This is a genomic window from Advenella kashmirensis W13003, assembly GCF_000506985.1.
Classification (GTDB): domain Bacteria; phylum Pseudomonadota; class Gammaproteobacteria; order Burkholderiales; family Burkholderiaceae_B; genus Advenella; species Advenella kashmirensis_A.
In genome coordinates this window covers 1-57,671 of record NZ_KI650980.1, presented here as the reverse complement: position 1 = coordinate 57,671, position 57,671 = coordinate 1, and the positions used below count along the sequence as shown (strand labels likewise).

Annotated in this window: 50 protein-coding genes and 2 pseudogenes; 11 read left to right on the top strand and 41 right to left on the bottom strand. The window is 55.1% G+C overall.

The window, feature by feature from the left end; all coding sequences use genetic code 11:
- Window positions 1–131: 131 nt before the first annotated feature.
- Window positions 132–350 (bottom strand): annotated as a pseudogene (locus tag W822_RS35185) (carboxymuconolactone decarboxylase family protein); the annotation flags it as partial.
- Window positions 351–484: 134 nt separating this feature from the next.
- On the opposite strand from W822_RS35185, the gene W822_RS35180 reads away from it, so the two are divergent.
- Window positions 485–1,483, top strand: a complete 999-nt coding sequence (locus W822_RS35180; RefSeq protein ID WP_031242802.1) for a Bug family tripartite tricarboxylate transporter substrate binding protein — start codon at window positions 485–487, stop codon at window positions 1,481–1,483.
- Window positions 1,484–1,508: 25 nt separating this feature from the next.
- On the opposite strand, the gene W822_RS35175 is transcribed toward W822_RS35180, so the two are convergent.
- The 3 genes from W822_RS35175 to W822_RS35165 are packed head-to-tail and all read right to left on the bottom strand — an operon-like array spanning window position 1,509 to window position 4,079.
- Window positions 1,509–2,426 carry an SMP-30/gluconolactonase/LRE family protein gene (locus W822_RS35175; RefSeq protein ID WP_024005347.1) on the bottom strand — a complete coding sequence of 306 codons (918 nt, stop codon included), beginning with the start codon at window positions 2,424–2,426 and terminating at the stop codon, window positions 1,509–1,511.
- Window positions 2,427–2,475: 49 nt separating this feature from the next.
- Window positions 2,476–3,399 (bottom strand): NAD(P)-dependent oxidoreductase, encoded by a 924-nt coding sequence (locus W822_RS35170; RefSeq protein ID WP_024005346.1) that lies wholly within the window; start codon window positions 3,397–3,399, stop codon window positions 2,476–2,478.
- The gene (locus W822_RS35165) at window positions 3,396–4,079 is read right to left on the bottom strand and encodes an RraA family protein (protein WP_024005345.1); all 684 of its coding nucleotides are present in this window, start codon (window positions 4,077–4,079) and stop codon (window positions 3,396–3,398) included. The genes W822_RS35170 and W822_RS35165 overlap by 4 nt, the downstream gene beginning before the upstream one ends.
- Window positions 4,080–4,282: 203 nt before the next feature.
- Between W822_RS35165 and W822_RS35160 the strand changes: the two genes are divergently transcribed.
- Window positions 4,283–5,059 (top strand): IclR family transcriptional regulator, encoded by a 777-nt coding sequence (locus W822_RS35160; protein WP_024005344.1) that lies wholly within the window; start codon window positions 4,283–4,285, stop codon window positions 5,057–5,059.
- Between the two features lie 28 nt (window positions 5,060–5,087).
- Here the strand turns inward: W822_RS35160 and W822_RS35155 are convergent, their stop codons facing one another.
- Both W822_RS35155 and W822_RS35150 read right to left on the bottom strand, forming a co-directional pair.
- Window positions 5,088–6,128 carry an amidohydrolase family protein gene (locus W822_RS35155; protein ID WP_024005343.1) on the bottom strand — a complete coding sequence of 347 codons (1,041 nt, stop codon included), beginning with the start codon at window positions 6,126–6,128 and terminating at the stop codon, window positions 5,088–5,090.
- 47 nt (window positions 6,129–6,175) lie between these two features.
- Window positions 6,176–7,135, bottom strand: a complete 960-nt coding sequence (locus W822_RS35150) for a Bug family tripartite tricarboxylate transporter substrate binding protein (protein ID WP_024005342.1) — start codon at window positions 7,133–7,135, stop codon at window positions 6,176–6,178.
- 348 nt (window positions 7,136–7,483) lie between these two features.
- Between W822_RS35150 and W822_RS35145 the strand changes: the two genes are divergently transcribed.
- A complete protein-coding gene (locus W822_RS35145; RefSeq protein ID WP_024005341.1) occupies window positions 7,484–8,143 on the top strand; it encodes a dienelactone hydrolase family protein in 660 nt (219 codons plus the stop codon).
- A 162-nt stretch (window positions 8,144–8,305) separates the two neighbouring features.
- On the opposite strand, the gene W822_RS46790 is transcribed toward W822_RS35145, so the two are convergent.
- Window positions 8,306–8,860 carry a cupin domain-containing protein gene (locus W822_RS46790; RefSeq protein ID WP_172642792.1) on the bottom strand — a complete coding sequence of 185 codons (555 nt, stop codon included), beginning with the start codon at window positions 8,858–8,860 and terminating at the stop codon, window positions 8,306–8,308.
- 393 nt (window positions 8,861–9,253) lie between these two features.
- Between W822_RS46790 and W822_RS35135 the strand changes: the two genes are divergently transcribed.
- Together W822_RS35135 and W822_RS35130 are read left to right on the top strand one after the other, a co-directional pair.
- Window positions 9,254–9,550, top strand: a complete 297-nt coding sequence (locus W822_RS35135) for a type II toxin-antitoxin system MqsR family toxin (RefSeq protein ID WP_024005339.1) — start codon at window positions 9,254–9,256, stop codon at window positions 9,548–9,550.
- Window position 9,551: 1 nt separating this feature from the next.
- Window positions 9,552–9,953 carry a type II TA system antitoxin MqsA family protein gene (locus tag W822_RS35130; protein ID WP_024005338.1) on the top strand — a complete coding sequence of 134 codons (402 nt, stop codon included), beginning with the start codon at window positions 9,552–9,554 and terminating at the stop codon, window positions 9,951–9,953.
- Window positions 9,954–10,065: 112 nt separating this feature from the next.
- Here W822_RS35130 and W822_RS35125 read toward each other — a convergent pair whose 3' ends face one another.
- The 5 genes from W822_RS35125 to prpC form a co-directional block, all read right to left on the bottom strand.
- On the bottom strand, window positions 10,066–10,587 hold the full coding sequence (locus W822_RS35125) for a cytochrome b (protein WP_024005337.1): 522 nt from the start codon (window positions 10,585–10,587) through the stop codon (window positions 10,066–10,068).
- Window positions 10,588–10,926: 339 nt separating this feature from the next.
- Window positions 10,927–11,787 carry an isocitrate lyase/PEP mutase family protein gene (locus W822_RS35120; RefSeq protein WP_024005336.1) on the bottom strand — a complete coding sequence of 287 codons (861 nt, stop codon included), beginning with the start codon at window positions 11,785–11,787 and terminating at the stop codon, window positions 10,927–10,929.
- 54 nt (window positions 11,788–11,841) lie between these two features.
- Entirely contained in the window at window positions 11,842–13,032 is a 1,191-nt protein-coding gene (prpF, locus tag W822_RS35115; RefSeq protein WP_024005335.1) for a 2-methylaconitate cis-trans isomerase PrpF, read from the bottom strand.
- 21 nt (window positions 13,033–13,053) lie between these two features.
- Window positions 13,054–15,648 carry a Fe/S-dependent 2-methylisocitrate dehydratase AcnD gene (acnD, locus tag W822_RS35110; protein ID WP_024005334.1) on the bottom strand — a complete coding sequence of 865 codons (2,595 nt, stop codon included), beginning with the start codon at window positions 15,646–15,648 and terminating at the stop codon, window positions 13,054–13,056.
- A gap of 6 nt (window positions 15,649–15,654) precedes the next feature.
- Window positions 15,655–16,809, bottom strand: coding sequence for a bifunctional 2-methylcitrate synthase/citrate synthase (gene prpC / locus W822_RS35105; RefSeq protein ID WP_024005333.1), 1,155 nt, complete (start codon window positions 16,807–16,809; stop codon window positions 15,655–15,657).
- Between the two features lie 184 nt (window positions 16,810–16,993).
- Here prpC and W822_RS35100 point away from each other — a divergent pair, with 184 nt between their 5' ends.
- Both W822_RS35100 and ampC read left to right on the top strand, forming a co-directional pair.
- On the top strand, window positions 16,994–18,460 hold the full coding sequence (locus tag W822_RS35100) for a short-chain fatty acyl-CoA regulator family protein (protein ID WP_024005332.1): 1,467 nt from the start codon (window positions 16,994–16,996) through the stop codon (window positions 18,458–18,460).
- A 164-nt stretch (window positions 18,461–18,624) separates the two neighbouring features.
- A complete protein-coding gene (ampC, locus tag W822_RS35095) occupies window positions 18,625–19,815 on the top strand; it encodes a class C beta-lactamase (protein WP_031242799.1) in 1,191 nt (396 codons plus the stop codon).
- Window positions 19,816–19,895: 80 nt separating this feature from the next.
- Here the strand turns inward: ampC and W822_RS35090 are convergent, their stop codons facing one another.
- Window positions 19,896–20,330 (bottom strand): Ivy family c-type lysozyme inhibitor, encoded by a 435-nt coding sequence (locus tag W822_RS35090; protein WP_081724387.1) that lies wholly within the window; start codon window positions 20,328–20,330, stop codon window positions 19,896–19,898.
- Window positions 20,331–20,442: 112 nt separating this feature from the next.
- Between W822_RS35090 and W822_RS0123590 the strand changes: the two genes are divergently transcribed.
- The 3 genes from W822_RS0123590 (at window position 20,443) to W822_RS35080 (ending at window position 22,885) form a co-directional block, all read left to right on the top strand.
- Window positions 20,443–21,243 carry a phosphatase PAP2 family protein gene (locus W822_RS0123590; protein ID WP_024005329.1) on the top strand — a complete coding sequence of 267 codons (801 nt, stop codon included), beginning with the start codon at window positions 20,443–20,445 and terminating at the stop codon, window positions 21,241–21,243.
- Window positions 21,244–21,347: 104 nt separating this feature from the next.
- A complete protein-coding gene (locus W822_RS35085) occupies window positions 21,348–22,286 on the top strand; it encodes an MBL fold metallo-hydrolase (RefSeq protein WP_024005328.1) in 939 nt (312 codons plus the stop codon).
- 77 nt (window positions 22,287–22,363) lie between these two features.
- Window positions 22,364–22,885: a GNAT family N-acetyltransferase gene (locus W822_RS35080; protein ID WP_024005327.1), complete on the top strand. Its 522-nt coding sequence runs from the start codon at window positions 22,364–22,366 to the stop codon at window positions 22,883–22,885.
- A 51-nt stretch (window positions 22,886–22,936) separates the two neighbouring features.
- On the opposite strand, the gene W822_RS35075 is transcribed toward W822_RS35080, so the two are convergent.
- The 19 genes from W822_RS35075 to W822_RS34985 form a co-directional block, all read right to left on the bottom strand.
- Window positions 22,937–25,117 (bottom strand): TonB-dependent receptor, encoded by a 2,181-nt coding sequence (locus tag W822_RS35075; protein ID WP_024005326.1) that lies wholly within the window; start codon window positions 25,115–25,117, stop codon window positions 22,937–22,939.
- Window positions 25,118–25,179: 62 nt separating this feature from the next.
- Entirely contained in the window at window positions 25,180–27,459 is a 2,280-nt protein-coding gene (fhuE, locus tag W822_RS35070) for a ferric-rhodotorulic acid/ferric-coprogen receptor FhuE (RefSeq protein WP_024005325.1), read from the bottom strand.
- 204 nt (window positions 27,460–27,663) lie between these two features.
- The gene (locus W822_RS35065) at window positions 27,664–29,739 is read right to left on the bottom strand and encodes a MacB family efflux pump subunit (protein WP_024005324.1); all 2,076 of its coding nucleotides are present in this window, start codon (window positions 29,737–29,739) and stop codon (window positions 27,664–27,666) included.
- A gap of 20 nt (window positions 29,740–29,759) precedes the next feature.
- Entirely contained in the window at window positions 29,760–30,959 is a 1,200-nt protein-coding gene (locus tag W822_RS35060) for an efflux RND transporter periplasmic adaptor subunit (RefSeq protein ID WP_024005323.1), read from the bottom strand.
- Window positions 30,960–31,020: 61 nt separating this feature from the next.
- Entirely contained in the window at window positions 31,021–33,504 is a 2,484-nt protein-coding gene (locus W822_RS35055) for a TonB-dependent siderophore receptor (RefSeq protein ID WP_253272292.1), read from the bottom strand.
- Between the two features lie 198 nt (window positions 33,505–33,702).
- A complete protein-coding gene (locus tag W822_RS35050) occupies window positions 33,703–34,707 on the bottom strand; it encodes a FecR family protein (RefSeq protein WP_024005321.1) in 1,005 nt (334 codons plus the stop codon).
- 79 nt (window positions 34,708–34,786) lie between these two features.
- Complete coding sequence (locus W822_RS35045; RefSeq protein WP_024005320.1) at window positions 34,787–35,296, bottom strand: sigma-70 family RNA polymerase sigma factor; 510 nt, start codon at window positions 35,294–35,296, stop codon at window positions 34,787–34,789.
- Window positions 35,297–35,309: 13 nt separating this feature from the next.
- Window positions 35,310–35,849: a hypothetical protein gene (locus W822_RS35040; protein WP_024005319.1), complete on the bottom strand. Its 540-nt coding sequence runs from the start codon at window positions 35,847–35,849 to the stop codon at window positions 35,310–35,312.
- Window positions 35,846–37,090, bottom strand: a complete 1,245-nt coding sequence (locus W822_RS35035; RefSeq protein ID WP_024005318.1) for a PepSY-associated TM helix domain-containing protein — start codon at window positions 37,088–37,090, stop codon at window positions 35,846–35,848. The genes W822_RS35040 and W822_RS35035 overlap by 4 nt, the downstream gene beginning before the upstream one ends.
- Before the next feature lie 62 nt (window positions 37,091–37,152).
- On the bottom strand, window positions 37,153–38,199 hold the full coding sequence (locus tag W822_RS35030; protein ID WP_051401734.1) for a metal ABC transporter solute-binding protein, Zn/Mn family: 1,047 nt from the start codon (window positions 38,197–38,199) through the stop codon (window positions 37,153–37,155).
- Window positions 38,196–39,095 carry a metal ABC transporter permease gene (locus tag W822_RS35025; protein ID WP_024005316.1) on the bottom strand — a complete coding sequence of 300 codons (900 nt, stop codon included), beginning with the start codon at window positions 39,093–39,095 and terminating at the stop codon, window positions 38,196–38,198. The genes W822_RS35030 and W822_RS35025 overlap by 4 nt, the downstream gene beginning before the upstream one ends.
- Window positions 39,092–39,853 (bottom strand): metal ABC transporter ATP-binding protein, encoded by a 762-nt coding sequence (locus tag W822_RS35020; protein ID WP_024005315.1) that lies wholly within the window; start codon window positions 39,851–39,853, stop codon window positions 39,092–39,094. Before W822_RS35020 ends, W822_RS35025 begins: the two co-directional genes overlap by 4 nt.
- The gene (locus W822_RS35015) at window positions 39,850–40,794 is read right to left on the bottom strand and encodes a metal ABC transporter solute-binding protein, Zn/Mn family (RefSeq protein WP_216593306.1); all 945 of its coding nucleotides are present in this window, start codon (window positions 40,792–40,794) and stop codon (window positions 39,850–39,852) included. Before W822_RS35015 ends, W822_RS35020 begins: the two co-directional genes overlap by 4 nt.
- 40 nt (window positions 40,795–40,834) lie before the next feature.
- The gene (locus tag W822_RS35010) at window positions 40,835–41,431 is read right to left on the bottom strand and encodes a DUF6162 family protein (protein ID WP_024005313.1); all 597 of its coding nucleotides are present in this window, start codon (window positions 41,429–41,431) and stop codon (window positions 40,835–40,837) included.
- On the bottom strand, window positions 41,428–41,763 hold the full coding sequence (locus tag W822_RS35005; RefSeq protein WP_024005312.1) for a hypothetical protein: 336 nt from the start codon (window positions 41,761–41,763) through the stop codon (window positions 41,428–41,430). Before W822_RS35005 ends, W822_RS35010 begins: the two co-directional genes overlap by 4 nt.
- Window positions 41,764–42,025: 262 nt before the next feature.
- Window positions 42,026–42,436 carry a low affinity iron permease family protein gene (locus W822_RS35000; RefSeq protein WP_024005311.1) on the bottom strand — a complete coding sequence of 137 codons (411 nt, stop codon included), beginning with the start codon at window positions 42,434–42,436 and terminating at the stop codon, window positions 42,026–42,028.
- Between the two features lie 113 nt (window positions 42,437–42,549).
- On the bottom strand, window positions 42,550–42,768 hold the full coding sequence (locus tag W822_RS34995) for a hypothetical protein (protein ID WP_024005310.1): 219 nt from the start codon (window positions 42,766–42,768) through the stop codon (window positions 42,550–42,552).
- A 54-nt stretch (window positions 42,769–42,822) separates the two neighbouring features.
- On the bottom strand, window positions 42,823–44,061 hold the full coding sequence (locus W822_RS34990) for a S8 family serine peptidase (RefSeq protein ID WP_024005309.1): 1,239 nt from the start codon (window positions 44,059–44,061) through the stop codon (window positions 42,823–42,825).
- A 143-nt stretch (window positions 44,062–44,204) separates the two neighbouring features.
- On the bottom strand, window positions 44,205–45,173 hold the full coding sequence (locus W822_RS34985; protein ID WP_024005308.1) for a LysR substrate-binding domain-containing protein: 969 nt from the start codon (window positions 45,171–45,173) through the stop codon (window positions 44,205–44,207).
- 188 nt (window positions 45,174–45,361) lie between these two features.
- Here W822_RS34985 and W822_RS34980 point away from each other — a divergent pair, with 188 nt between their 5' ends.
- A complete protein-coding gene (locus W822_RS34980; protein ID WP_024005307.1) occupies window positions 45,362–45,649 on the top strand; it encodes a hypothetical protein in 288 nt (95 codons plus the stop codon).
- A 9-nt stretch (window positions 45,650–45,658) separates the two neighbouring features.
- Here W822_RS34980 and W822_RS34975 read toward each other — a convergent pair whose 3' ends face one another.
- The 9 genes and pseudogenes from W822_RS34975 to W822_RS34940 all read right to left on the bottom strand — a co-directional run.
- Complete coding sequence (locus W822_RS34975) at window positions 45,659–46,786, bottom strand: aromatic ring-hydroxylating oxygenase subunit alpha (RefSeq protein WP_024005306.1); 1,128 nt, start codon at window positions 46,784–46,786, stop codon at window positions 45,659–45,661.
- A 21-nt stretch (window positions 46,787–46,807) separates the two neighbouring features.
- A complete protein-coding gene (locus W822_RS34970; protein WP_253272312.1) occupies window positions 46,808–48,700 on the bottom strand; it encodes an IucA/IucC family protein in 1,893 nt (630 codons plus the stop codon).
- Window positions 48,701–48,793: 93 nt separating this feature from the next.
- Window positions 48,794–49,198 (bottom strand): annotated as a pseudogene (locus W822_RS46690) (GNAT family N-acetyltransferase); the annotation flags it as partial.
- Window positions 49,199–49,226: 28 nt separating this feature from the next.
- Complete coding sequence (locus W822_RS34965; RefSeq protein WP_024005304.1) at window positions 49,227–50,522, bottom strand: MFS transporter; 1,296 nt, start codon at window positions 50,520–50,522, stop codon at window positions 49,227–49,229.
- The gene (locus tag W822_RS34960; protein WP_081724385.1) at window positions 50,519–51,844 is read right to left on the bottom strand and encodes a lysine N(6)-hydroxylase/L-ornithine N(5)-oxygenase family protein; all 1,326 of its coding nucleotides are present in this window, start codon (window positions 51,842–51,844) and stop codon (window positions 50,519–50,521) included. The genes W822_RS34965 and W822_RS34960 overlap by 4 nt, the downstream gene beginning before the upstream one ends.
- 19 nt (window positions 51,845–51,863) lie before the next feature.
- On the bottom strand, window positions 51,864–54,050 hold the full coding sequence (locus W822_RS34955) for a TonB-dependent siderophore receptor (protein ID WP_024005302.1): 2,187 nt from the start codon (window positions 54,048–54,050) through the stop codon (window positions 51,864–51,866).
- A 337-nt stretch (window positions 54,051–54,387) separates the two neighbouring features.
- Window positions 54,388–56,259: an IucA/IucC family protein gene (locus tag W822_RS34950; RefSeq protein ID WP_024005301.1), complete on the bottom strand. Its 1,872-nt coding sequence runs from the start codon at window positions 56,257–56,259 to the stop codon at window positions 54,388–54,390.
- Window positions 56,259–56,810, bottom strand: a complete 552-nt coding sequence (locus W822_RS34945; protein WP_024005300.1) for a GNAT family N-acetyltransferase — start codon at window positions 56,808–56,810, stop codon at window positions 56,259–56,261. The genes W822_RS34950 and W822_RS34945 overlap by 1 nt, the downstream gene beginning before the upstream one ends.
- Window positions 56,785–57,671, bottom strand: an 887-nt coding sequence (locus W822_RS34940; protein WP_155848143.1) for an MFS transporter, incomplete at its 5' end; no start/stop codon positions are given. The genes W822_RS34945 and W822_RS34940, both read right to left, overlap by 26 nt.

Here is a 57,671-nt window from a genome sequence, read left to right as displayed (position 1 = left end):
TGCCGACGCATATAGTAAACAGTAGGTCGACAGTACAAGCGCCAAGGTCATTTCATTCCATTCTAGTCTGGCTGGCCGGTCACGTTCGAACTTAAAAAATCGAGCGTGATACAAAACATATAGCCCAGCGATTATTTCTCCATCTCGGCAAACACTTCATTTGCAATACGAAATGAATCCACTGCAGCAGGCGCGCCACAATATACCGCCGCCTGCAGAAAGACTTCCTTGATCTCGTCCTTCGTCAAACCGTTGTTAATCGCGCCACGAATATGCAGCTTGAGTTCATGTGGTCGATTCAGGGCGCAAATCATTGCCAGATTAAGAAACGAACGCGTTTTACGGTCCAGATAAGAGGATCATTGCTTTTGTAACGCGTACCAAACTCCGATACACGCTTCACACTGCGCAACACTATTGTATTGTATGAAATAGCTCTTTAGACTCTCTCTGAATTAAAAACATTTTTATTCGGAGACAAATCATGTTTCAACAATCAAAAACAGGCAAATTGATCAAGCTGTGTGTCCTGTCCTCACTCGCCCTGGGTCCGCTTTTTGCTTCGGCACATGCCGAGGACGCCTTCCCCAATCGTCCAATCAAGATCATCGTGCCCTTCCCTCCCGGCGGCGGCACCGACATGTTCGGGCGCGTGGTCGCACAAGAACTGTCCGAACAAATCGGCTGGAATGTAGTGATCGAAAATCGGCCTGGCGCAGGCGGAAACATCGGCGTACAGGCAGCGGTACATGCCAAGCCCGATGGGTATACGCTCGTTTTGGGACAGACCAGCAATCTGGCTGTGAACCCCACCCTTTACGGAAATCTGCCGTACGCACCGGAGAAGGATCTCGACCCCATTGTTCTGGTTGCCGATTCACCGGTTCTTTTTGCCGTGGGCGCAACATCCAAATATCAATCACTGGCTGACATTATCTCCACCGCGCACAAGAAGCCGGGAGAAATTTCCATGGCGTATTCAGGCAACGGTACTGTCTCCCACCTGACTGCCGCATATCTGGCCAATAAAGCCGGTGTGAAGTTCATGCAGGTCCCGTACAAGGGTGCTGCAAACGCGATGACAGACCTCATGGCCAATCGTATCGATGTGTATGCATCTTCGGTGCCAACACTGCTGGGCTATATCCGCGATAAAAAATTGCGTCCGGTCGGTGTCACATCTGAAGAGCGGATCAAAGTTCTGCCGGACACAACAACACTGGGAGAGACACCTGAACTGAAAGACTTTGTAGCCATCACCTGGTTTGGTTTGCTCGCCCCCGCAGGCACACCGGCTGCAGTCGTTCAGAAGATAAACGAGAGCGTCAACACCGTCCTCAGGAGCAAAACACTGACAGAAAAATTCGAATCAGAAGGCAGCCGGGTATTGGGTGGCACGCCTGCACAGTTCAAAGAAAAGCTCAGCAAGGATACGGCACTGTGGGCCGACGTGATCAATAAAGCAAATATCAAAATCAATTGATCAAGGGCGACGCCCGTGCTGAATGCTAATCCAGTTGATGAAGTCGCAGCCCCGGCGCGTCCATTTGAACAGTGAGAATGTCGCCGGCGGTCGAGTCGGTGACATAAAGTGTTTTTCCATCACTTCCACCAAATGCAAGATTGGTCAGCGAATGCCCGGGCGGACCGCGCAGCACCTGAACGGGTTCGGCGCGCGGGTTCAGCACCCATACATATGCCAGGCCGGGATTCGCGACCAGCAAGCGGCCTTGCTTATCCAGCGCCAGTCCGTCCGGCCCGCTCGGGCCATAGGAAGTAAAAAACTGTCCGGCTTTTGAGACGCTGCCGTCCTCTTGAATCGGCATACGCCAAACGCAATTTCCACGCGTCACCGCGACATACAGCACTTTCCCGTCTTCACTCAACACAATCCCGTTTGGACTGGGAACGTTGGATAAAAGAAGATCCAGCCGCCCTGTTTTGCTGAGGCGATAGACACGACCGGTGGGATCATGCAGCCCTGTCTGTCCCTGGTCTGTAAAATAAATATCGCCCTGTGAACTGATCGTCAGATCATTGACACCTTTAAAGCGCTCCGAATGCCTGCGGGAAAAGAAGGGTTTGACCACGCCGCTATGGACGTCAACCTGCATGAGACCATTCTTGTAATCAGTCACAAGCAGATTATTTGCGGCGGCGAACTTCATGCCATTCGGTTCGCCATCCCATTGAACGACCAGGTCCCAGTTGCCTTTCGGATCAATACGGAAAATCCGGCCATATGGAATGTCTGCAACATACAAATTTCCTTTGTCATCAAAGACCGGCCCTTCCAGGAAGCTGTCAATTTTCCGGCCTCCTTGGTTCGCGTCGGCCCAGGCCGTTTGATGCTGTTCACGATATTGTTCAGGTAAGATCGAGAAATGTTCCAGGCTGCGTACTTCGGGTTGATTGGTATAAAACATACTTGAACTGTGTCCGGGTTATTGTGTTGAGCATCAAACAAGAGAGCGTTTATGCGGCCACGGCTGCAATCACATTCCTGGCCGCTGCCACGCCCATATTGATATAGGCGTCACTCGTGACCCCGCCAATATGAGGACTTAAAAGCAGCCTTTCATGCCCCTGGAAAATATGCGGTGCTGCAAAGGGTTCTACGGCAAAGCTGTCCAGGCCCGCCATGAATACGTGACCGGAATTGAGTGCCTTAAGCAATGCATCTTCGTCTACCAGCCCACCACGCGCCGTATTGATGAGAATCAGGCCTTTTTTACACTGGGCCAGTGAGGCGGCATTGATCAGCTCCCGGTTCTCCGGCGTGAGCGGACAATGCAATGAGATCACATCGCTCTCTTGCCATATTGTCTGGATATCCACCGTCCGAATGTATGAGGGCACATTCTTCGCATAGGGATCAAAACCCAGGACGCGCATTTCTATTGCATCTGCCATTTTGGCAAACCGCTGTCCGATCGCCCCCAGTCCGATAATGCCAATTGTGCGGCCACGCAATTCCAGGGTCTTGTGCGTAGACTTGTCCCAATACCCGGCATGCATTCGCCCGTTAAGCCGGACCAGTGACTTGGCACACCCCAATAACAGGGCAAGCGCCTGTTCGGCCACTGCAGCGGCGTTGACGCCAAGCGCTGCCACGACCGTAATTGAACGGCTCTGCGCCGCGGCCTGATCAATCGTATCAATGCCGCTGCCATGCTTTGAGATCACCTTGAGGTTCGGCGCGGCATCCATGGTCTCAGCAGTAACCCGACCATAGCGAACGATAATGCCAACCGGATTGTGTTTTTTTGCCAGCGCCACAATCTCGTCATCCTGTGGCGCCCTGCCCGCGAAAACCAGCTCATATGCATTGAGCAGCTCAACCGCTTGCGGCGCAAGGTCAGCTGCAGTCACCAAAATAACGGGGGGATTGTTGCTCACAGCTCTTCACCTTCCTTCAGCACCCCGGCTGTAATCAGGGATGGCAACAGCCACGGCGTACCTAGCTTTCCTTCTTTGATGCCTGCGATGCGACGCGACTCAGCCGTTTCTTTTTCCTGGGCCTTTTCAAGCAGTGTGCCGATCTTTTCGCGTTCGATGCACATCACGCCGTCGGCATCCGCAGTAATAAAATCACCGGGATGAACCGTAACGCCCCCGCAGGAGATCGGGTATCCGATTCTGCCGCCGACTTCTTTGGTCGGGCCGTTGGGATTGGTGCCAACGGAAAACACCGGAAAATTCATTTCTTCAATTTCCAGCGAATCGCGAACGGCGGCATCAACGATCACGCCCGCCAGCCCGCGTTTGCGCGCGGCCTGCATCATGATGGTCCCCATTAATGCGCAGGTCTGGTCTCCTTTTCCGTCAATGACCAGTACATCTCCCGGTTTTGCCAATGCCAGAGCAGCGTGAATCATCAGATTATCACCGGGTCGGACCTCGACAGTGAATGCCGGCCCTGCCAGCTTCATATTTGGCCGCAATGCACGGATACGCCCGTGAAAGGCGCCACGGCGCCCGTTTACATCAGACAAGATCGCCGGCTGAAATACCGCTGCTTTTGCAACAACATCGGCAGGGACGCGATCGAATTCTTTATTGATATTGGGCGAGCTCATACAATTACCTTCTAAAAATTAGTCATATAAATGAAAGACATGGCAGTTCTATCGCGTCGTCGCAGGATCAACCACAGACGCCGGAAACAGCGGGAAATTGATCGCCTTGCATTCAATTTCGTTTGTTATTTCTGCCCGGCAATTGTCTCTTAATGTTCCGGTTGGTACAATAGCGTTTCATTACACGAACCATAGGCTGACTAATGAAACATACCACCGAAAAAACCATTGCCTCTGAAGGCGGTTCCGAAGATACTTCTGATGGTGGCGTTATCGCAGTCAGAAGAGCCATGGCTGTGCTTGCCGCGTTTGGCACGGACGACGAAAGTCTGTCACTGGCAGAGCTCAGCCGCAGGACGGCATTGCACCGCTCCACTGTTCTACGATTGGCCAGGACATTGGCTCTGGACAATTATCTGGTTCAGAAAGATGGCGGAGACTGGCGACTTGGACGAGCCGCAGGATGGCTGGGCGCATGTTATCAGGCCACTTTCAATGCGCACGATATTATTGAGCCGGTGTTGCGGGAACTATCGTTAAAAACCAAAGAAAGCGCCACCTTTTACATCCGGGAAGGTAACCAGCGTACGTGCGTCGTGCGTGTGGAGGGACCCCAGGCGGTGCGCCATCATGTAAGAATGGGAACCACCCTGCCCCTTGACGTAGGCGGCCCCGGACTTGTGATTCTGGCATTCTCGGGTGAACCAGGAGAACCCTACGAATCAATAAGAAGGCAGGGTTACGCCATTTCACTGGGCGCGCGCGATCCGCAAGTATCCAGCATATCTGTGCCGGTTTTTGGATTACAGTGGAAACTGCTGGGTGCAATCTGCATTTCAGGCCCGCTCTCCCGGCTGACTGAACCCGTTCTGGAACAATATGTCGAAGAAATTCTCGCGGCAGCCCAGCAATTGTCATACGCAACAGCGGGCAGACGACCTGCCTCCAATCCCGCCATTGCTTCCTCATGGCATCCATGATGCAGGCAGCACTGCAGCGGTGTATCGTTCAAGGTGATCCAAGGTGGTAGATACGATTGGCGGTGCCATAAAACAAATCGGCAATTTCGTCAGATGAACAGGATTGACTGATCCGTTTAAATGCATTCCACATGGCATGGTAAGAATACATGCCTTTATCTACCGGAAAATTTCCTTCGAACATACAACGTGCCGCACCAAATAATTCGATCAGTGTTTCGACATAAGGGCGCCAATCGGCCGCCAGTTGCGCGGATGAAGGAGGCAACTCCAATTCGAAATATTGATAACCCAGCACTTTCAATCCGAATCCGCCGATCTTGACCGTTATATTTGGAAGTCCGGCCAGTTTGTGCATCCCCTTTTTCCATTCCCGGAACACATCATCACGCGCGCCGGCATATGGCCCCACACCTAAGGGCCCGCCCAAATGATCAATTATTATGGATACCTGCGGACAGGTCGCTGCCAGATCGAATACCTCGGGCAACTGGGTATGATATGCCCAGACATCCAGGCTCAGTCCGTATTCCTGCAAGCTGCGCACACCCGTGATAAAGCGCGGGTCAGTCAGCAAATCTGCAGGAGGAAGAATCGGATTGCTTCTCACTTCAGGACTCTGATGCCATGCAGTCGAGTTTCTGATCCCCTTCAAGCGCTCCCCTGCAACTTGCCGCATTTTGCCGATGACATCATGAAGCTGAGAACCCAGCGTGAGATCAGCACCAGCAACAATACCGGCGCACCCTCTTGCCTTGCCATACAGACCGCTGGCAAAACATGCCGCCACACCGTTTGCAAATTCGACCTCCCCCACCGGCCTGAAAGATTCTTCGCTATCCTGACTGTACATGCTGCGGGACTGAACAAATACCGTAGCCACGACATTGTGACCACAATTCATGTCGGCATTCAACTCGTCCAGCAAATACCGCGACCCGGGGCGGTCCCATAAATGATGATGTGGATCGATAATGCGAAGTTCAGGCCACAGGGTTTCTTCCTGCCGCAACGCAAGCCACTCGGGACGAATAGCAAGATGCGGGGATTCAGAGGATGTGCTTATCATAATGTTGCGAGCGGGAAAATGAACAGTGACATTGATTCAATCGGCGCTCACTTATTCTTTTTGATGTTGCTTTTGCCGACGACGTCGGACCATTTGGCAAACTCTTTATCGAGGAAAGTCTTAAATTCCGCTTGACTGGATGCGACCACATCGGCCCCCAAAGAACTGAATTTTTCCTTGATTTTCGGCTCCGCCATGACTTCCCGAATGGACGCTTCGAGTTTATCTGATATTTCTTCAGGTGTATCTTTCGGCACAAAAATGCCATTCCATTCATATGCCTCGTAGCCCGACAGGCCGGATTCTGCGACGGTGGGCACATCAGGCAACAAATCACTGCGTTTTTTGGATGTAATGGTCAATACCTTCAATTGATCGTTTTTGACCATGGGAAGGGTTGAGGATATATTGGTAAACATCATATTCACCTGCCCGCCGACCGTTGCCATAATTGCCGGCCCCCCGCTTTTGAATGGAACATGCAGCATGTCAATTTTCCAGCCCTGTCTGAAAAGCTCTCCCGCCATAAACTGAACGGTACCAGTTCCGCCCGAAGCAAAAGTCAAACTTCCCGGATCTGCTTTGGCCTGCCTGACAACATCTTCTACACTGTTCAGCGTTGAGTTTTTGGGAACAACCAGTATATTCGGCGTGACTGAAACCATGGTTAATGGATGCAAATCGGCAGCAGGATCAAAATTGAGCGTATTGACTGCCGGGTTGATCGCCAATGGCGTCGCATCATACAGCAAGGTATAACCATCCGCCTTGGCGCGAGCGACATACGATTCACCGATAATGCCGCTTGCTCCGGACTTGTTCTCCACCACAACGCTCTGGTTCAGTTTTTTACCCAATTCCTGGGCAACGACACGCGCCAGCGCGTCCGCAGTCCCGCCCGGTGCATATGGGACAACGAGACTGATGGGACGATCAGGATATTGCGCCGCTGCGATAGCCGGAACAAGGGAGGCGGCCAGGACCGCGCCTAAAACTGTCGTTTTCATAATTTATGGTCTCCAAAGGACAATGCTGTTAATTTTGTATATTGGCCGATCCCATGACTGTACCGTCATGCGAATTCTGATTTGCAAGCCGGCTGGAACAGTCGTTCGGCAAGAATCCGTGACTCAATGTTGAGGAGATTCTATATAGGCATGCCACTTGATACAACTGCGTTCTGTATGATGAGACACGTTCTACCTGACAGCTGCCATGAGTTCGACAAAATCAGAGTGCAGCCTACTGGTAATATAATTGCTTATTGGCTGCGCAGCGCCCGTTAGATTGAACCATCCGGCGTGACAAGCAACAGGTACGATAACCCCGCCTATTCACTTTTCAAGGAGGCTATTTTGGATATCAAGCTCGACACAACAGATAAAAAAACGATTTCAGCTTATCGCACAGGTGCCGGCGACGCACCACGCGCCCTGGTTGTTCTGCAGGAAATTTTTGGCATCAACTCGCACATCCGCAACGTTTGCGAACGGTTCGCCGCGCAAGGATATGAGGTCATTGCCCCTGCCCTGTTTGACCGGGTCGAACCCAATGTACAACTGGGTTATACACAGGAAAACGTTCAGCAGGGATTGGCACTGCGCAGCCGGGTGACGCTTGAAGAATCGCTCCTTGACATCGAATCTGCCATCAAGGCGCTGGGTAATAAACCTGTCGGCATCATCGGCTATTGCTGGGGTGGCGCGCTTGCCTGGCAAGCTGCCTGCAAGCTCGACGGACTCAAAGCTGCTGTTTGCTGGTATGGCGGCGGTATCGCCGACGCCCGATCTCTGACATCCCGGGTCCCTGTCCAGATGCACTTTGGGGATAAGGACGGCTCCATTCCCGTTGCCGATGTCGACGCAATCAAAGCGGCTCAGCCGGATGTTGAGGTTCATGTCTATGAAGGTGCCGGCCATGGATTCGGCTGCGATCAGCGTGGCTCCTATAACGAATCGGCCTACCAGCTTGCCCAGCAACGCTCGCTTGATTTCCTGGCAAAGCATTTGACTTGACCAGCCCGGATGACGATTGAAAAACCGGCAGTCAAAATTTACTGAATGATATTTTCGGATTGACGACCACGTCGGGCAAGTGGCCGTCGATTCGCAGGAATGCCCTTAAGCTTCTCGACACGTACGAGAACTGATCATAGCCATTCTTCTCTTCCCTAGAACTTATGCTGCAGCCCGATCGAATACTCCTGAGCACTTGAATTGCTGATGTAAGCCACATTTTTCATATACGTCCCCACAGCATAGAGACTGGTCCGTTTTGACAGGCCATAGGTATACCCGATGCTGAAAGCATTTTGCGTGCCTATGGCGTTGTTCCCTGCAGTCTTGACATCCTCCAGATTGGAGTCCGACATCTGTCCTGACCGAATGCCGCGATGATTTTTGCAAACCCGGCATCATACGAAGCCGCTGTATTCCATACTGGACCAGTACCAGCAACAATGATTCCTGGGTATCGCTGTTTTCAAAACGACGCATCACGTTCCGGAGAAAGGAGACCATATCAAACTGCCCAAGTGTGATTTCGTACTCACCCTGATCGCCCCACTGGCATTTGAATTCCCCCTGCAACGTCATGAACGTTTCAATAGTCCGCTCATGACAATGAAGATTCGGACCCTGGCCCGGCGGGCAGCGACAGACATTGACAGTCAGCCCGGGCAGGCCGAGAATGCCGGGACTTTGATTGCTGCCACTCGATACTTTCGGTGCCATGTAAAGGTATATGGAATCGGCGGCTGTATTGTCAGCAAGGTGCATCACACCATACAGGAAGCACTTTCACTTGAACAGTATGTCGCGGGGGCACATGTGACATGGGGCGCCCATTATCGCGCTCAGGTGCCTTCAATACTATTAGCAGGACTGAATAGCAATATTCACGATTGGAGATACCTTCCCGATTTGTTTTGGTCGTGTCCAGGATAGCCGGCCTCGGAATCTACGTTCTTTCCAATAACAGGTTCTTTTATAAAAATATCGTCTGTTGATAAATCACATCGTGCTGCCCGGAACTGGACGTTGCATCAAAAGGCAAGCCCAAAAGGCCGAAACTCAATTCTTTTTTAACCTACTTGCCAAAATATCACCAACTAAGTTATTATTGCCATGGAAAAACACACCCCACACACCAAGCTTTCACATTTGATAAAACTCGTCGAACAGGGGTTCGCACGAGCGACGCGGAGTGCGGTGATGGGTGCGATTAATATGGGTTTTGAACCAGCCGAAATATGGTCGGTGGTGTGCAGTTTATCGGTCGCTGATTTCTATAAAAGCATGACTTCACATGCTGATTATCGTGTATGGCAGGACGTGTACCGACCTCGTACCCGATTAGGAAATGTCTACCTCAAAATGGCCGTAATCGACTGCGTGCTGGTCGTGTCGTTTAAGGAGCTATAAGATGAAATGCCCGGTTTGTGGCGCTGCCACATTACTTCACGATCGTCGTGATATCGAATATGTGTACAAGGGTGAACCTACCCTGCTGCCTTCTATTGAAGGCGATTACTGCGACGCCTGCGGAGAGTCCGTTCATGACAAGACAGAGACTGGACGAATGGGCGCGCTCATGAAAGCATTCCAGCGACAGGTCAACGCGTCCATGGTGGATCCGAACTTCGTCGCCAACGTGAGGCGCAAACTGCAACTCGATCAGCGTGAAGCCGCGGCTATTTTTGGCGGCGGCGTCAATGCATTTTCCCGATATGAAACGGGGAAAACCAAGCCGCCGCTCGCTCTGATAAAACTTCTGAAATTATTGAACCACCATCCTGAACTGCTTGAGGAAATCAAAACGGCTTAGACGATGGACCGTTGTCGATGCCACCGGCACGCAACTGGCGTCATGTTTTTATCAAGGTGGCAAGCAATTCGGCGATGGAAATCAGAAGGCCGCCTACAAGGCGGCCTAAGCATTACACAATTCGCGCAAATGCGCCGTCTCGTTTAACAAACTGGTGATATACCGCCATCAGGATGTGACCGGTCACCAGGATTAAAAGCACCCACGCAAATGGAGAATGCAGACTGCCCAGCGAAGCGGCCCAACTGACTTCATCCCCCTTTTCGATTAATTGCCAGCCGAACGCCTTGACGCCGTAGCCGCCACCCACCATGCGCAGTATGCCGGTAACCGGCAAAAGAAACAGACTCAAATAAAGAAGAAAATGGCCCGCATTGACCAGGAAAGCCATTTTCTGCTCGTGTGCCGGGCGCTGCTGACGATGAGTCAGAGTCCAACAGGTGCGCAACACAATCAGCAATAATGCCAGCGTGCCGATAGAGATATGCCACGAGACAAGTGTTTCTCCTACCCAGTGTTCGCCATCATTAATGCGGTCAAAGAATTTCAAAAACTGCCAGATCACCAGCACAGCCATGGTCCAGTGCAAAAACTTTGTAACAGCGCCGTATCCAGAGCGTGAACGATTTTCCAATTTCTATACTCCTGTGTCGATTACTATTGGCCTGGGTTTAAAGCAGGAACCGGACAAACCGGTAAGCAGCAACAAGACGTTTGCGCCCTGCTCAAAATCCAGACCAGTCTTATGATAACAATTTATTCAGCCTGCATTCAGGTTCGACTGTCTTCTCATAAGATTGAAATGACACGATTACACCCGTCGTCCGATCCTTCAACGTAACCTGATACAGATGCCATCGGAATATCAAAAAAAGCGAGAGCCGGCGACATCAGTCCACTTAAGACTCATATCGCCGGCTCTCGGCTTTTCGATGCACTATCGGGCGCTCTGGTTGCCCATCATGCCGATGCTTCAGGTGTACTGTTTCTCCAATGCATCCCACTCAGGCTTGCCTACCAGACGCTGGCGTTCAGCGAACGGCGTCACCAGGCCACTGGATTCTTGCACTTCCTTCTCATCGCGCAGCACAGTCAATGCTTTCTGCATGCCGGCGACCGCCCCCTGCAAGGCCGCGTTGGCATACAGGACGACGCCATATCCCAATTCAGCCAGCTGGTCGGCGTTGAAAATGGGTGTCCGGCCGCCGATAACCATATTCATCAGCTGAGGCTTGGCAAGGCGCTGGGGCAGCGCCTTCACTTCCTCAGCCTTGGTCACGGCTTCTACGAACAGAATGTCTGCGCCGGCCTCGGCAAACATCTCGGCGCGCTCAATGGCAGCCTCAAAGCCAAGGGTAGCTGCCGCATCCGTACGCGCCATAATCAGAAAATCGGGATCCCGGCGGGCGTCCACTGCGGCTTTGATTTTACTGACAGCCTCTTCGGTGGAAATGACTTCTTTGCCTGAAAAGTGACCGCAACGCTTCGGTGCCACCTGGTCTTCCAACTGAATACAATCGGCACCCGCACGCTCCAGAACCCGCACGGTATGGCGAACATTCAATGCGTTGCCAAAACCGGTGTCGGCGTCCACCAGCAAGGGCACATCGACCGCATCACGGATCCGTGCCGTGTGCTCGGCAATCTCGTGCAGGCCCATGAATCCCTGGTCAGGCATGCCAAAAAACATATTGGTGACACCTGCACCAGTGACGTAAATGGCTTCAAATCCCAGGTCTGCGATGACTTTGGCTGACAGCGCATTAAATGCGCCTGGAACAATCATGCCGCGGCGCGCCTCAACAAGTGATCTGAGTTGCTTTCGAGTCGACATAAGGTAAATCCTTTCTGAATGAGGGTATAAAAGTAAAATTTTTCTGAAGGAACGTCAAAATGCATCTGCCGGAATCCGGACGTTGCCTTCCATCAATACGCGAGCGCTGCGGCTCATGGATACTTTTTTGACGGTCCATTGACCGGACTCCTGCATGGCTTGGGCACCGACTTTGAGCGTACCCGAAGGATGTCCAAATGTCACCGACTGGCGCTCGCCCGCGCCGGCGGCCAGGTTAACCAGCGTGCCCGGAATAGTGGCTGCCGTGCCGATAGCCACGGCAGCAGTGCCCATCATGGCGTGGTGCAATTTACCCATAGAAAGCGCCCGCACGACCAGATCGATATCGCCGGCGCCGATTTGCTTGCCACTGGAGGCGAGGTAATCGGCCGCTTGCGCGACAAACGCCACTTTGGGCGTGTGCTGGCGCTGGGCGGCTTCCTCAAGGTTTTTGATCAGTCCCATGCGCATGGCGCCATGGGCGCGGATGGTTTCAAACATGCTCAATGCTTTAGTGTCGCCATTGATAGCGTCCTGCAGTTCCGTGCCGGTATAGCCGATGTCCTGAGCATTAACAAAAATCGTGGGAATGCCCGCATTGATCATGGTAGCTTTCAACATGCCCACACCGGGTACGTCCAGATCATCGACCAGATTGCCGGTCGGGAACATGGCTCCTGCTGCACCCTCTTCTTCAGCGGCCGGGTCGATGAACTCAAGTTGCACTTCGGCTGCGGGAAAAGTCACGCCGTCCAGTTCAAAGTCACCCGTTTCCTGTACTGCTCCGTTTGTCATGGGGACATGCGAGACAATGGTCTTGCCAATATTGGCCTGCCAGATGCGCACCGTCGCCATGCCGTCCTGCGGGATACGCGCTTGCCCGACCAGCCCATTGCTGATGGCGAACGGACCGACGGCGGCCGACAGGTTGCCACAGTTGCCGCTCCAGTCGATAAAAGGTTTGTCAATGGACACCTGGCCAAACAGATAGTCGACATCGTGATCGGGACGGTTGCTTTTGGACAGGATGACAATTTTGCTGGTGCTTGAGGTAGCACCGCCCATGCCGTCAGTCTGCTTTCCGTAGGGGTCCGGGCTGCCGATGACGCGCAACAGCAGCGCGTCGCGGGCAGCGCCGGGCTGCTGCGCCGCCTCGGGCAGATCGGTTAAATTAAAAAAAACGCCTTTGCTGGTGCCGCCGCGCATATAAGTTGCGGCAATTTTTATCTGCGGTGCGTGATTCATGTGTTGATCCTTTCCATTTCCTTAGCTGGCAACCGCCGATTCAATAAAGTCCTGTGCGAAGCGCTGTAACACGCCGCCTGCCTCGTAGATCGACACTTCTTCGGCCGTATCCAGACGACAGGTCACGGGCACATCAACGCGTTCACCCGTTTTCCGGTGAATGACCAGGGTCAGGGTGGATCGCGGTTGCGGCGTTCCCAGAACATCGTAAGTTTCGGTACCGTCAATATTGAGCGTCTGGCGATTGACGCCGGGCTTGAACTCCAGCGGCAGCACGCCCATCCCCACCAGGTTGGTGCGGTGAATGCGCTCAAAGCCTTCTGCAACAATCACTTCGACACCCGCAAGACGCACGCCTTTGGCAGCCCAGTCCCGCGACGAACCCTGGCCATAATCGGCACCCGCCACGATAATCAGCGGCTGTTTGCGCTCCATATAGGTTTCAATGGCTTCCCACATGCGAACAACTTTGCCTTCGGGCTCAATGCGGGCCAGCGATCCCTGTTTGATTTCGCCGTTTTCCTGCACCATTTCATTGAGCAGCTTGGGATTGGCAAAAGTCGCCCGTTGTGCAGTCAGGTGATCGCCCCGATGGGTAGCGTAAGAGTTAAAGTCCTCTTGCGGCAAACCCATCTTGGCCAGATATTCGCCCGCTGCGCTATTGGCCATAATGGCATTCGATGGGGACAGATGATCGGTCGTGATGTTGTCGCCCAGCACGGCAAGCGGGCGCATGCCCGACAGCGTACGCTCGCCGGCCAGCGCGCCTTCCCAATAGGGCGGGCAGCGGATGTAGGTACTTTGCGGACGCCATTCATAAAGCGGGTCGATGGCTTCGCCATGCTCCACGCTGGCGGCAAACATCGGTTCGTACACCTTGCGGAACTGCTCGGGCTTGACACTGCTGGCAACAATGGCGTCGATTTCCTGGTCATCAGGCCAGATGTCTTTGAGCGTGACGGGATTGCCATTCGGGTCGGTGCCCAGCACGTCTTTCTCGATGTCAAAACGAATAGTGCCGGCAATGGCATAGGCCACAACCAGCGGCGGAGACGCCAGGAAAGCCTGCTTGGCATAGGGATGGATACGGCCGTCAAAATTCCGGTTGCCTGACAGCACCGCGGTGGCATACAGATCGCGGTCGATAATTTCCTGCTGGATGACCGGGTCCAGCGCACCACTCATTCCGTTGCAGGTGGTACAGGCAAACGCCACGATACCAAAGCCCAGTTTCTCCAGTTCAGGCAAGAGATTGGCTTCTTCCAGATATAACTGAACGGCCTTGGAGCCTGGGGCCAGCGATGATTTTACCCATGGCTTGCGGACCAGGCCGAGCTTGTTGGCATTGCGCGCCAGCAATCCCGCCGCGATCACGTTACGCGGGTTGCTGGTGTTGGTGCAACTGGTGATGGCGGCAATAATGACCGCTCCGTCCGGCATCAGTTCTGGTTCGTTTTCCACTGTCCCGGAAATGCCACGCGAGGCAAGCTCGGAGGTCGGCACCCGGCGATGCGGATTGGACGGGCCGGCGATATTGCGCACGACTGATGACAAATCGAAAGTGAGCACGCGTTCGTATTCTGCCGTCTTCAGACTATCAGCCCAAAGACCGGCCTGTTTGGCGTAGGTTTCCACCAGTTTGACCTGCTCGTCGTCACGGCCGGTCAGTTTCAAATAGTCGATGGTTTGCTGATCAATGTAGAACATGGCGGCGGTTGCGCCATACTCGGGGGTCATATTCGAGATCGTTGCGCGATCGCCCAATGTCAGGCGGGCCGCGCCTTCCCCGTAAAACTCCAGGTACGATGATACGACCTTCTGGTTGCGCAGAAACTCGGTCAACGCCAGGACAAGGTCGGTGGCGGTGATGCCTGGCTGCAACTGGCCCGTGAGTTCCACCCCAATGATATCCGGCAGGCGCATCCATGACGCGCGCCCCAGCATGACGCTTTCGGCTTCCAGCCCCCCCACCCCAATGGCGATCACGCCCAGCGCATCAACGTGTGGCGTGTGGCTGTCGGTGCCGACAAGCGTATCCGGGAAAGCCACGCCGTCGCGTGCATGGACGACAGGCGACATGCGTTCCAGATTAATCTGGTGCATGATGCCGTTGCCCGGCGGAATAACGTCGACATTCTTGAACGCTTTCTTGGTCCAGTTAATGAAATGAAAGCGGTCGTCATTACGGCGGTCTTCAATGGCGCGGTTTTTGTCAAACGCATCCTTTTCAAAACCGGCGTGTTCCACAGCCAGTGAATGATCCACAATCAGCTGCGTCGGAACGACGGGATTGATCTGGGCCGGATCGCCTCCCTGCTCGGCGATGGCTTCGCGCAGCCCAGCCAGATCAACCAGCGCAGTTTGCCCAAGGATATCGTGACACACCACGCGCGCAGGAAACCACGGGAAGTCCAGTTCGCGCTTGCGTTCAATCAGTTGCTTGAGCGAATCGGTCAGCGTCTCGGGATCGCAGCGACGCACCAGATTCTCGGCCAGCACGCGCGAGGTGTACGGGAGCGTGTCGTAGGCGCCCGGCCTGATTGCATCGACGGCTGCCCGGGCATCGAAATAATCCAGCCGGGTACCCGGCAGGGGTTTGCGGTTTGCAGTGTTCATAACGATTCAGCGTTTATCCAGTGGAACAAAGGTCTGATCTTCCGGCCCGGTGTAATTGGCCGTCGGACGAATGATTTTATTGTCGATACGTTGCTCGATGATATGGGCAGACCAGCCCGCCGTGCGCGCGATCACAAACAGCGGCGTGAACATGGCGGTGGGCACGCCCATCATATGGTACGACACGGCAGAAAACCAGTCCAGATTGGGGAACATTTTCTTGATTTCCCACATCACGCTTTCCAGGCGTTCAGCGATGTCGAACATTTTCATGTTCTGCTGCGTTGATGACAGCGTACGCGCAACCTCCTTGATGACCTTGTTGCGCGGGTCGGACACAGTGTACACCGGATGGCCGAAACCGATGACCACTTCCTTGTTCTCGACACGCTTGCGGATATCGGCCTCGGCGTCGTCCGGTGTTTCGTAGCGCTTCTGTATTTCAAAAGCCACTTCATTGGCACCGCCATGTTTGGGGCCGCGCAGTGCGCCAATGCCCCCGGTAATGGCCGAATACATATCCGATCCGGTACCGGCAATAACGCGGCTGGTAAAGGTGGATGCATTGAATTCATGCTCGGCGTAGAGGATCAATGAGGTGTGCATGGCACGCACCCACTCGTCTGACGATTTTTTACCATGCAGCAAATGCAGGAAATGGCCGCCGATGCTGTCATCATCGGTTTCGATGTCGATGCGCTTGCCGTTATGGCTGTAGTGGTACCAATAGAGCAAAGCCGGCCCCAGGCTCGCCATCAGACGATCGGCAATATCGCGTGCGTCGGGCACATTGTGGTCGTCTTTTTCCGGCAGCACGCATCCCAAAATGGACACGGCGGTGCGCATAACGTCCATCGGATGGCTGGCGGCCGGCAGCGCTTCGAGCGCAATCTGCAATTGAGCGGGCAGACCCCGCAAGCGACCCAGCTTTTCCTTGTAGGCTGCCAGTTCGGCTTTGTTGGGCAGTTTTCCGTGAATAAGCAGGTGGGCCACTTCTTCGAATTCACAGGTTTCCGCGATATCCAGAATGTCGTAGCCGCGGTAGTGCAGGTCGTTGCCACTACGTCCTACAGTACATAGCGCGGTATTGCCGGCGACGACGCCGGACAGGGCCACTGCTTTCTTGGGTTTAAACCCCTTTACTTCGGATGTGTTCGTCATAGTCTTGCCTTCCTCTTGAATGTTGCAAACTTCCACTAAGCATTAGCATTCGCAGTTTACGCAAGACACACACAATTTGCATCATCTGTAAGGCGAATATCGGTGAAGTGCGTAGCTGCAATTTGCAAATTTTGCGAATATTTGAACTACAATCAGGCAATCCATATCACTCAAACGGGTTGCCATGCGTAAAATTTTTATGGGTGTCCGCCTGCGGCGCCTGCGGGAAGAGCGTAAGTTGACGCAAATCGGGCTGGCCCGCATGCTGGGCCTGTCGCCAAGCTATCTGAACCAGATCGAACAGAACCAGCGGCCCCTGACTATGCCGGTCCAGTTACGGTTAAGCGAAGTGTTCGACGTGGATATCAATGCGTTCTCGGATGACGAGCAGACCCGGATGGTGGCCGCCCTGCGCGAAGTGGCAGCCACCTTGCCTGCCTCTGCGGTCGGCGGCAACGAAGAGGCGCGGATCTCACTAACCGAAATGCGGGAAATTGCAACGAACATGCCCGCCGTGGGCCGGGCGCTGATTCATTTGCATCGCCGGCACCGCGAAGCGGTGGACCGGCTGGAAGCAATGGCTGAAAAAATGACCTACCAAGACCAGGAGGATCGCCAGAATCCGCTGGTAACGCCAACGCAGCCCTATGAAGAAGCGCGCGATTTTTTCTTTACCCACCATAATCATTTTTCAGCCCTCGATACACATGCCGAGCAGTGTCATGCCGCCTGGGGACTCTCCGAGGCGACGCCATCGGGCCTGGCCGAGCGGCTGGCCAGGCGCTTGCGGCAGCAGCATGGTGTAATCGTCGATACCCTGTCGCCAGGAGAGGGGGTACAACGGAATTACAACCCGGAAACCCGGCGCCTTAGCCTGCCGTCCTATCTGCGACCTGGCCAACAAGCCTTCCAGATGGGAACGCAACTGGCCTTTCTGGAAATCGACGACATGCTCGAGCACATGGTAGACACGCCCCGGTTTTCCAGTGCCGCCGTGCGCAGACTGGTTCGCCTGGGCCTTGCCAACTATTTTGCGGCGGCGCTCATTTTGCCCTATACCCGCTTCCTGGAATCGGCCGAACAATTGCATTACGATATTGATTTGCTGGGCCAGCGCTTTGGCGTCAGTTTCGAGACCATCTGTCATCGCCTGAGTACAATGCAACGGCCCGAGGCCGCAGGGGTACCCTTCTTCTTTATCCGGGTGGATAGAGCCGGCAACATTTCGAAGCGGCAATCCGCCGCACACTTTCATTTTTCCCGCGTCGGCGGCGCCTGTCCACTTTGGAATGTATACGAAGCGTTTTCAAATCCGGGGCGGATTCTCAGGCAACTGGCACGCATGCCGGATGGGCGGGTCTATTTATGGATTGCACGCACCGTGTTTCGCCAGGCCGGCGGATTCGGCCAGCCGGGCAAGGATTTCGCGGTCGCACTGGGCTGCGATGTTGAACATGCGCATCGACTGGTCTATGCCAAAGGCCTGGACATCAGAAACCCTGATAATCCGACCCCCATCGGCATGGGCTGTCGCGTATGCGAGCGCACGCAATGCCCGCAACGGGCCTTTCCCTATATTGGCAAGGAGCTGGATATCAACGAAAATGTAAGCAGTTTGTTCCCGTATCCGATGATCACCTCACACTCATAACCCGGAAAGTCATTCAGCCAGTCCGGTGCGCGCGCTGGCCCGCGCGAGATGCCTGTTTTGATCGTAACGGTCTTGTTACCAATACGCGCTTAACGAAAGCAGACGGTTCAGCGACAATATCGACGTCGCCTTCCCACCACGCACTTCTCACCTGCCAATACGTTATGCTCCTGTCTCGTCCGCTTCAATACATTACGTTCGTTACCGCCACCGCTGCCCTCTTCAGCCATATAACGCCCGCCGCTGCGGCGCCATCAGAAGCCTCCGTCAAAAACCGGGTAGATGCGTCGGTCATGCCGGTCATGCAGCACCACCACATCCCCGGCATGGCTGTCGGAATTATCGACGGCGAACGGCGTTATTTTTTCGATTACGGTGTCGCTTCAAAACAGACTCAGCAGCCCGTGACCGCGGCGACGCTGTTCGAGCTGGGTTCCATCAGTAAAACATTCACGGCCACGCTGGCCACCTATGCCCAGGCGCTGGGTCATTTGAAGCTGACCGATACGACGGAGAAATATCTGCCTCAAATGCAGGGAACGCCGTTCGGCAAAGTCGCGCTGGTGCATTTGGGCACACACACGCCCGGCGGCTTTCCGCTGCAAGTACCCGAGGAAATAAAAACCCAAACGCAACTCATGAGCTATATGCAAGAGTGGAAGCCGCCGTACAAACAGGGGACGCAAAGAACGTACTCGAATCCAGGCATTGGCATGCTTGGCCTGATTGCGGCAAAGGCTATGCAGCAGGACTTTACGACCGTGATGCAAAACGCGATATATGCGCCGCTTGGCCTGCATGACACTTATATAGATATCCCCGCAGGGAAAATGCGCAACTACGCTCAAGGGTATACCAAACAGGACGCCCCGGCGCGCGTGAGCAAAGCGGTTCTGTGGGCGCAAGCCTATGGCGCAAAATCCACCAGCCGGGATATGCTGCGCTTTGTGCAGGCCAATATGAACATGGTAGCGCTGGACAGCCGCTTGCAGAAAGCCGTTACCGACACGCATATCGCTTATGCCCAGACCGCCGCTATGACTCAGGATCTGATTTGGGAGCACTATCCCTATCCGGTCACGTTGCAGGCCCTGTTAAAAGGCAATAGCGCCGCGTTCGCGCTGCAGCCCCAGCCGGTCACGCCGGTCGTTCCTCCCGCCGCGCCGCGCGACGATGTCTGGATAAATAAAACCGGATCGACCAACGGATTCGGAGCCTATGTTGCCTTCATCCCCGCCAGGAAACAGGGAATTGTTCTGCTGGCCAACAAGAATTATCCAATCGAAGACCGGATTAAAATTGCATATGAAATATTGAGCGAACTGGACGCGCGTACCGATAAAAAACGACCTTGAGAAAACCAGGACAAGGCTAAATCGCATACCCTCGTCCTGGAACGCCTGCCCGTGTTACGCGGGCAGACTCGAACAAACCATTATTGGAACAGGGACGACGCAAGCACAGCCATTTGTTCCGTATCAGGCTGCCTCAGCCAATAGATGTCGCTGCGGGTTGGGTTTGCCCCGTTGTCCAGGCGATTTACGACAAATGCGCCCACCGCTTTGTAGTCAGACTTTGATATGAACACCACGTACTTTTCAGAAGGACAATCGTGGGGCTTGCAGCCGCTCAGTCGGACGTAGGACGTTGAGCCCACCGTGATGTCTTCGGTGGGTGTTGTCACACCGAACTTTCTCACCCAGGCGTGCTTTTTCTTGAGCTTGCCGGCCAAATCAGAAAACGCGCGGGCAATGTTGGCATCTTGTTTGGCCAGGTCGGCAGGGTATATATCTGCCGCGTGTGAGACTGTGGCCGTCACAAAACTGATAGCCGCAGCAAGCACTAACGATTTGAATGAAAGATGACTCATAGTGTAGTAAAAAGAGAGTTGAAACGAACGATAATTTTATCTTTGTCGATATCGATCAGCAAGTCATCCGTTTTTTGTTGAACCCCACTCCCCTGCCTCACCATTGATTAATATGAAGAACCATTTTCGCACGACCTGGCCTTATTATCTTGCAGCATTTACTTGCGCCCTGTTCCTGGTCGTGCTGCTCAACGTACGATTGGACGGACGTGTGTTCGCATTCGATCAGCAAATTTTTCAGACGTTGCAATCGGCGCGCACACCACAGCTGGATACACTGCTCATTACGATCACCCAACTGGGCGATTCGTTCATGGTGACCGCGCTCGTCATCGTGACTGCGATATGGCTGCTTGTAAAACGCGTCTGGCGCACCGCCATTTATTGGTCGGTGACCATTCTTGCGGCCGCCGTGCTCAATTCAGTGGTCAAGTCCGCCATTGTTCGCGTCCGCCCCGGCGATATGATGTATAGCGGTTTTACGGCCTATTCTTTTCCCAGTGGCCATACCACCGCCAACCTGGTGCTCTACGGATTCTTGTGCATTGTGCTTTATCCCATTCTCAACAAACCGGCCAGAACACTGCTCGTGATCTGCACCGGCGGATTCGTGGCGACGGTCGCTTTTTCACGACTTTACCTCGGCGCGCACTGGTTCTCCGACGTACTGGGCGGTTTGCTTCTCGGCACAAGCATTCTGTGCATCATGGGTTCACGCTATCACGCGCGCGACATGCAACAGATGCGGGCGTCTTATCTTCTGGTACCCGTCATCGGTACGCTTTTATTGGCAGGCAGCGCGCATACCGTTTACTACCGGGACCTCAATTTGCAACGCTACACGCCCCAATCAAAACCGCTATCCCTGAACGACAATAACAAAGCGTTTGCGCACCTGCCCCTTCTGACATAAATTTTGTTATAATTTAAAGAAATAAACATATTACTAATAATAATTAACTGATTTGCATTACGTGCACCTGCTTTGACCGCTTTATTTCGTCTACGGAGTTCAACATGCCCGATACTCATCACGATCCCGCATGCGACGCAGCATCGCAACAAATTGCATATGTCCGCAAGAATCCGTCATCTGTTCCCCTGGTGAAAAGTTTTTTCGATGAAACCACCAACACCATCAGCTATGCGGTTCACACCAGGAACAACCCGCATTGCGCAATCATTGACAGCGTTCTGGACTATGACGCGGCCTCAGGAAGAACCAGCGACAGGTCCGCACAGGCCATTATTGATTATGTCCGTACCCACCAATTGCAAGTGCAATGGATTCTTGAAACCCATGCTCATGCCGATCACCTGTCCGCTGCGCCGGTTCTGATACAAGCGCTCGGCGGACGCCTGGCCATCGGCAAACATATCCAACAGGTGCAATCGGCCTTTTCCCACATTTATAATACGCAAGGCATGCATCGTGGCAGTATTGCCGACTTTGACCATCTTTTTGCAGATGGTGACACGTTCCAGATCGGCGACATTCCTGCGACTGTTCTGCATGTTCCGGGACACACACCGGCCTGTCTGGCTTATGTAATCGGCGACTGTGTGTTTGCCGGCGATACGCTGTTCATGCCCGACTATGGGACCGCCCGCTGCGATTTTCCAGGTGGTGATGCACACGCGTTGTATCGGTCCATTCGCCGCTTGTTATGTTTGCCGGATGAGACTCGCGTTTTCGTTTGCCATGACTACAAGGCACCCGGACGAAACGAGTTTGCCTGGGAGACCACAATCGGCGACGAACGCAGGCATAACGTTCATATCCACGAGGGAGTGAGCGAAGCAGAATTTGTCGCAATGCGGACCCAGCGTGATGCCACGCTTTCCACGCCGTCCCTGCTGTTGCCGGCCATCCAGGTCAACGTGCGGGGTGGCAAGCTGCCGCCGCCTGAAGACAATGGCGTCAGCTATATGAAAATTCCGATCAACCGGATATGAGTTTGGCGCGGCGCCGCCAATACTGCTTGCCCGGTGCGGTAAGATAGCGGGAACCCGGCTTTCTTCACAAATGGAATATGAATCTGACCGACATCATTACGCTCTCCAGTGAACAGGCCTCGGCGTTTCGTGATATTCGCCTGGCGGCCCTGCTCCAGGCGCCACAAGCGTTCGGCGCCAGCCATGCGGTTGAGTCCGCAAAACCACTGTCCTTTTTCGAAGAACGATTACGCACCAGCATGGTGTGGGCCGCCCGACAGAACGGTACCCTTGTTGGCGTTGCCTGCCTGGCGCCTGGCATGAGCGACCGGGAAAAACATAAGGGCTTTGTCTGGGGCGTGTTTGTCGCACCTGAGGTGCGTGGACAGGGGGTGTCGCGCGCGTTACTGACAACGCTCCTGACGTGGGCCGACCAACACTATGAGCAGGTCACCCTGACCGTCACCGCAACCAATACAGCCGCGCTGGCGCTATACCAGCAGGCCGGGTTCGACGTTTTCGGCAGGGAGCCACGGGCACTCAAAGATGAAACAGGTTACAGCGATGAAATCCTGATGGTTCGCTTTGCACATCAGACATCACCCCCGCCTGTTACGTAAATAGGCGACAACAACCTGGGCAGGTGTTGCCGCCGCTCACGAATATGTCAATCAGAATGACAATGACACAGACGCTTTCACTGTTCTGCCCTTGCCTGCCGTCAGCTGACCAAACTGCGGGGCAACCGTTGCCCAGTACCGTTTGTTGAAGACATTATCAACACCGAAACGGAAGGTGGTCTGTCGTCCCGCCAGTTTCGTGGTGTATCGTGCGCCCAGATCCACGCGCGTCCAGCCGGGTATGCGGCCTTCGTTTTCCTTGTTCACATACTGCGCGCCCCGCCGGGTCACATAGCCCTGCAAGGTCAGGCCGGGAGCAAAGGACGGATCCCATTCAGCCCCCATGGTCGCCTGAAAGCGCGGCACTCCAACGGCATGGTTGCCGTCATTCACGCCGTCCTGTGTTTTCTGCAAGCGGGCATTCATCAGAGTCACGCCACCAATAAGCCGCACGCCCTCGGCAGGCTGGCCATATATGCTCAATTCGAGGCCGCGATTGCGCTGCTCGCCGGCCGCACTGAAAATATTGGTTTGACTGTCCAGATAGAATTCAGGCTTTTCCAATTGAAACACGGCCAGGCTGGCACCATAATCGCCCATGTCCACTTTGACGCCCGCCTCCATCTGCTTGGTTCGCGCAGGCTTGAATACCTCATTGCGATTCTCAGCATCCAGGGGAGCGGTCTCGCCCCGTGTCAAACCTTCAATATAGTTGGCATACAGGGATACATTTTGCGTGGGCTTGAAAACCAGGCCCACAAACGGCGTGATAATGGATTTATCGTAGTCAGACGTCGCGCCGCCGCTGTAGTCATACGCCGTATAGCGAAGGTTCTGATGACGCAAACCCAATGTCAGCAATACCCGGTCATCCAGGAATGACAAGGTATCGGACACGGCAATACTGCGCAGGGATGAACGATCGACTTTGCCCGGGTTGTAGATGTCGCCGCCAGAAAACGTGACCGTCTCCGGATAGGGAGAGTCTTCAGGGTTGAAAATATCGCGATCCTGCGCTTCGAAAAATTCATAGGCCGAGTGATTGCTGCTGCGCAGGGCCGATACACCCAGATTGACCTGATGCCCGACTGAACCCGTCTGAAAACGGCCCCGCAATCCGACTTCACCCGTCACCGTGTTCCGAATATAAGGCGTGCGCAGCGGCGAATGGGAGCCGATACCATCGCCATTGACATTGGCGCCGGCATACAAGCCGTCTTCTTTATCACGACTGTAGGCAAGCGCAGCATAGGCCATCCAGTCCTCTGTCAGATCATACTCCACCCGGGCCACGGCAAACGTACTTTGCAGTTTGGACCAGGCCCAGGGCTGGGCGTAATTGATGCTATTGGAGGGTGCCTCGGGCACGCCATCGCCCGAGAGCCCAACCGTCGGCCGCGCCTGGTCATAACGAATATTCTGGTACCCGGCATCCAGTGAAGCACGCAGTCGTTCGCCGCGATAATCCAGTCCCAGGGTCAATACGGATGTTCTGCTTTCCGCATCCGGGAATGACATTTCGCCATCGCGATGGGCCGCATTGACACGGATACCGAACTCGCCGGCATCACCCCAGCGGCGGCCAATATCCACACCGCCCCCGATCTGCCCGCGTCCTGTATAGTCAACATTCAATCGAGTCAGCGGTTCGTCGGTGCCGCGTTTGGGCTGGATATTGATCAATCCACCCAGACCGCTGCCTCCGGGCGCCGCGCCGTTCAGAAAGGCGCTGGCACCCTTGAAGATTTCCACGCGCTCGATCATTTCAGTCGGCAGCACCTGGCGCGGCAAAATGCCGTACAGACCATTGAATGCAAGGTCGTCGTTGTTCAGTGGAAAACCCCGGATCACGAAGGTTTCGGCAAAGTTGCCGAATCCGTTTCCGACCTGGACCGTGGGATCGTTCTTGATGGCCTCGCCCAATGTACGCGCCTGCTGGTCTTCGATCAGTTTGGAGGTATAGCTGTTGACGATAAAAGGCGTGTTCATCGCGTCCATATTGCCGAGAATACCGGCCTGTCCGCCTGTGCCTACCTGTCCACCAGCGTACGCGGGCGGCGTAGGTACGGAAACGGACGCGGCCTCGTCGGTCGCTTCGATCGCTTCCAATTGGGCAGGTTGCGTCGCGGACGGAGCCGATACCGTCTGCGCATACGCACCGCCGTATGCCGCCAGCAGGGCAATCGTCAGTGCCCGCAGCACGGGTTCGGAGAAAGAGCTAGTGGTGTTCATCGTTTATTCCCGGTTAGGCAGAGACCGATGTCCTGCCGATAAAAGCGATCCTGGCTGGCGCGTCAGTATTTATAGCTAAGCGTGGCCATGACATTGCGCGGCGCCCCCCAGGCCCCCTGATTATAGAAGCCGATCTGGCTGTAGTACTTCTTGTTCAACAGATTATTGAGATTAACCTGCACGGAAACGCGATCGTTGACCTGATATCGGGTCATGAGGTCGACCAGAGCGTACGACCCTTGGGCCACTCTTTCCTTGCCCTTGGGACCGCTACCCAGCGTGTAATTGCCGCTTTGCCAGGTTACGCCTCCGCCCACGGTCAGGCCATGCAGGGCACCGGAAAGCTGATAGGTCGAAAACAGTTTGAACAGGGTGCGCGGCTGGTTTGTCTGTACCGCATTACCATTGGCATCGCCTGCTGTCCAGTGCGACAGACCCGCCATGAGACTCCAGCGTTCTAGCGGCTCACCCGATACTTCCAGGTCATAGCCGCGGCTGCGCGTCCCCTTTGCTGCGTAGTAAGCCTGGTTCGTCGTGCCCGGCACGCGGTACCCCACATCCTGCTGCGCCAGATTATCCTGATTGATCTGGAACAAGGCAACGCTGGCGTTCAGGCGTCCATCCAGGAATGCGCCCTTCAGGCCGACTTCATAACTGTCGCCTTCCAGCGGATCCAGCCAGCGCCCTTCCCGATCCTGGTAATCTTGCGGATTGAAAATACTCGTATAGCTCGCATACGCAGTCAGATTATCATTCAGGTCGTAAAGAATGCCGGCGTAGGGAGTAAAGGCCGATTTATCGAAGCGAAAGGGGTTGGTTCCCCCCTGCTCCCTCTTCCATTCGCTGTAGCGACCACCCACAATGACTTTCAGGTCATCGGTCAAATTCAGGCGCGTCGCCAGATAGACGCCCGCCTGATTGGTGCGATTATCCAGCGCGACCGCATCGGTGTTCCATACGGGTTCCGGATAATCGCCGTTCCATTCCAGGAAATTGTCTATCGGTGTAATACGGGTGCCCGAACCACCATAGAAAAGCGTTTTTTGCCGACTCAGACTGGCGCCGACAACCAGCTCGTGGGTGCGTCCGAACAACTCGAACGGTCCCGACACTTTCAGGTCAGCGCTTTTCTGTGTGCGATCACCCACATAGCGCGACGCACTGGGTGACAACCCCGCGCCTGTCGTGGCATCCGGGAACGAGGACAGAAACAACAGCTTTTCATCGGCCGAGTGCTTGCTGTAATTGAGCATGGCATCAACGCGCCACCCGTTGTCGAATTGATGTTCCAGATTCAGGAACGCGCCCTGCGTCTTGGTCGCCCATTTGGACCAATCTGTGCCGATATTCAGGCTGCGATCCCAATCGGTGCGGCTGCCATCCGCATACCACAGGGGAAATCCACCCCATCCGCTGCCCTTCGGATCATTTTCCTGGTAGTTATAGCCAAACCGCAACGTTGTTCTGTCAGTCAGGTCCGCTTCGATCGTGCCGTAGAAGACAGTTTTACGATTGCTGTAATTGTCCAGGTAGGAATGATTCTTCTGGTAGACACCTACGATCCGCCCCCGGATGCGACCGTCGGCGGTGATCGGCGTCTGCAGGTCTGCTGTACTGCGGTACGTGTCGAAGGAACCGGCCGCAAGCGACAGATCTGCCTTGAATTCTTTGCTGCTTGCGCGTTTACGTACCAGGTTGATCGCGGCGGACGGATTGCCCGCACCGGTCAGAAGACCGGTTGCGCCGCGTACGACCTCGATGCGATCATAGATGATCGGATCAATGGAAGATTCGCCGGCGCTCCATCCGCCTCCGCCCGTGACGGTCGTGGGGATGCCATCGTACAGATAGGTATCGATGGAGAAACCGCGGGAATTGAAGCTATAACGCTCCACATCATAATTTTGAACGGAAATGCCCGGACTGCCTGCCATTGCGTCCCTGACTGACAGCATGTTCTGGTCTTCGATGCGCTGGCGCGTGATCACGCTCACCGACTGCGGAGTTTCGCGAAGGGATAAAGACAGGCCGGTGCCTGCCCGGGTGGCAGGCGTCGTGTAGGATCGGGTGCCTTCGGTGATAGTGTCGTCCGCTGCCGACGTAGCATTGATGGCCTGCAGCGTCGCCACCGATGCCGCATCCGCTTTCACCGCAGGCGCAATGGGTGCTGAAGGTGCCGGTTTGGCCTCGCCTTCACGCGATGCATACTGTTGCGTCTGGGCTGCTACAGGGCGGCTGGCTGCCAGCATTGTTACAGCGACCAGGACGGCGGCTGCGACCTCGTGCTTGCGCATCACACCGCAGGCCTCTGTTTTTGGACGGTTGCTGTTCAGGCAATGCATTTACTATTTCCCTTGATCCAGATCACTATTTCAGTTAATTACAAAAACCAGTAATTATAATCAGAATCATTATCAATTACGAAATAAATTGAAGGTCGCGACGGGATTGGCCTGGCTCATTGAGGTAAAAATAAGACAGATTGAGGATGTGGAGGGTAAATGTGACCCGCCACTATCCATCCTTTTTTTGGGGCCACTGGTCGGCTAGCGGCCTTCCAGCGCTTTGACCGGATCCAGGCGGGCGGCATTTTTCGCAGGCATGTAACCGAACACGATGCCGGTAATGACGGCGCACAGGAACGCCCCCGCGATAGCCGTGAGAGAAAAGACCAGCGGCACGCCCACCGCCAGCAGCAGCATGCCAATGGCAATGCCGCAAAAAACACCGGCCGCGCCACCGCTGACCGTCAGCATCAGCGCTTCGACCAGGAACTGGCGCAAAATGTCGCGCTGCCTTGCGCCGGTGGCCATGCGTATGCCGATCTCGCGTGTGCGTTCGCTTACCGTCATCAACATGACATTCATCACTCCGATGCCGCCCACCAGCAAAGATACGGCGGCGATCAACCCCAGCATGAGGGTCATGGAATCACGCGCCTGCGCTTCGGCCAGCAGTTGCGCGGCAGCATTGCCGATGGAAAAGTCCTCGCGGCCTCCGTGGCGGGCCAGCAGCTCAGTTCTGATACTCTGCTCGGCCTGCAGAACCACTTCCGGCGCGGTGGCTTGCAACACAACATAATCGGGCTGTGTTTGCGCCTGGTATACACGGGCGCGGCCGGCCCGATACGGAATGAACACCATATCGTCGTAGTCCTGCAAGCCGGAATCGGCGCCCCTTTCGGACATGATGCCGATGACTTCGAAGGAAGCGCTGCCGATCAGCAATTGCTTGCCTAGCGGATTGGACGTATCGGGAAAGAAGAATTTCCTGGCCTTATGGCCCAACACGACTACAGGCGCCAGCTCACGATCCTCCGCTGCAGTGAAATAGCGCCCGCTGCGCACTTTCCAGTGGTGCACCTGGGGCATGACGGCGGCCGCGGCATAGACGTAATTTTGCCTGGCGGCGTTTGCGTATCTGACAATCGTGGGATCACCGATGACCGGCATCACGTGCTGCAGTTCCGGCAAGGCCGCCAGTGCTTCCAGGTCGGCTTCGGATAACTGTCCCATTGGCCCGCCTGCCGGAGGATAGCTGCTGCTCATATACATGATGGTCGAGCCCATGGTTCCCATCTGGGTCATCACCGTCTGACGCGATCCTTCGCCCACCGCCAGCATGACGATGACCGACGCCACCCCGATAATAATACCCAGCAACGTCAGTCCCGTACGCACCAGGTTCGTTCGCATGCCGCGCCAGGCCATCCGCAACGCTTCATACAATTCTGCCCTGAAGGCATTGCGATCTTCCTGCTGGCCAAAGAGATCGCCGGGATGCCCGTGCACTGGAGCGGGCATCGGCGATTCATGCCGTTGCCCGTTCGCCGATGCGGATGTCGGTGTCGGTGTCGATTGTGATGCTGATTGGTCCGACGATACGTCCGTGTTCTGCGCAGTCGTTGTTGCCGTGCCGTGCCCCCCATCCTCACCGAGGATTCTTCCGTCACGGATTTCAATCACACGGTCCGCTTGCTGCGCGACCTTGCTGTCGTGGGTGATCAGAATGATGGTATGGCCCGCCTGCGCCAGTTCCTTAAGCAAACGCATGACCTGCGCGCTACTGTGGCTATCGAGCGCGCCGGTCGGTTCATCGGCCAGAATAATGCGTCCGCCGTTCATCAGCGCGCGCGCAATGGACACCCGCTGTTGCTGTCCGCCCGACAACTGCCCTGGCCGATGATGAAGACGCGCGCCCAGGTCCAGCCGGGAAAGCAAATCCTCTGCCCGTTGCTGCCGTTCGCGCCCCGGCATGCCCGCATAGATTGCCGGCACCTGAACGTTTTCGCTCGCCGTGTTCTCTGCCAGCAGGTGATAGCCCTGGAACACAAATCCGAAGGCTTCGCGCCGCAACCGCGCCAGGTCGTCGGCATCGAAGGCCGATACATCCTTTCCCTCGAAGAAATAGTGCCCCGAACTGGGCCGATCCAGACATCCCAGAAGGTGCATCAGCGTCGACTTGCCCGATCCTGACGGGCCGACCACCGCCACGAATTCGCCGGCATACACGCTCAGGCTGATATCGTGCAGGATTTGCGCTTTAGGAGCGCCGTCGCTGCCGCCATAGTATTTTCCCAGGCTACGCAACTGAATCAAAGGCACGGCGCGCGTAAAGTCCATTGCGACAGAATCCGGCGTGGTTACCATTTGAACCACGGAACCCTGTTTTCTTCGTTTTCGCCAGTCACAACCATCATGTCTGCCTCAAGACCAGCCAGTACCTGAACTTCATGGCGACTGCGCACGCCCAGCTGTACCGGACGGGTTTGCGGCGCACGCGATTTATCCAGCACACGAACCGAGTACTGGCCCGTCGCATCCCGCTCTGCACTCACCGCCTCCAGCGGCACAACCAGCGCGTCCCGGGCTCTGGCCGAGACAAACGTGACCTGTGCCGTCATTTGTGGCAGCAGCGCGCCGTCATCATTGCTCACATCAAACAGAACGGTATACATCACAGCCTTGGTAGAGGCAGCAGGTTTCCCGTTGTCGGCGGTCTGCTCGCCGGAATTCGGTGGCGCCGGCAAAATCTGGCGCACCGTACTGTGCCACTGCCGGGGTTCGTGGTCATGCTGGCCGCCAAGCGTGGTAAACGTCACGGGCATGCCAACCGTGATAAGACGGATATCGGCCTCGGAGACTTCCGCCCACACCGTCATGCCCGACAGATCGGCCACCCGCATGACATTCGGCGTCTGGTAGGTTGACGTCAGCGTTTGCCCTTCGCGGGCATCCAGCGTCACCACGGTGCCGTCCATGGTCGCATAAATGCGGGTGTAACCCAGCCGCGCTTCATCTGCTTTCAGCGTCGCCTGGGTCTGTTCGAGTTGGGCCTGCAAACGCCGGATCCGTGCCTGGGTGGCAACGACATCGGCTTGGGCGATATCGACATTTTCCAGCGACGTCGAACCCGTGCGCACCAGCACACGCTGGCGGCGCAGTTTCTTCTGCGCCAGATCCAGCTGCGCGCGTTCCTCGGCCAGCTGCGCATGCAGGCCCGCCAGCGAGGCACGCCCCGCGTCCACTTCCGCCTGTTGCACGCTGGGATCGATATCCAGCAAGCGGTCGCCTTTTTTCACCGTATCGCCGGGCTCAACGTAGATCCGGGTGATCTGCCCCGAGACCTGGGCGCCGACATCCACATAACGACGCGGCTGCAGCACGCCGGTCGCTGCGACAGTCGCCTCGATATTACGCCGCTCGACGTGCGCGGTTTCGTAAGTGACCACGGCGCGTCGGCTCAACGCATAACTGCCGATCGCCAATGCCAGTATCGCCACCAGCCCGACCAATGCGGACCGGTGCCATCTGCGACTTTTACCTTGCTGCGTTTTACCCATACTGCCCTTTCACATCCAAAATCTGCCGTTGCGCAATAAGTTGCCGACTCCCTCCTGAATATCAATATCGGATATCGACACCCGCACGTATCGAGCGCGGCGCGCCATAGTACGCCATGCCGACGCCGGAATAATATTTTTTGTCCGTCAGGTTGTAGACATTGACATAGCCCGACACCTTATCAGTGAATGCATACCGGGCCATCAGATCGACAACGGCGTACCCTTTCTGGGTAAAGCGTTCCTTATTGGGGCCCAGATCATCGTCGTAGATTTTGCTTTGCACGCGTACGCCGCCACCGATGGTCAGCCCGTTCCCCACGTGAGGCATATGGTAGGTTGTAAACAGTTTGAAAATATTCTGCGCCACTTCGGTGCTAAGAACACCGCCATCCTTATCCTTGCTGACGCTGCGCGTAAAGCCCGCTGCCAGTTGCCAGTGCGGCAGAATCTGGCCCGACACTTCGAGCTCGAAACCGCGCGTGCGGGCACCCGACACCGCTTCGTAAGCGCTGCTGCCATCTGGCGCGAACTCGCCCGGCAGCGCCACGGCCAGATTATCCTGTTTCAAATAGAAGGCGGCGGCGCTGACATTCAGCGTATCATCCAGCAAACTCCCCTTTACGCCCAGTTCGTAACTATTGCCGACCAGCGGTTTGAGATAATTGCCGCTGGTATCCATATTCGTCTGGGGCTTGAAAATAGAGGTGTAGCCCGCGTAGAGAGACCATATCTTGTTGACGTCGTACACCACGCCCGCATAGGGCGTGAGCTTGCCATGTTCGGCCTGCAACACCGAGGTGTCGGGAGTGCCGGACAGGTCAAAAGTGCGCTTGTCATTTTCCCAGGACGTGATCCGCGCGCCCAGAATGACAGACAACGCATCGGTCGGGCGCAAGCGAGTGGTCATATAGGCGCTGCTTGTTTTTTCGCGAATATGCATTCTGCCGTTGGGGGGATTGGGAGGCGCGCCGGGTGTGCTGCCATCCCATTCATAAATATTATCGACGGCATTGTTCCATCCATCAAACCGCCATAGGCCATAGGTGGGAGTATGCTCTTCGGTATGCGTCAGGGTCGCACCGACCACTAACTCATGTTTTCTGCCAAAAAGCGTATAAGGGCCCGTCGCGTAGACATCCAGGCTGTTTTGCTTTGGCGTTCCCGCCCAGCGTCCGGCCCATAGCATCACCCCCTGGCCGGTCTGCCGATCCGGAAATCCGCCAGCGGCGTAACCCAGTACCTCGTCATAGCGGCTGGATGCATAGCTGTACGTCCCTTTAAGCAGCCAGTCGTTGGCAAAGCGATGCTCGAGCGAAGCGAAGAAGGCCTGGTTGCGACGCCGCGAATAGGCCCAGTCGGCAGCCGCGCTGTCAGAGCGGCTCCACTCGGTCCTGCCGCCATCGGCATAAAAACCGGGGCGTCCCGAGCGGGCGTGCCCGGTTGCGTTGTGTTCCTGGTAAGAGAAGCCCAACCGCGCAAGTGTCGACGGCGTCAGGTCCGCTTCAACCGTCGCATAGAGAATCCGCTTTTTTTCCCGCAGGCGGTCCAGGTAGGAGTGATTGTTCTGAATGGCGCCCACAATACGTCCGCGTATCGTGCCTGCTTCATTCATTGGCGTTGAGACATCCACCTCGGAGCGGTAATGGTCCCAGGAACCCGCTTCCAGTTTTGCCAGCGCCTGAAACTCCTGGGTGGGACGCTTGCGGATCATATTGAGCGAGCCGCCAGGAGAACCCAGTCCGCTCATCAGACCGGTCGCACCGCGCACAATTTCGACGCGATCAAACAAAACCATGTCGTTGGACTGGAAAATACGACTGTAATTACTGTTGACCTGCCCGACGCCATCAATCAGATAATTATCCACTTCGAAGCCCCGGGAGAAAATCGTACTGGTGTCCGAGCCGATATTGCCGCCGGCATCCAGCGACAGGCCCGGGGTTTGCTGTACCAGGTCGGATAGCTGCGTAATGCCCTGATCGTCCATGCGTTGACGCGTCATAACAGTGACGGACTGCGGCGTTTCCTTCGGAGAAAGAGATAAACGGGTTGATGAACTGCTGGCCTGACTGGTGTAAGAACCGGTTCCTTCTGTCGTTGCAGGATCGGACGGCAAGGTTGCCACGATCTGTTCCAGTTGCGCTACATCGCTACCCGCTGCCGTTGCCGCAGCCTGTGGAGCGGTACGCCGCTGCAGCGTGATGGTATTGCCCTGCCGGGTATAACGGATCGCACTGGCGGAAAGCAATTGATTCAGCGCTTGCTCAGGCGTCAGCCTGCCCTTGACGCCTGAAGTACGCAATCCATTCAATAGCGATGGTTGATAGATGAATTGCAAGTCAGTTTGCTGGCCGAGCCGCAGTAGCGCGTCGCCCAGCAATTGCGGGGCAATATCGATGGAGACAGCCGTTTGCTGTGCGCTGGCCGGCGTAACCGAAACAAACGCGGCACTCACCGACACGGCAAGCATCGTTTGACGGACACAGACAGATGCGCGCATGCCGGATGCCGCTTCAAAAAATGACAAATTCAATTGAGCCACAGCGTTTACCCTGAATATTAAAAAATCGGACTGCGCTGTTCTCATCACATCTGCAATGGTCGACAGCCTGCAGTGCAGACAATGCTGCTATATTCGGTAAGACGAATGGCGAACCAGAAAACCTGACCGGTATTTCAAAAAAATTTCAATGCGTCGGCTGTCGGTCTTACAGGAGCATGTCCGTTTTTTATAAAAATGTCAACGCATGAAGAGCCGGACATCTCCACGTTCGCTGCGAACGACCCGTAGCGGCAGACTTTTGGGAAGGGCTTCCAGAAATGCACGCCCATCATCCACATTGAAAACTCCTGCCACCGGCAGACGCTCAAGACCCGGATCGGCGATACTGATCGATACCGGAAGATACCGGTTCATTTCATTGACTACCGAAACCAGCGGCTGGTTACGAAAGACCACTTTACCGGTGCGCCAGGCCGTCAGTTCCGAGACGTCCACCTGTGCCGGAGGTCCCACACCCGCTTCAGTGATACGGGCCGCCATGGCTGCGGTCAGCCTGACCGACCGGGCCGTTGGTGTCGCCTCCGCCCGTACAGACACGACACCTGACTCAACCGCAACCCGCACATCCAGCGGCTCTTGCACACGGACATTGAAACGCGTACCGATCACCTTTATGGTACCGGCCGCCGTTATCACATAAAAAGGATGCTGTCGGTCATGCACGACGTCAAACATCACATCGCCATGCACCAACTCAACCACCCGTTTGCCATTGCGCACACGATAGGTCAGCGACGTGTTGGTATTCAGATCAAGGCGGGTGCCATCAGGCAGGGTTTCTGTACGTCTCTCTCCGTGCGCGGTCGCCAGCTCGATTTTCTTGCCGTCATACCAGTTGTTGTAGAGCAATGCGCCTGCACCAAGCGCCAGGATCGTACAGGCGGCACCGCCGGCCATGGCAAAAGTACGGCGCGAACTCAATAAACGACGGGATCCGGTATCGGGCGCCTGGGCGAGCGCGCGCAATTGCGACGCCGGCACCGCGTCGGCCCATTGCCAGACTCTTGCCACGGCACGATATTCCTGGTCATGTACGGGATTTGCCTCGCGCCAGGCTTGTAAAGCCGCCTGTTGCGCAGCGGTCAATGTGCCTGCGCATTCACGCGCAAACCACCAGGCAGCGGCTTCGCGTGGATCTTTGGGGGGCGTCAATTGTGAATCTGTCATGCGTTGGCTGGCCATGTGCCCCATTCCTGCGGGTGAGTACACCATGTACACCCTTCTATTGGAGAGGACGAATGGCCCTTGGAAAAACCTGACTTCAATGCGGAGAAAAGTGTTTCAGGCGCTCACGTAAGTGACGCAAGGCCCGGATCATGTATTTTTGCACCATATTGACCGAAATGTCCAGACGCTGCGCAATTTCTTCTTGAGAATACCCTTCTATTTTTTGCCAGACGAACACTTGCCGGCATTTGAGCGGCAGCTCCGCCAGGGCTGCAGTCAGGCTGTCTGCCAGCTGCGTATTGTACATATACGTGTCTGGATTGTCGGCCACCGGCATTTCGCGCTCATGCAGATCATGCAGCGGCACCGTGTCCAGAATCTGCGTGCGACGATGCATGTCTGTCAGGCGATTGCGCACGCAACGATGCAGAAACCCCCTCGGGTAAGTAAGAGCCTGGTTCATTTTCCCTTCCAGCGCCAGCGTCAGGACATCATGCGTCGCATCCTCCGCGTCATGTCTGGATCCCGATCCGCGGGACCAGGTTCTGACCAGCTCTTGATAATAGCGCAACCAGTCCTGCGGCAACATGCGAAAATTGGTCATGATGATTGTGGTTTTAGCGATGGCCGAGCCATTTCATCGTCGCCGCAGACGCCTCTGCCAGGGGAAACGAAGTGGAATGCATGGAGCCATCCCAGCCTTCGGCAGTCAGCCACAATTGCGCATCCGGCGGTGTATCTCTCGGAATCAGGACGCCGATCTGCATGTTATACACACTGCCAAACCCAATGGCGCCGGCCGTGCGCAGGCTACGGGGCTTACCGATACGCAAATAGACGGCACGCACCTCATTGCGGCAAGACTCGCACAGAGAGACAGAAAACGTTTTGACAAAACCGGCCGTGCCGTCCCGGCGCGGCGGCAAGTCATTGAACTCGGCCATATGCACTTCCCAGGGACCCAGCTTTTTCACACCCAGGTCGTGCACACCCAGACCCAGATCGCCTGAAAACAAAGCCTGGTCCTTGATATAGCGCGGCACAAAACACAGGGGAATCAGAATGGCAAGCACGCTCAGGTGAAAACGCCAGCGATACCACCATACCCTGAAGCCCGTCATCTGGCCGGAACGGATTGCCTGGTTCTGGGTTGTCATGAGTTACCCTTTTCAGTTTTCAAAAAATGCCCGGCACCTGCATGCGAGGGTGTCCCGGCAGCGTCGACGCGGCGGCTGTTGCGCGAGCGGCGCGATTGCTTGTGTTCACGGATCATGCCTGCCGTTTCTTTCGCAGTGCGTTTGGTCCAGATCAACATGCCGGACAACACCATCATGGTTAGCAGAACCCCAAAGAAAAAATAAACGAGTTTAAGCCACAGTCCGGCAAAATCGCCCGTATGCAGCGGACGCATGGACTCAGTTACCAGTTCCAGGCCGGAGTAGTCTGACACGGTGCGCGATACATCGACATTGCCCGTATACGGATTGACCGATGCACGCTCAAGAATGAGCGGATAGCTGCTGCGCCCCGTAATGGTGTAATGACTATAGGCATTGGCAGGCAGAAAAATGGATTCAGCCTGCATATCGGGGAAACGGCCCTTGGCTTTTTCTACCGCCTGATCCGGTGACAGGCGCAGTGCCAATGTCGACCCATCAACACGTGTCGGTACGTCCTGGCGCTTCACCATGGCAGGCGGCGGCGCCGTCGAAATGGAGATACTGTTGTCGAACAAAATCGCTTCTATCAGAAACCAGATTGCTGTCACGGTAATAATGGCGATGAAGGGGACCGACCAGATCCCCGCAAGGCGATGAAAGTCGCCCCAGAAAATGCGTGACCCCTGGCCGATGCGCAAGCGGGGCTTGAGATATCCACGCCAGAACCGCTTATAGACTACCAGCCCGGTGATGAGCGAGATCAGCATCGGAATACCCAGGAATGAAACGGCGTACCAGCCCCAGGCAAACCCATTGGTAAACGGCACCAGCAGCCAGCCATGCAATGCGCGTACAAACTGCCGGAAATCGAAACCGGAAATCTGGCCCTGAATGACGCCGGTGTACGGATTGACATAAAGTCTTCCTGATTTGCCATCTGTATAGGTCGTGTTGACCGTCAAGGCAAACTGCGACTTGACAGGTCGACGGATTGAATTGACCACCGATCCTGGATGCGCCTCTTCCACCCGTGCGAGCACTTCATCATAGGTGAGCATGCGTGGGTTGCCCGGCGGCGGATTGGCGCGCACCATCGGGCTGGCCAGCCATTCAATTTCCTGGCTGACGGTGGCAATACTGCCTGTCAGACAAACGAAAAAAATAAACCCCCAGATGGGCAGCGCGAGCCAGCTGTGGATGAGGAACCACAATTTGGCTTTGGATTTTTTCTTGGCCATGGTTTAGCGGCCCTCACTTGCGATCAGTAATTCAAATGTGATTAACATGCCTACGCTCCGTCTTACCCGGCGCCGTCTGCTGCCATCGCCTGTACAAGACTTTGGCCGGCCGCTTCCAGCACGACCAGAGGATCGTCGCCATCGGTATTGACGACCACCACCCTGGCACCTGCCGCCGTGATTGCTGAATCAACTTCGGGCGCGGCGGCCTCATGCATCAGGACGATCTTGATATCGTTATCGGCAATCGTCTTGCCCAGTTCTGCAAGCGACTGTTCATTCCACTGGCTGCTTTCCCTGACGGGCACCATATCCAGGTTGAAGGCCGTAGCCAGTGTAGTGAGTCGCGGCGACAAGACCACGACAGCCAGGCTTGGCGCATCCAGCAAACCGGATTCCACCTGGGCATTGAGCTTGACCAGTCGTTGCCGCAAGCCGGCGAGGTTCTTTTCGAGCGCAGGCCGGGCAGTGGGATCCAGGCGTTCCAGTTCAGAGCCGATGATGTCGGCCATTCGGCCCAAATTGACCGGATTCAGCCAGGGATAGGCTGTCACCGATCCAGCGCCTGCACTTGCCGCAATACCGGGAAGACTGCGATCAACCGGATTGGCGGCGTCAATTTCGATCACGCGGATATTATGCTGCCGGGCCATCGGGTAAAGCGGATCGTCGGGCCAGATCGAACGCAGGTGTGCCACTGCATCGGCTCCGCGCACGACGCGGTCGAATGCCTTCGCACCGCGTCCGGACAGATACGAGTAATGACGGGACGGCGGCAGATTGCCTGGTGTGGCACGTACCGCAGCGATCGAAGTGTCTTTGGTCAACACCTCGAGCAAACCGAAAACCACCGGGTGCGCGGCGACCACGGTCGTGGTCGCATCATTGCGCGTGGCACTGCCCGCCCTGCCGGAACGTGCGCGTTCGGGCGCAGTGTTTTGGCCTTTGGCATGACTGCCTTGCTGCGCAGTGCCACTATTGGAGCGACCTGGAGCTGACTCGCTGTCCTGGGCAAAAGACGGTTGAACCAGCGCAGCCGCCAGGCACAAAGATAGCGCCGTCAGGCTGAAACGAAGTAAACCGGAGGGAGATAATGCAAGCGGCTTCATGCCGTCGTTCCTTTTAAAGCGGGGACAAATCCTCTGGCCAGCGCAGAGAGGATAAACACACTGCCGGCGACCAGAATAATGGCCGCGCCCGACGGAACGGGCAGGGCAAACTGGATCGGAAGCAAGATACCAGCCAGCGTACTGACAATGGCAATAAGAATGGATAGCCAGAAAAAACCGCGCATGGAGTGCGCCAGGATGCGGGCAGTTGCTGCCGGAATGACCAGCAGCGCACCAACCAGGATCGCGCCGATCACCTTGACCGCAGCCACGGTAACCAGCGTGACGAGCATGACAAACAAATAATCCATCAATATCGTGCGTACCTTACGCACAGCGGCCAATTGTGCATTGAAGCTGGACAGGATCAGGTGGTTGTAGTGAAACAGGGCCAGGCCGGCAGTCAGCAATCCGATGACACTCAGCACCATCAAATCCTGCGAGTTAACGGTCAGCACGGAACCAAACAGCACATTTTCCAGAATATGGATATTGATCCGGCCCGACAGCAGCAGCAACAGGCTGCCGCCCAGGGCGAGCGAAATAGAAAGAAACACGCCAATCAGGGTATCGGACGCCAGGCCGGTGCGGTTGCGCAAATAATTCAGCAGCACGCCAAACAACAGGCAGAATCCGAACAGACTGCCGTAAGGTCCGGTATAGGGTTCGCCCACTAAAATACCGATAGCCACACCCGTCATCGCAGCGTGGCCGACTGCCTCGGAAAAAAAAGCAAAACGCTTGACCACAACCAAGGTGCCCAAACCACCCAACAAGGGCCCGATAATCAAACCCGCCATAAAGGCGTTGACGACGAAACCGTAGGTGAACATCTGCGGCAACAATTCTTGCTCGGCCCAACCTTGTAACAGAACGCGAATGGAATCGAATATCATGCTGCCGCCCTCGACAGTGTTGCCGCCCCGCCCGTCTCGCCGGACGCCTCGCGCCGGCGCGGGTGTGCCGAGAACAGCGTCAGCAATTGTCCGGCAGACAGCATCTCGGCCGGCGGGCCATCGAAGATCACCTGGTGATTCAGGCCAGTGACCCGATCGGCAAGTCGCCGGACAGCGTCCAGATCATGCTCGACCCACAGCACGGTCGCCTCCTGTTTGCGCCAGTATCCCAGCAAGTCTTCAAACACGGCTACGCCGGCTTCATCCAGCGCCGCCATGGGTTCGTCCAGCACCAATAAGGCGGGCGCCGGGATCAGCGCCTGTGCCAGCATGATACGCTGACGCTCGCCGCCGGACAGCGCGCCCATGCGCCGCTTGCGCTTGTGCTGCATGCCGACGCGCGTCAGGGCATCGTCAATCGCGCCGGTGTTGCGCGAGGACAATCCGAAAAAAGCGGGTCTGCGCTGCGTCATCACCCCCATGAAATCGTCTACCGTCATCGGCAGCGTACGATCAAATTCGAGCGCCTGCGGAACATAGCCGATAACACCCGGTTTGTCGGGCCAGGTCAGCGTGAGCGAACCCCGATGCGGCATCTGCCCCATCAGTGTTTTGATCAGGGAACTTTTACCAGCGCCATTGGGACCGATCAGGGCGTGAATACTGCCCGCCGGCACATGCAGATCAATGTCATACAGAATCCGTGTCTGGCCCAATGTGAGCGCGACTTGCTGCAGATCAATGGCAGGGCCCATCATCGACCGGACTCCTGAATGGCCCTGACTACCGTATCCAGATTCTTTGCGGTCTCGGTTTCCAGTTTCTCGGGCAAATAGTCTCCATAGGAGATATGCGTCAGCGCATACAGCCGCACCCCTGTCTCCTTGCGGATCGTGTCGACGTAGGTGGAAGGGAAATCCATTTCCGAAAAAATGACGTTTACATCAAGCTTTTTCATCTGATCGATGGTCCCTTTCAACTGTGCCGGACTCGGTTCGATACCATGGGCGGGCTCGACCACTGCGGTCACTTCCAGTCCGAACTCCCGCAAGAGATAGTCGTAGGCGCCGTGAATGGTCGCTACGCGCATCGCGCCGGCAGGCACATCGGCCAGCTGCTTCAATGCCTTGGCACGCAGCGTGCGCAACTTGCGTGTGTATTCGCGCGCGTTCTTCCTGTATGTATCGGCATTGTCCGGATCCATTTTTGCCAGTTCACGCGCAATGGTGTTGACCTGGGCAATCGACCCTGTGACCGAAAGAAAAGTATGGGGATTGACGATTTTTCCGGATGAAGCGCCACTGCCGGCACGTGCTGCAGAGCCTGTGGCCGCCAGCAAGGGCACGTTTTCATTGGCTTCAATGAGGGCGACCTTGGGGTTGTCGCTGGACTGAATCATCCGGTCCGCAAAATCGTCATGGCCGATCCCGTTGACAACGATCACATCCAGATCATTGATGCGCTTGATATCCTCGGCTCGCGGCTCGTACGCATGAGGATTGAAACCGGCGGGAATCAGTGGTACGACGTCGGCCTTATCGCCCACAATATTGGTGACATAACTGTAGTACGGATGCAGCGTAATGCCGATCCGCATTTTTGCATGAGCGCCCGAAGACATACCCAGCAGCGCGACGGCACCCGCCAGAATAAAGGCGCGAATCCGGCCGGAAGATACAGACAGAGAGAAAAGCATCATGGGATTTGAAAAAAATACGTTAAGTGCCGCGGCACGATGGTTAATGGCGCGTCGCGCCGGCGTCGAACTGCGACACGATCTGTTTCCAGCCATCGCGCGTCAGACTGTCGTGATCCAGCGTAGACGGAACAGGCGTCTGTTTCTGCCCCGGCTGATACAACCAGACCTGGACGGGTTCGGTAGCGTGGTCATGCATGTCGGACGCAGCATCAGAAGTGGACGGACGCGTCATCAGCAACAGCAGCGAACCCGCTGTGTCCGGGTCATGAGTAATACCGATATAAGCCACTGCAGCCGACGCCTGCCTCATGCGCCACTCGTGACTGCCGCGGCGGGCGGTGGACGCATCGGTGGCAAACGGAGGAATCATCTGCCCGGCCAGCGTTTCGACGTCAGGAGCGGTGTCTGCGAATGCTATCTCATCGGCGGCCACCAGCAGATCGGCATAAATACCCTGCTCGGCCGCCGTCAGGCCGTGCCGCGCGTCTATCTGACTGGCGGCAATTTCGGGCGCGGAAACGGTTGTTGTTCGCAGGATTACAGTGGTTATTGCAAGCAAAAAAATAAGGGCACATACCCCCAGTACCGCGGCCGTTTCATGTCCCGCACCGGCTGGCCGGATGGCCTGTACCGTCATGGCGTGATCTCGCTCTGGTCGATTTCCACGACGTGACCCGGACCTGCATCAAACAGAATATAAAACTCCTGCTCGGGCTTCTTGAATTCCAGCGTGGAATCCTGCGCAAGCTTGCCAGGGAGCAGCACCTTTTCATCATAAGAGATGACATCCAGGGTGACGCCGGGTGCAGCAGATCCATCGGAAAATCCGCCCTTGCACCGCACTTTGTCCTCGCCCACTGCCTGACAGCTGGCAACCGGATTGTGTGCCCAGGCTGGCGTGATAGCCAGGGTCGAAATGAGGAATACGCCGGCACACAACGCTGACCGGATTGGGAAGAAAGTTTTCATAGGATACCGCCGGAAAGGCTGCACGACGAAATACGCAGAACAGCCTGCCGTACGAGAGAAGTTGATATATCCCGGCAGTGTAACTGAATAACGTCTTAATGTAAACTATTCTCATTGTCGTTTGTATTGGTTTTTGTTTTAAGCTCACAATATTTTGCAAAACGACATTACCTCCCCCATCAGAAAAAAACCAGCGACGCCGCTGGTGTGAGCAATGACTTTGGTTACGTATTTGCGTAATTAGATACAAAGTAGTTCAGGGTTATTTGGATTTACTTCGTCGCGCTTCTCTTTCTTTATGCGTTCGTTGCAGTTTGCGTTGTGAATGCTCCGCTTCCCGCTGGCATTTTTTATGCAAGACCTCCAGCTCCGCGTCGGTCATGTTTTCTATTCCCATGAATTCGTCCTCGGCGCCGGATGTGCGTATGAGTTCATCCAGTTTGGTCTGCAGCGCATGGCTGTCGCGATTCTGGGTATTCTGGATCAGAAAGACCATTAAAAACGTCACGATCGTCGTGCCGGTATTGATGATCAGTTGCCAGGTTTCGGAATAGTCGAAAACCGGCCCCATAATGGCCCACAGAATGACGGCCAGCACACAGATGATAAAAGTGATCGGGCTGCCTGCGGCCTGGGATGTTGCGTTGGCGAACTTGGCAAATAGTCGGTCCACGTTGACTCCACTGACATTAAAATTGATTAAGCGCCGAACCAGTGAGCGCGCAAGGCAAGACCTGGCTTACCTACCCGGCTTTTCCGTTACCCGTGCGTGACCGGACAATTCAATCAGCACGTGCGCATCGGCCGCTCTGGCTCAACAGAGGCGACTCCCTCGACCAGTTCCAGATCGGTGAGCTTTTCGGCTTCGATATTACCCGAAAAAACGCCAAGCGCGACCATTTCGCGTTCCACCGCCATCCCTTCGCGGCGACAGCCGTCCACGACAACCGAAAAGCGGCTCAGATAGGTTTCCTTGACCAGGACCGTCAGTGCAATACGTGCCATTATTTACTCCCGTCGCTTTGCGGGCGTGTGGGTAATTGTTGATTCAATTTTTGATTAATGATCCAGCCCGTGTCCATTGACCGAACCATGACGACCCGGCGCCTGCACCAGTCCACTGCCGACATCCCGTACCGGCAAAGGAAGCGGACGGGCGTTTTGCAGAATCTGGTCCCGTAGCAGACTGCCTCGCGCGGTCGCGCCGGCCTCGGCATACAAGGCCGCCACCCCGGCCACAAAGGGAGTGGCCATACTGGTTCCACTGATCGTATTGTAATTATCGGGGGCCGGCCAGGAGGAAAAAACAGCCACGCCGGGCGCCGCGATCTCCACTTGTCCGCCATCCTGCTGCAGTCCACCGCAGGAGAACGGCGCAATAGCCATATGCTCATCCACGGCAGCCACCGCCACAATGGACGGACAATTGGCAGGATGGGAGACCGGCGCGATAAAATCCGGTCGCCGGCTTTCGTTGCCGGCTGCCGCAATAATCAGCGTCCCGGCTGCGAGCGCACGCTTTGCCACCTCTTCGAATATCTGTGAATAATGATCCCCCGCCGCTGCCGGACTGCCCAGCGACAGCGAAATAATCTCGCAACCCTGTCCGATGGCCCAGTTGATGCCGTCCAGCACGCTGCCATCGCCACCGCTGCCGTCGTTGCCCAGTACCTTACCGATATATAAGAGCGCATCGGCCGCAACGCCATATCTGGGCTGGCCTGCCGGCTTGAGCAGACCCGCCGCAATACCGGCGCAATGCGTGCCGTGACCGTTCTGGTCCTGAACCTCGGCACCGCTGACGAACGAGCGTGACTGTATCGGGCGCTGCGCAAAATCCGGATGACTCAGATCCAGCCCCGTGTCCAGCACAGCCAGGCGGATACCTTTACCTGTGAAATCGGCATGATCCGCGCCGCAGGCACGTACGCCCCAGGTGGCACCCTGTCCTTCATCGGACGCAGGCGGATGACCGGGCGACTCTGCAGAGATCGCAATCGCGTGCACAGTCCGCTCCGCTTCGACCAGCAGCACATTGCCCGTGGCCTGTGCCGCTGCAGCCTGCAACGCCGTACCGACCTCAAGTTCGCACCGAATCAGTGCCACGCCGATCTGATCAAAGACAACGGCACAGTTCATTTCAAGTGTGTTTATCTGCCGCTCTTGCGTGTAGCTGGTGCTACCGGCGCTGACAATAGAGGCGCCCGTCATGCGCTGTAGTTCCTGTATGCCCTCGTCCGTATGATCCTGCCGCAGCAATACAAGATATCGACCGGTTGTTTTGCCAGATTCAGCCATGTGCCTCTCCTTGTGTCCACGTGCTCTTCCCGCAAGGCCGGTGACCCGGATCGTATCGTTAGACGCGACCGGTTAAACCATCAAACACGCCTTTTCTCACGTGTGAAATACAGCTTACTACAACAGCCGGATAATTTCACTTGTCATTTTGAAACGATAGGTTCCGATTTTTGCACATCCTGTCCTGCCTCCGCCTCCTGCAACATGGCCACGCGGGACGCGGCCAGTTCTTCGGTAATCCATTCGCGCAAGGCGGCCAGCACGGGCCAGTCACGCAAGGCCGGCCGGTACACCAGGTGAATGGCATGACCGCTGTCATATTCGACCGATACCGGCGAGAGCCTGATCAATTTACCCCGACGGATGGCATCGGCAGCAAACAGTTCGCGAGCCAGTGTCAGACCCAGCCCCTGTTCCGCAGCCTGCAGCATCAGCCCCATGTCATTGAATTCGGCCACCGTATTAAATGACGCCTGCAATCCGGCCGCCGCAAACCAGGCCTGCCAGGCGCGCCGGTCGCCCAGCAACGGTTCTTTAAGGAACATTGCGGGTTCCGCACCCACAAGGCGCCGCGCATCGACGGCACAGCCGACCACAATCAGGGGCATGGGATCGTCAAACAGACGGTCAGCCTGCACACCCGGCCAGGGACCGATTCCCTCGCGCACAGCAGCATGAAATCCGTCCCGTTGCAAATCCACCACCTGCTGCGAAGCGATAATCTCAAGTGCAATATCCGGATGACGGGCATGCCAGCGTTCCAGCCGCGGCAGCAGCCAGCGATGCGCAAAAGACGGCACGACCGAAATGCGCAACTTTTTCTCCACCGTTTCCGAGGCCAGGCGCGCCGTCTGCACCCCATCTTCCAGCTGTGTCAACGCCGAATGCACCGAACATAAAAACGCTGCCCCCGCCGCATTGAGCACGATACGGCGCCCCTCGCGCTCAAATAGCGCGAATCCGAGATTGTCTTCGAGCTGACGAATCTGCTGACTGACCGCGCTATGGGTCAGATGCAGGGCCTCTGCCGCTGCGCGCAGATTTTGCAATTCAGCCACAGTACGAAAGGTCGGAAGCGTATTTAAAGGAAGTCTGGACATACGGGTCACCAGAGGGACGGCCAGGCCCGCTTCGATGCATCGCGGTACCGGAATATGAGCGTCGTTTACTGGTCAGCAAAACCGACCAGATTAGTTAAAAATCATTGATTTTCAGGGATCAAATGGATAGATAAACTTACCATAAGTTTACTGAAAACCACAATGTTTTTTAACGAAGCTCACTCTCCGAGGAACCGATCATGAATACGATTAATCCCGTTGCCGTCGCCCAGCCTGAATGCCACTCGAATCGCCCTGCACCCAAACGGCACTGGTTCGCTGCTTTTTGGCAGCGTGCGCAGCGTCAGCCTGATACCGCTACTGCCAAGCCTGCCATACCGTATGACCCGTGGTCATCGGCTGTCAATCAGGTTGACCATCTGGACCCACACGTGCTGGCCGACATCGGCGCACCCCGCTGGGTGATTGATGAGGTGCATCGCCGCCAGCAATACGACGGTATTCTGAATGCCGGCAGAAAATGGTAAAGTGCCCGCTTACGTGCCCATTCGGTTACGATACCAGGCATGAAACTGTGCCATACCCTCTTCCAGCGGGATCTGATAGGGCCCGCGATCACTGCGGTCGCGAAGGTATAACGCACGCCGGCCCTCGTCGATCCTGACAGCGATTTCGTCATCTTCTTCGGCTGTTTCCATATAGGCCTTGCGATGATACTCCGCCAGTTCCGGGCTGAACGCCAGGACATCATCGGGATAATAAAACTCGATCAGGTTGAGGGTTTCGCCCGGACCTTTCGGAAACAGCGAGGATACGACCAGTGCATGCGGAAAGAGTTCGATCATCAGCGTAGGATAAATCGCAATCCAGATGGCGCCAAACTCGGGGGTTTCGTCGCCCATATATTCCTTGAGCAGCCGCTCCCATTCCCGATAAACGGGTGTACCGCCATTTTCAAGTGTTTGCTCTGCGCCCACGGTCTGCTTGCAATACCAGTCACCATAAGCCCAGCGCAAGGCGGCGCACTCCACATACTTGCCCAGGCCCGGGTGAAACGGTCCGATATGATAATCGTCATTGTAGATTTCAATGAACGTTTTCCAGTTGCAGGGGCAACTGTGAGTTTCAACGTGATCGAGCCGGTAGTTGGACAGATCGTGCCCCAGATTGGCAAACAGGTTTGGTATGTCGTGTGACATACCAGACGGATGCTCAAACAGAAAACCGTCCAGGTTCAACAGCGGCGATGACTCCAGTTTCTTGCACTGGCGGATTTCAAACTGCGGGGCCGACAGCAACTGGCCGTCCGGGCGATAGGTCCAGGCATGAACCGGGCAAACAATATTGCCGCCACTGTGTTCCAGTGAACCCCGGTGTTGAGTCAACTCGCAATTGGTGCTGTAGCTGCCCAGCATCAGCGCCTGCCGGTGACGGCAGACATTGGACATTAGCCTGACACCCTCTGCGTCGCGCAATAGCACCCGGCCGCCGTTCTCCTGCGGCAGGGCGTACCAGTCCTGCACTTCCGGCACGCTGTTCTCGTGCCCGATGTACAGCGGACTGCAACGAAAAATGCGCTCTTGTTCCTGCTCATAAACCTCTGGATCAAAATAGGCGCTGACGGGCAGCGGCGAGGCCAGTTTAAGAATATCGGCAAGGTCCATGCGATTTGCTCCCGGAGGTAATCAGGCAGGTTCAGGTTGCGGTATAAGGCTGGAGGATTCCAGTTCATCGACCGACAAGGTGCGAAAACGCGCCATGGGATTGGGCAGATCCTGAGCCATGGTCAGACTGCCTGCAGTGTCTGATAAATCCACCATCTGCAGGTTGTTTTTCAATTGCAGGCGATTCAGGCATGAATGCCTGAAACTATCCGAATAGAAATCATAACGACGGAACTTCTCGGCCAACTCGGGATGGGCCTGCTGGTAGCGCTTGACTGACAGCGCCGCCAGTGCCCAGAACGTATCCTCTGTGCAACGACCACTGCTTTGCAAAACATCACTCATGTGACGGAAGACCCCATCAAAGATATCAATGAAGATACCCAGGATTTTGTAGTCTTCAGGTACGCTCACTTTCAGACGGGCGATATGTTCGGGAATGGTGGCGTTCTGGTCCAGAATGGCGCTTTCTTCTGCAATATCCTTCATAATGCAGCGCTGCGGCACATTGTGCTCATCCATGACCATGATCAGGTTTTCGCCATGCGGCATAAAGACCAGTTCGTAGGCATAAAAGCAATGCACCACCGGTACCAGGAAGGCGTCGAAATAGCGGCACAGCCATTGCTCGGCTGTCAGGCCCGACTGTTCGATCATCAGCGGCAACAGTGCTGTGCCCTCACGATCACGGTGCAGCAACGAGGCCATGGTCATCAGCCGCTCCCCCTCGCGCACCTTAGCGGCGGGACTTTCACGCCATAAGACAGAAAGCATTTTTTTATAAGGACTATCCTTTTTGAGCGCCGCTTCGTAGTATCGGTTGGTATAGCCGACAGAGGCCACTTCCTGCAAAATATCAAAGCCGTTCTGGCGCAGGAACGTGTCGCTATCGATCAGGCTCTTAAGCCACTCATTGATATCCGGCGTGCCCGCCATATAGTAGGGAGACAACCCGCGCATGAAGCCCATGTTCAGAATGGAGAGCGACGTCTTGACATAACATTTGTCATGATCGCTGTGGTTGAAATAGGTGCGAATCGATTGCTGGGCCTGGTAAGTATCCTCGCCAATGCCCAGGTAAACAATATTCCGTTGCGCTATATCGGCTGCAAAGGCAATACTCAGACGATTGAACCACTGCCAGGGATGGGTCGGCATGAACAGATAATCTGCCGGGTCAAGGCCCTGCTCCTGCAACTGCTCACGATAGGCTGCAGCCTGCTGCACACCCAGTTCCCGTTCGATAAACGAACCGTATTCCAAGGTGGACAGCGACGCAAAATGGGCCTGTTTGCGATGCACGGCCAGCCACACCAGGGTAAAGCGACTGCCTGTTTCCGGCGTATAGCTCTCGTAATCGAATACATTAAAACCAATGCGGCCGTTGTTGGCCACAAAACCCGGATGACCCTCGGTCATGGCGGCTTCGATCTGCTGATAGTCCGCTTTCAACAGATCGCGGCTGCTCAATGACTGATGGCATCTTTTGTAAGCCGCGCCATAAAGCGTGCTGCTGATCTCATCCAGATACACCGGCAGTTTGTCGGCAGGAATCGCCAGCGTGTCCTTGAAATCGATAATAAAAGACAGCGCATCGGGCTCACGTTCCTGCCCCTCGCACATACGCGTCACGGAAGATTCAACGATGTGCCAGTGACGCAGCATCATGGGAGTGGCCTGGAAATGATAGCGGGTCTGTCCATCATCCGAGATCAGCGTATAGCGTTGCAGGCGGTCGCCTTCTGACGACACGGGCGTGCTGGCCGAGTCTACGGCGGGTGCTGGTTCCAGAATCTGTTCATGCGAAAATTCGGCAATAGCCTTCGCAACCAGATGACGATTGACATGCTTCCAGGTCTCGGGCTCGAGATGACGCAAATGCTGTGGCGCGGCGGGAACGGGATAGTGGCTCATCGTATTCTTTCCTGAGTGTAGTAGGGTGGCTTCAAAATCAGGCCGTGTCGCGATGGACAGCATGGCCTGCTTGGTTGTGAGAGAGATCGGCCCGACCTCGTCAAAGCCGGCCTTGCAATTGAGCGCCCTCACCTTTTCGTTACGGATATCGGGTTCGACAACGACACGCCGTGCCCCGACATCATGAAATAGAAAGTGCATGACGTGGCGCATGACATCAAGGGTGTAGCCGCGTTGAGCGTTTGTTGCCGGCGCGACAAAAAAATGCATGCCGATATCGCCCGGTTTCGCTTCATAATGCCGCGCAATATCGTGATGTTGCGGGTCATAGCACTCCAGCAGAAAGCAGATCCGCCCCTGTTGCGTACCGACCCACGCCCATTCATATGCAGAAGCCTGCTGGGTGTTGTAGAACGTCATGACGGCATCGCGTGTCATGCCCGCCATGTCCCAGTAATGCGCATACGGCAGGTCAAACCACGGATGAAAGACCGGCACATCCAGCGCGGGGACCAGTTCCCGTATCTCAAACGTTCCCGGATTCCAGTTCAATCTCGCTTCTCCTGTTGATGTTGCTGTCCGGCTCCGCTGCAGCCGGCTTGATGTGATCCAGATCCAGCGTCAGTTTATTGGCCAGCCAGGTCAGTGCAATACCGGCCGCGGCGATCAGGAATACGGCCTGATGACCGACCAGGCTGACGATATAGCCCGCGCACCACGATGAGATCAGCACGCCCAGATTCTGGAAAAAATTGGTAATGCTGAAATGATGGGCGTAATCTTCCTTGCGGCTGATACTGAACAGACTGACTTCCAGCTTGACTGCCACCTGGAACAAGCCCCAGCCGTACATACACCGCCCGATCACAATCGCAATGTCGGATGGAACCGACTGCAAATACAGTCCCACCAGCGACAGCAGCAGGTTCCAGGACAAATTCTCATTGCGCCGTGTAGCTTTCTCATTCAGTCGGTGCTTGACGATCAGCGCGACCACCGCTGCCAGACCTGGAATGGCAAAAATCAACCCTGCCAGCGTCTGATCCTTGTGCGCCGTGGCATAGATCCAGTATTCCGAGAAAAACGGCCGGATCAGGTAGGCGCTGAAATCGAACACAAACATGATTAGGCTCAGCGTCAGAATTCCCCTGGTCAGATGCGAGAAGCCTTTACGCGGCGCTACCGGTGCGGGTGCAGTGGCGTCATCGGCAAGCACTACGGCAGTATCCTGCACGGCCTGGGCTTCCTCTTTTTTACTGTCATTTACCTTGATGATGCGGCCCGTCCTGTTCAGCCACAGGGTGATGCCCATTTGCCCGAAATCGCCCGCCGCCATCAGCACCAGCGCGGCGCTTGCGCCCAGATGCTGCAGGATGTACCCGCCAGAAGCCGCCGCCAGGATGCCCGAAATATGCACCACAACGGATAACAATGCGATAGTCCGGCTATGTTCATCGCTGCTCACAATCCGCATCAGATACGGAAACATCAGCAGATAGCTGCTTTTGAACATGAACATCAGCATGGTCAACACCCAGTACTGAGTCAGCGTTTCCGCCCAAATCGCCGACAGGCACAGCAGCCCGGCAATGCATTGGGTAAAGCCGATCAGCGACATGGGTTCGAACCGCCTGGCCACCCTCACCCAAACCGGCAAAGTGCACATCACTGCAATCGAGATCGCCGCGACATACATGCCGGTATGCACCTGATCGGTGCTGCCATAGCGCATCTCAAAAAACTGCGGATAGAACCCAATGAGCACCGTGTCGCTCATCATGCCCAGTGCTGACATGATGATAATGGCGTTGCGTATAATCATTGGTTGCTCAACTCTAAAAACGAATCATCGCCCTGCGGCGTAAAAGACTGGAACGTCGTATTGCGTTCGATCACATAGACTTCGCGTTGCGTGATCGCATTGATAATCCGTGCATTGCGAAAGCAGTTCAATCCCAGATCCGGATTGGTCAGCCCATGGCTGTCGAATCCTGCGTTCTGAATGAAGACTTCATTTCCCGCCTTGTCCACAGCATAGTCCTCGTCCTGGCAGTAACGCCCATCGGACAGTCTGAGACGATCCGATATGTTCTGCATGAAATCGGGAATACGATAGCCATAGCCCGTAGCAAAAATGACTTCATCTGTCTCGAACCGGTACCTTGCCCCCGTCTGGCTGTGATCAAAAATCAGTTTGGTTTGCGCGCCCTGCCGCTGGCATGCGCTGAGCGCCATATTGGTGTACAGGTGAGTACGCGCCCGTACCGACGGCGTTTTTTCGTCCAGTTCATCATAAATCTGTTCAATCAGACTGGTATTGATCCCGTTGAAGATGCTGACCTGATTCTGCAAGGTTTTGCGTTTGACCGCCTCCGGAAGTTCATAGAAGTGCTTTGCATAATCGGGCGTGATCAACTCCAGAGTGAGCCTGCCGGTCTCCATCTGGAAAAAGCGTGCAGAGCGCGTGATCCAGTACAGCTCGTAATCATGCTGCTCCATCTCGCACAGCAGATCATAATAAATCTCCGCGCCGCTCTGTCCACTGCCGATTACTGTGATGCGCGGCGCCTGCTGCAGCCTGGCCTTTTCCCGCAAATAGTGTCCCGTATGCGCCGATTGATACGAGGCATCTACGCAGGCAGGCAGACGGGGCGTGCTACCGATGCCCACCACGAGCCGGCGTGCACGATATTGCAATTGACATTGATTCTGCAAATCGGTCACGGTCGCGACATAATATTGCTGCGCCTCATCATACGTAATGGTCGTGACTTCGCGCCGGTAGTGAACACTCTCCAGCTGCGCGGCAGCCCATTGGCAATACCGGTTATATTCCTGCCGCGTCAGGTAGAAATTTTCCCGAAAATAATATTGATAGATTTTGCCCTGCTGTTTGCAATAATTCAGATAGCTGAAGGGGCTGGTCGGATCGGCCAGCGTGACCAGATCCGCCATGAAATTGTTTTGCAGCGTCGTTCCGGGAATCATCATACCGTCATGCCAGCTGAAGGCGCTTTTACGCTCCAGAAAGACAGCGTCCAGGTCTGCCAACGGCGCCATCAGGCAGGCCAGACTCAGATTGAATGGACCCAGGCCCACTCCCAGCACATCGTAAATCCTGTCTACCGCCTGATTGCCCTTCATTTTCTGCTGCCTTTGCTCATCAATATTTCAATTGCACATTCATGCCGACCGAACGCGACGGGGCGTAAAAGCCTTGTTCCCATTGGGTGGACGTGAGGTACTTCTTATCAAATACATTCTTCACGTTCACGCCGACCGTCACGTTCTTGTTGATCTCATAACTGGCCATCAGATCCGCCACTGCGTAGGATTTCTGCTTCGTGTAAATATCGTCTCCGCCGGCTGTCTGGCCCTGCAGGCGACGAGTCTCGGATTGCCAGCGTACCGCGCCACCCACCTTCAGACCATGCACGGTGGGCACCGCATAGGACGCTGCCACGGTAATCGCATTTTTGGGTACAAACTCGCGCACTGCATTGCCATCTTCGTCCTTAATGGAAAAGAAATGCGTATAGCCCGCACTCACCTGTAATCCTGACAAAATCTCGCCCTGCAACGCCAGTTCAAAACCCGAGGAACGCGAGTCCACCGCCTTATAGCGGCTCAGGCCGTCCTTGAAGGTGTCATATTCGGCCGTATTGTCCTGTTCCGCACGGAACAGCGCCAGGCTTCCGCTCAGACGACCATCGGCTGATTCACCTTTGAGGCCCAGTTCATAGCTTTTGCCTTCGACTGCCGGCAAAATCTGCCCGTCAATATCGACCTGCGATTGCGGATTGAAGATGCCGGTATAACTGGCATAGACCGAATAGTTATCGTTCAAGTCATAGATCAGACCCAGATACGGGGAAATCTTATTGCGTTTGTAATCGCGAGGTTCGCCATAGTGTTCGCCGGTACTGGTAGCGCGGGTGTAATTGAGGCCGGCGATAACCTTGAAATCATCCGCCACGTTCAAACGGGTGGCGGCAAATGCCGTAGTCTTTCGAACCGTGAAATCCGAGAAGGTTTCCGTGGCATTGTCAAAATCAGGGCGCGGAAAATGCCTGTCCCACGCGAACAGGGATGGCAACGGAATATTCAAATCCGTTTCCAGCGACGTCATATAGTTCTTGCTGCGATTGGTATTGATTCCGAACATAACATCATGCTCGCGCCCACCGAGCGTGTATTTGCCAGTGGTGCTGATATCGGCAATCCATTGCTTTTCGTAGCGATCATACTTGGTCGGATACGAAAACAGCCCCAGCCCGGTCTCGCGGTCCGGTACGCCGTAGGCCAGGAACTGCTCGGCATCCTGGCTGATTTTGCGATAAGTCAGCGAACCTTTGGTTTTCCAACCACCACCCCAATCGTGATTCAGTTCGGCAAAAGACGACTGGTCGGTCGTGTTCCAATAAGCCCAGTCAGGCGCATAGCTGTCGGACACGTCGTAATCAATCGCGCTGCCATCGGTGTAATAAAGCGATAACGCTCCCCACATGGGCGATTTGGACTTGTTTCGTTGATAAGTGTGCCCCAGCGTCAGCGTCGTGCGATCGCCCAGGTCGGCGTCTACAATGACGCCAAACATTTTCTTCTCCAGACCGTAGCGATCAAGATACGAATTGCCCTTCTGATAAGCACCGATCAGGCGCCCGCGCACTGATCCACTACTGTTGAGCGGCGAGGAGATATCCACATCCAGTCGCCGCGTGGCAAACGAACTGTAAGACAGATTGGCATTGGCCGAAAACTCGCGCTTCGGACGCTTGCGAATAAAATTGACCGTACCGGACGGATTACCAGTATTGGACAGCAGTCCGTTGGCGCCCTTGAGCACCTCCACTCGATCATAAAATGCCATATCCAGATCGCCGATCTGCTCTTCGGTCGAAAACGGCATCCCGATGCCATCGACCTGGAAATTGGTCACGTCGTAACCGCGAATCGTGTAGTAATTGCGGTCAGTTTCGACCTGCTGCACGAATACGCCAGGCACTGCCGACAATAGCGACGTGGCGTTATCGAGCCTGAAGTCATCCATTTGCGTACGTGTCACAACATTGATGGTTTGCGGCGTCTCGCGCGGCGATAGCGGCATCCGTGTCGCACTGGAAACCACCGGCACGGCATATTGACCCGTTCCCTCGCTGGTCGCGTCATTTTGACTGACGGCGTTGATGGGCTGCAGGGTAGCTACCGACGAAGTTGTCTGCCCGGGCTGTGCCACCGTTTGTGCAACTCCCACGGGGGGCGCTGCCAGTGCGCCCAACACAGAAACCAGAATCAGATTGGGCGCAAATCGGAGGCGCGCCGTATTACAGTACGTCGGTAAAGCTGCCATATCATTCCCTCGTTAGCCATTAATAGTAAACCACAATGATAACGATTGTCATTTTCATTTGAAATAAAATGTTAGTAACAACTTGTATAGAGCAACATTTATGACGATTGAAATTCCATGATGTGCGCGTAGAATCTGCCGTCTTGGGCATGAAGTTTTAGTCCGTCCAATTAAATATTTCATTTGTTTTATTACGTTTGGTATTGGACGGAGAAAAAAAATCGCGACCTGGTTAGGGTTGCGATTTCCAGAAGATTATGCGTGGAGACGCTTATAAACGAAGCGCTGCTTTATGTGATGCGCGGTCTTGTCCCGGGACGAAATCCAATTAAATTGTTTACTGTATAAAAGATTGCAGTTCCGCGACGGACATTGTTCGATAACGCGCCACAGGATTGGGCAAATCATCGGCAATGGTTATACTGCCAGCCGGATCGGCAAGATTCACCATCTGCAAATTGTTCTTCAACTGCAGGCGATTCAGGCACGAGTGCTTGAAACTATCGGTAAAGAAATCGTACCGATGGAACTTTTCCTTCAACGCTTGATTTTCATGTTGATAACGTTTGACAGACAGAGCGACTAACGCCCAAAATATGTCTTCATTGCAGCAATCGTTGCTTTGCAAAATATCACTCATGTGACGGAAAACACCATCGAAAATATCGATAAAAATACCCAGAATTTTATAATCCTCTGGGACTTGCACTTTCAGGCGGGCTATGTGTTCAGGTATCTCTGCATCCTCATCAAGAATGGCACTTTCTTCTGCGATATCCTTCATGATGCAACGCTGCGGGACGTTGCTTTCATCCATCACCATGATCAGATTTTCGCAATGCGGCATAAAGACCAGCTCGTACGCATAAAAACAATGCACAACAGGCACCAGGAAGGCATCGAAATAGCAACTCAGCCATTCGACTGTCGTCAGACCGGACTGCTTGATCATAAGGGGCAGCATCGCAACCCCATCACGATCTTTATGCAGGAATGACGCCATCGTCATTAAGCGCTCACCTTGCTGTATTCGTTTGGCCGGACTCTCTCTCCAGAGAACAGACAGCATTTTTTTGTAGGGACTATCTTTTTTGAGCGCAGCGTCATAGTAGCTATTGGTAAAGCCAATGGATGCCACTTCCTGCAGAATATCAAATCGTTTTTCCCCTAACAAGGAGTCCTTCATAATCAGGGCTTTTAGAAATTCGTTGATTGCGGGTGTTCCAGCCATGTAGTACGGAGACAACCCGCGCATGAACCCCATGTTCAGAATCGACAGCGACGTCTTGACATAACATTTGTCATGATCGCTGTGGTTGAAATAGGTGCGGATCGATTGCTGGGCCTGGTAGGTATCCTCGCCAATGCCCAGATACACAATGTTCCGTTGCGCAATATCGGCTGCAAATGCAATACTCAGACGATTGAACCACTGCCAGGGATGCGTCGGCATGAACAGGTAGTCGGCCGGATCAAGACCCTGCTGCTGTAACTGCTCACGATAGGCTGCAACCCGCTGCGCGCCCAGTTCCCGCTCAATGAACGAATCATATTTCAATGTAGACAGAGACGCAAAATGTGCGTGCTCGCGATGCACGGCCAGCCACACCAGGGTAAAGCGACTGCCTGTTTCCGGCGTATAGCTCTCGTAATCGAATACATTAAAACCAATGCGGCCGTTGTTGGCCACAAAACCCGGATGACCCTCGGTCATGGCGGCTTCGATCTGCTGATAGTCCGCTTTCAACAGATCGCGGCTGCTCAATGACTGATGACATCTTTTGTAAGCGGCCCCATAGAGCGTGCTGCTGATCTCATCCAGATAGATCGGCAGTTTTTCTTCAGGGATGCCCAATGCGTCCTTGAAGTCAATAATAAAAGAAAGCGCGTCAGGATCAAGTAATTGGCCATCGCAATCGCGAATAATGGATGATTCAGAAATATGCCAGTGACGCAATTTCATGGGATAAGCAAGGAAATGATAACGAGTCCGCCGATCCTCCGAAATGAGAAGATAGGAATGCCAATCTTGACCATGTGGGAATTGACTATTCTCATCCGATTCGTCGCAGAGCAGAGGTTGCAGAATTTGCTCGTGAGAAAATTCAACAATGGCCTTGGCAACCAAATGACGATTGACGTGCTGCCAGGTTCCAGGCTCCAGGTGACGCAAATGTTTTTGCGCTACAGGGACAGGATAGTGACTCATCATATTTTTCCTGAAATTGACAGGCTTGCTTCAAACGCGGACTGTGTCGCAATCGATAGCATGGCCTGCTTGGTTGAGAGAGAAATCTGCCCGAGTTCAGCAAAGCCAACCTTTCGATTAAGTGCTCTCACTTTCTCGTTGCGGACATCGGGTTCAACAACGACACGATGCGCACCGACATTGCTGAAAAGATAGTGCATGACGTGCCGCATCGCATCAAGCGTATAGCCGGGCCGGCTTGTGGTAGCTGGCGCTACACAAAAATGCATACCGATGTCTCCGGGCGCAACATCGTAGTACTTCGCGATCTGGTCATGCTGTGGCTTGTAACATTCAATCAAAAAACAGATTTCCTGATTTTGTGTGCCAACCCAGGCCCATTCATGCGAAGAAGCCTGCATCGCCTTATAAAAATTCAGCACTGCATCGGACTTCATTCCAGCCATATTCCAATATTGGAAATGAGGCAGGTCAAACCACGGATGAAGTGTCGGCACATCCAATTCAGGCATCAGCTCTCGAATCTCAAACGTTCCCGGATTCCAGTTCAATCTCGCTTCTCCTGTTGATGTTGCTGTCCGGCTCCGCTGCGGCCGGCTTGATGTGGTCCAGATCCAGCGTCAGTTTATTGGCCAGCCAGGTCAGTGCAATACCGGCCGCGGCGATCAGGAATACGGCCTGATGACTGACCAGGCTGACGATATAGCCAGCGCACCACGATGAGATCAGCACGCCCAGGTTCTGGAAAAAATTGGTAATGCTGAAATGATGGGCGTAATCTTCCTTACGGCTGATACTGAACAGACTGACTTCCAGCTTGACTGCCACCTGGAACAGGCCCCAGCCGTACATACACCGCCCGATCACAATCGCAATGTCGGATGGAACCGACTGCAGATACAGCCCCACCAGTGACAGCAGCAGGTTCCAGGACAAATTCTCATTGCGCCGCATGGCTTTCTCATTCAGTCGGTGCTTGACGATCAGCGCGACCACCGCTGCCAGGCCTGGAATGGCAAAAATCAACCCTGCCAGCGTCTGATCCTTGTGCGCCGTGGCATAGATCCAGTATTCCGAGAAAAACGGCCGGATCAGGTAAGCGCTGAAATCGAACACAAACATGATCAGGCCCAGCGTCAGAATTCCCTTGGTCAGATGCGAAAAACCATTATCATCCACTGTCCGCATGGCGATATGCCGTTCAGAGTGTGGGGCTGCTGCAGAGGACTGAGTGACCTCGCTGTTCGGTAAAACGACAGTATCCGGCACTGTCTGAGTATCCTCTTTTGCGCTGCTATTTACCTTGATAATCCGACCCGTCCTGTTCAGCCACAGGGTGATGCCCATTTGCCCGAAATCGCCCGCCGCCATCAGCACCAGCGCGGCGCTTGCGCCCAGATGCTGCAGGATGT

Coding starts and splice junctions, on each gene's coding strand:
- W822_RS35080 (WP_024005327.1), top strand. CDS start 22,364: ATGAATCTGACCGACATCATTACGCTCTCCAGTGAACAGGCCTCGGCG.
- W822_RS34980 (WP_024005307.1), top strand. CDS start 45,362: ATGAATACGATTAATCCCGTTGCCGTCGCCCAGCCTGAATGCCACTCG.
- W822_RS34970 (WP_253272312.1), bottom strand. CDS start 48,700: ATGAGCCACTATCCCGTTCCCGCCGCGCCACAGCATTTGCGTCATCTC.
- acnD (WP_024005334.1), bottom strand. CDS start 15,648: ATGAACACTGCAAACCGCAAACCCCTGCCGGGTACCCGGCTGGATTAT.
- W822_RS35025 (WP_024005316.1), bottom strand. CDS start 39,095: ATGATATTCGATTCCATTCGCGTTCTGTTACAAGGTTGGGCCGAGCAA.
- W822_RS35165 (WP_024005345.1), bottom strand. CDS start 4,079: ATGAGCTCGCCCAATATCAATAAAGAATTCGATCGCGTCCCTGCCGAT.
- W822_RS34960 (WP_081724385.1), bottom strand. CDS start 51,844: ATGAAGGGCAATCAGGCGGTAGACAGGATTTACGATGTGCTGGGAGTG.
- W822_RS35090 (WP_081724387.1), bottom strand. CDS start 20,330: ATGAGTCATCTTTCATTCAAATCGTTAGTGCTTGCTGCGGCTATCAGT.
- W822_RS34950 (WP_024005301.1), bottom strand. CDS start 56,259: ATGAGTCACTATCCTGTCCCTGTAGCGCAAAAACATTTGCGTCACCTG.
- prpF (WP_024005335.1), bottom strand. CDS start 13,032: ATGAATCACGCACCGCAGATAAAAATTGCCGCAACTTATATGCGCGGC.
- W822_RS35020 (WP_024005315.1), bottom strand. CDS start 39,853: ATGATGGGCCCTGCCATTGATCTGCAGCAAGTCGCGCTCACATTGGGC.
- prpC (WP_024005333.1), bottom strand. CDS start 16,809: ATGACGAACACATCCGAAGTAAAGGGGTTTAAACCCAAGAAAGCAGTG.
- W822_RS0123590 (WP_024005329.1), top strand. CDS start 20,443: ATGAAGAACCATTTTCGCACGACCTGGCCTTATTATCTTGCAGCATTT.
- W822_RS34975 (WP_024005306.1), bottom strand. CDS start 46,786: ATGGACCTTGCCGATATTCTTAAACTGGCCTCGCCGCTGCCCGTCAGC.
- W822_RS35065 (WP_024005324.1), bottom strand. CDS start 29,739: ATGGACTTTACGCGCGCCGTGCCTTTGATTCAGTTGCGTAGCCTGGGA.
- W822_RS35035 (WP_024005318.1), bottom strand. CDS start 37,090: ATGGCCAAGAAAAAATCCAAAGCCAAATTGTGGTTCCTCATCCACAGC.
- W822_RS34965 (WP_024005304.1), bottom strand. CDS start 50,522: ATGATTATACGCAACGCCATTATCATCATGTCAGCACTGGGCATGATG.
- fhuE (WP_024005325.1), bottom strand. CDS start 27,459: ATGCATTGCCTGAACAGCAACCGTCCAAAAACAGAGGCCTGCGGTGTG.
- W822_RS35040 (WP_024005319.1), bottom strand. CDS start 35,849: ATGACAACCCAGAACCAGGCAATCCGTTCCGGCCAGATGACGGGCTTC.
- W822_RS35015 (WP_216593306.1), bottom strand. CDS start 40,794: ATGATGCTTTTCTCTCTGTCTGTATCTTCCGGCCGGATTCGCGCCTTT.
- W822_RS35085 (WP_024005328.1), top strand. CDS start 21,348: ATGCCCGATACTCATCACGATCCCGCATGCGACGCAGCATCGCAACAA.
- W822_RS34990 (WP_024005309.1), bottom strand. CDS start 44,061: ATGGCTGAATCTGGCAAAACAACCGGTCGATATCTTGTATTGCTGCGG.
- W822_RS35005 (WP_024005312.1), bottom strand. CDS start 41,763: ATGAAAACTTTCTTCCCAATCCGGTCAGCGTTGTGTGCCGGCGTATTC.
- W822_RS35060 (WP_024005323.1), bottom strand. CDS start 30,959: ATGGGTAAAACGCAGCAAGGTAAAAGTCGCAGATGGCACCGGTCCGCA.
- W822_RS35075 (WP_024005326.1), bottom strand. CDS start 25,117: ATGAACACCACTAGCTCTTTCTCCGAACCCGTGCTGCGGGCACTGACG.
- W822_RS35135 (WP_024005339.1), top strand. CDS start 9,254: ATGGAAAAACACACCCCACACACCAAGCTTTCACATTTGATAAAACTC.
- W822_RS35030 (WP_051401734.1), bottom strand. CDS start 38,199: ATGAAGCCGCTTGCATTATCTCCCTCCGGTTTACTTCGTTTCAGCCTG.
- W822_RS35010 (WP_024005313.1), bottom strand. CDS start 41,431: ATGACGGTACAGGCCATCCGGCCAGCCGGTGCGGGACATGAAACGGCC.
- W822_RS34955 (WP_024005302.1), bottom strand. CDS start 54,050: ATGGCAGCTTTACCGACGTACTGTAATACGGCGCGCCTCCGATTTGCG.
- ampC (WP_031242799.1), top strand. CDS start 18,625: ATGCTCCTGTCTCGTCCGCTTCAATACATTACGTTCGTTACCGCCACC.
- W822_RS35180 (WP_031242802.1), top strand. CDS start 485: ATGTTTCAACAATCAAAAACAGGCAAATTGATCAAGCTGTGTGTCCTG.
- W822_RS35100 (WP_024005332.1), top strand. CDS start 16,994: ATGCGTAAAATTTTTATGGGTGTCCGCCTGCGGCGCCTGCGGGAAGAG.
- W822_RS35120 (WP_024005336.1), bottom strand. CDS start 11,787: ATGTCGACTCGAAAGCAACTCAGATCACTTGTTGAGGCGCGCCGCGGC.
- W822_RS35045 (WP_024005320.1), bottom strand. CDS start 35,296: ATGACCAATTTTCGCATGTTGCCGCAGGACTGGTTGCGCTATTATCAA.
- W822_RS46790 (WP_172642792.1), bottom strand. CDS start 8,860: ATGGCACCGAAAGTATCGAGTGGCAGCAATCAAAGTCCCGGCATTCTC.
- W822_RS35175 (WP_024005347.1), bottom strand. CDS start 2,426: ATGTTTTATACCAATCAACCCGAAGTACGCAGCCTGGAACATTTCTCG.
- W822_RS35160 (WP_024005344.1), top strand. CDS start 4,283: ATGAAACATACCACCGAAAAAACCATTGCCTCTGAAGGCGGTTCCGAA.
- W822_RS35150 (WP_024005342.1), bottom strand. CDS start 7,135: ATGAAAACGACAGTTTTAGGCGCGGTCCTGGCCGCCTCCCTTGTTCCG.
- W822_RS35155 (WP_024005343.1), bottom strand. CDS start 6,128: ATGATAAGCACATCCTCTGAATCCCCGCATCTTGCTATTCGTCCCGAG.
- W822_RS35130 (WP_024005338.1), top strand. CDS start 9,552: ATGAAATGCCCGGTTTGTGGCGCTGCCACATTACTTCACGATCGTCGT.
- W822_RS35050 (WP_024005321.1), bottom strand. CDS start 34,707: ATGGCCAGCCAACGCATGACAGATTCACAATTGACGCCCCCCAAAGAT.
- W822_RS34995 (WP_024005310.1), bottom strand. CDS start 42,768: ATGGCACGTATTGCACTGACGGTCCTGGTCAAGGAAACCTATCTGAGC.